The organism is Arenicella sp. 4NH20-0111 (assembly GCF_040366405.1).
GTDB lineage: Bacteria > Pseudomonadota > Gammaproteobacteria > Arenicellales > Arenicellaceae > Arenicella.
Map to the genome: position 1 here is coordinate 1 of NZ_BAABWF010000006.1, position 57,671 is coordinate 57,671.

Sequence of the window (57,671 nt, forward strand, 5' to 3'; positions counted from 1 at the left end):
AAACCATACAAGTCCCACAGTGTCTGCGCTCCTGGGGCTCGCATGGACGTGCACTCCGCGCGCGCGATGGCTTGGCGTTAGATGCTGCGTACGCAAATTTAGGAAATGAGTATGATATCAAAAGGTTCTGATTAATGAATGTAGACATAAAACCCAAAGTATTTATTTCCTACGCACATGCTGATGGCCAGTCGATGGTTCAAGACTTTTGGTCATCTCTCAGTCGTTTTTTGAAAACACCTGAACGTATATGGAATAAGTGGGATGACAAGGAAATTATGGTTGGGCAGGACTGGGATAATACGATTCATCAAGCATTAAATGCTGAATGCAATTGTTGTCTTTTGCTAATTTCTGAGCTATTTGGCAAGTCGTCGTACATTATTGATAAAGAATGGCCAAACACATTAAAGCGTTATGAAGACCAAGGGGTTACTTTCTTCCCCGTAGTTTTTGGTGTGCTTGAAGATGATCTAAAAAGCTTGCCTGATGGCATGGGGGATTTTCAAATATATTGGCCAACGGTGACGGATCTATACAACATGCCGCCTGCCAATGTTGCTAACCCAGATCAAACACGGCTTTGTTACAAAGACGTTTTATATGAGCCTGCTGCTAAGGATCGGTTTTTTAGTCAGCTCGCGGCACAGATGAACAAGAGTTTTGATGTTTATTTGAAAAATAGAATTGCAAAACTTTCTGGAAAAGAGGCTATACATAATTGTCTCAAACAATTTGTTACCCCTGTAAGTGATGAGGATGAACTAGCAAGAACTATGTTTGGTTCTTTTAGTTATGAAAAACGTTATCGTGACAGCAGCAGTAAGAAGCATTATTTTCACCGTGAAATAGATATAAAAATTGATGAGGCCTTACGGTGTCGAAAGTGGGTATTGCTGGAAGGTCATCCTCTTGCCGGAAAAACACGCGCATCCTTTGAGGCAATAAAGCGCCTGTTGCACGACGAGGGTGGTTTTTCCTTGTGGCCTTTTTCAATGCCTGAACAAAGTGATCAACCGCTTTATTTACCAACCTTTCCAAATACAAAGCATCGTATTGTCTGGATGGATGACTTCGACGCGCAGTTGCGTGATCTGATCAAACAGGGATACAGCTCTTCTGATATCAACAATTATTTAAAACGTATTGCGGATAATAATCTTGTTTTATTCGCCACAGCTCGTACCGGGCCAGATTATTATGACCTTCGCCATCGTTTTGAATTAGATGATCATCTCTGGGACAAGCTAGAGACCTTTTCAGTTTCTCGTTTGTCAGGAGCTGAAGAGAAAAAGTTTTTGGATTGGTATCAAGAAAATTTCAATGAATTGGTAACTGATAAGTTTGATCATAATCCTGGCTCTCTCTTTCTTGATCTGAAAGCCATGCGTGATCGTTGGGTAAATATGGATAATATTGCCAAAAAACACGGATTAAAGCTAAACACAGATCATGCCAAGGATTTGCTCAAATCCCTATACACTTTTTATATCATGGAGGCTTATAGCGCAGGTGGTGTATTTCCTGAGGAAGACATTCGATTTTACTTACAGAAAAAACATAAACACCATCAAGACTCATCTGCTTTCGGTAAGGCGCTTACTAACGCTCAATGGTCACAAGGCCCTTTTAGTGATGATAAGTGGGAAGAGCTAATCAGGCTATTGACACAAGATAGATATAACTTAGGTTTTTTGCGCCGAGAAAATGGTCACTTGATTACAGAGACAGCCTACTTGGACTATATCGTTGCTCCTGAAGGGGATAGAAACTTAGTGAGAACTATTGAAACGGTATTTTCGAAAGAAGAGCGAGAGCGTTTAGGGTTATTGGTAACTAGCTATAACTTTTCTGATGTGGCTCTAAAAATACTTCCTAGAAATGAAAAACAGGTTGAAAAGCTAGTCCGTAAGCTTAAACCCTTAGGCCTTGAGCGAAACATACAGGTTTGGAACCAAATAATTGGTCATTGCCCGAGCACTGAATTAGCACGCAAAGCTATAGCGCTACTTAGAAAAACAGGTATGAAACCTGATTATTTCAGTTATAAGACAATTCTTCAAAGAGCGAGGGGGACCGAGAATAAAAAAGCCATCATTCAGGAAATGCAAGCAGATGGAATATCTCCTCGATCAAATGAGGTCTTGAGTTTGCTTTCCGGCGCGCAAGATTATGAAACTGCAGCTGAATTGGTATCTCAGCTGAAGATATGGAACATCGCGCCAAATACCTATATTTATAATGTGTTGCTAAGTAGAGCGCCTGACTACGCAACGAGTCGTACTGTTATTGATGAAATGAAAACCGCCAAACTGCTATGCGATAATATTACCTTTGAGCGTTTACTTCAGAAAGTCCCAAATTACGCCACGGCGCGAATTGTCATAGATGAAATGAAGGCTGCAGGTGTCTCACCCAATCATGGGACTTATAATCCTCTACTTCATAAAGTCCCAGATTACGCCACGGCGCGAACGGTCATAGATGAAATGAAGGCTGCGGGAGTCTCACCCAATCATGGGACTTATGATCATTTACTTCATAAGGTCCCAGATTACGCCACAGCGCGAATTGTCATAGATGAAATGAAGGCTGCGCGTGTCTCACCCAATCATGGGACTTATGATCATTTACTTCAGAAAGTTCCAGACTACGCCACGGCGCGAATTGTCATGGATGAAATGAAGGCTGCGGGAGTCTCACCCAATCATGGGACTTATGATCATTTACTTCATAAGGTCCCAGATTACGCAACGGCGCGAACGGTCATAGATGAAATGAAGGCTGCGGGAGTCTCACCCAATCATGGGACTTATGATCATTTACTTCATAAAGTCCCAGATTACGCCACGGCGCGAACGGTCATAGATGAAATGAAGGCTGCGGGAGTCTCACCCAATCATGGGACTTATGATCATTTACTTCATAAAGTCCCAGATTACGCCATGGCGCGAATTTTCATAGATGAAATGAATGCTGCGGGAGTCTCACCCAATCATGGGACTTATGATCATTTACTTCATAAAGTTCCAGATTACGCCACGGCGCGAACGGTCATAGATGAAATGAAGGCTGCGGGAGTCTCACCGAATCACGGGACTTATGATCGTTTACTTCAGAAAGTCCCAGATTACGCTACGGCGCGAAATGTCATGGATGAAATGAAGACTGCGGGAGTCTCAGCCAATCATGGGACTTATGATCATTTTCTTCAGAAAGTTCCAGATTACGTCACGGCGCGAATTGTCATGGATGAAATGAAGGCTGCGGGTGTCTCACCCAATCATGGGACTTATGATCGTTTACTTTCTAAAGTCCCAGATTACGCCACGGCGCGAACAGTTATAGATGAAGTAAAGTCCCTGAATTTTAGTCCTGGAATGGCCTATTACAATAAGTTGTTAGATAAATCGCCTAACTATGAGACGAGCGAAGAAATAATCAAAGAAATATATTTATCCGGGCTTTCGCCAACCGAAAGAACTCATCAGATAATAAACGATAAAGCTAGCATCGACGAGAAATTTACTTGCCTTCTTGAGGGGATATAAGTTGTTTTCAATAGCTCCTCACATTCTAAGTGCATCTAAAAAATTTGTTGAGTCGGACATACCTCCCTTAGTGGATATTTGGTGATTTACCCATGAGATCTAAAGAAAAAGTTTTAACTGAGTACAGCCTTGATGGTGTCGGGTTAATCAAACCTGGGGACGAACTTGAGCATCCACTCTTTGGTGTTGGAAAGGTAGAAGATATTTTTGAATTAGGTGATGGAACTAATACTATTCGGATATTATTTGAAGCTCATGGTTCTAAAGCCCTAGTGCCCGAATACGCCAACCTTTCGAAATATGAAAGAAAATACGTTGAAATGGATGAAAGAACTTTTATGCAAAAAGTTACTAGTTTGTTTGGTAATAGAAACACCTAACAAGAGATTATGGTTCCCCGTCAAGCGTAAACGTCGACAGTTAGGATCTCATTGTTATATCTACGGTGGTGGGCTTAATGGCCATTAGTGACGCATTTATACTCCTGTGAAGCCTATTTCTAACTATGTGATTATCGGCTTTTTGTTTTTAGCGTTAGCGGGAACGCAAGCGAGTACAGCCCCAGAAGTCAAGGGTCTGCCGTATTGTGACGCTGAATACGTTGTGAGTAAAATTGGGAAGGTTAAAAAGATAAAGATTACTGGTTGTGGCCCAGGCAAACTTTTTCCCAAGTACAAAACCCGCACAAAACGATTTATAAAGAGGCTTTACTATGAAGCAAAAACAATTGATGGTCGTCCGGTAGAATCAACAGGAATGAACGTCAGAGTCGTTTTTGGAAGGAAGTACTAATATGTGCATTAAGGCAGTCATTTTTCCTGTAGAGCAGCGAGAAAGTATTCCAGATGATCCCATGGATTATGAATAACCGAATACGGTTCTTCCGGACGACCAGGACCCTTTGTGGCACATTTTAGTAGTCGACAGCCCTTGGAGTGAATACTTTGCATCACGTTATGTTGGACATTGATGGAACCTTAGTTGAATCTTTTAACTTTGATGAAGAGTGCTACCTTAACGCTGTTTTTGAGGTGCTCGGTCATCGTATAGATTCTGATTGGAGGCAGTATACGCACGTTACTGATTCCGGTATTTTGCATCAACACTTGAAAACGAGAGGGCTTCTTCATCTGCAAGAGCGTATTCATTTCAAGGTTAAAGAAACGTTCGTGGCTAATATAGGGCGTCATGTCGAGCAACATTCGATTAGCGAAATAAAAGGGGCAAGACTCTTTGTAGAACAGCTTAAAGCGAGATCTGATGTCAGTCTTTCGATTGCGACAGGAGGTTGGGAAGAAACAGCTCGAATAAAACTGGAGGCGGTAGGTTTAGATGTTACAGGGATCCCAATAGCTTCCTCCAATGATCATTTTTCAAGAACAGAGATAATGAGAATCGCGCTCGAGAAAGCACTCGTTAAACCACACCAAAAAGTAACGTATTTCGGTGATGGCGAATGGGATAAGAAAGCGTGCGAAAAGCTGGGTTTTAATTTTGTGCTGGTTGGCAATAATGCCATCCACGATAAAGCTATCTCAGACTTTGATGATCTCGAAGGCGCACTCAATTACATTGGTCTAGTGTGAAACGTATTGGTTTTTCTTATTGTCTTTAATTCAGTGTTTAATGATATTTGCATGAATAAAAGGGCGTGTAATCGTGGTTCTGTTTTCACGCTCCTTCTATTCGCGTGAGTTAGTCTGACTGTCATACATCGATTCTCTGTCGGCGGTATAACATCAGCGAATTACGTAACCCGAGAAACTTGAGTTTAAACTTAGATTAACTTCCGTTTTGAGTTATTCCTTTTTCCAATTTAGTCTGGTATCTATACTTGGATCACGACCATCATTTCGATTGCTCGATCTGTTGTAAAGGGATGAGAAAACCAATAGGAGGTGAATCCATGAAGTCGACCATCATCACAGCATTGCTTTTATGCATTTCGTTAGCGGTAGAATCGCATCAGCCAAATCAACGGTATTATGCCTTAGCTGATTTAGCAAAAGCGGAAGTTGATAGAAGTGCCAGCCAGGCAAGGGTATTTGCTAAAGAACTTCTCCACTTGTCAACGGTTGAACCCAAAGACTGGAATTATGGTAACGCGGTTCATTTTGGCAATATGGTGTTAGGCCAGGTCGCATTACGAGAAGGTGATATTGATAAAGCCGAAGAATACTTATTAAAGTCAGGTGCTACTGAGGGCTCGCCTCAATTGAACAGTTTTGGCCCAAACATGACCTTGGCGAAGGAGCTCTTAGAGGCAAATCGATCTGATGCCGTTCTTGAGTATTTTGATCTTTGCGCGACATTTTGGAAACTATCCAGAGGCCGTTTAGACGAATGGCGTCAACAGGTAAATTTGGGAGAGATTCCAGATTTTGGCGCAAATTTACGCTATTAAACGTACTCAATTCGGCACTTGGTTTAGGCGCGGAAAATATTGTGAAGATAGTCATCACTGGGGCATCAGGGAGAATAGGACGCGCGATTTACGCCGAATTGATGAAGAATTACAAGGTCGTCGGCGTTGATCTAATTCCATCTTCTACTGCTGATTACGTAGGCGATATTCGTGATCCTTTATTCGTTGGAAAAGCGCTCACAGGCGCGGATGTGGTGGTGCATGCGGCGGCCTTACACGCTCCTCATGTTGGTTTGTTCAGTGACGCAGAGTTTGAGAATATCAATGTAAGGGCTTCCGAAGAACTGGTGATCCAAGCAATTAAAGGCGGTGTTAAGCACGTCGTTTTTACCAGTACGACGGCTTTGTACGGTCACGCATCTACGCCTGCCGGTATGGCAGGTTGGATTGACGAAACGGTAGAACCACAGCCCAAAACGATTTATCACCGTACTAAAATTGACGCAGAAAAGTCATTTCGGCATCTATCGAATCGGTTTGATTTTCCGATCACGGTGTTGCAAGTTTCGCGTTGTTTTCCAGAACCCGCTGATCTAATGGCGGTGTATCGATATACCCGTGGCATTGACGCGAGAGACGTAGCAACTGCGCATAGGCGTGCCATAGAAAAACGCTTAGCCGGTTTCAATCGTTTTATTGTCTCTGGAAGCACACCATTTGATCCGTCTTGCTGTGAGCAGCTGTTTACGTCGGCGCCAACGCTATTTGCTGAGTTTTTACCTGACCTAGTGTGCGCTTTTGAAGAGCGCGGTTGGTCGCTGCCGAAGAGTTTAGATCGGGTTTATGACTCGTCATCGGCCCAGCAGGTGCTGAATTGGCGCCCGGTTTTTCACGCCGATAGCGTACTTGAGTCTTTAGATAACGGGCTGGCGGATGTATTGCCTGTGCAAGACAGCGGGTAAGCAAGCGTTGAGCCATAGTCGTTTCTGAGTGCGTGAGCGTAAACAGTCCCTCGGTTAATATTGAGGTCGTCGTGAGCAGATAGGTGCCGGTGACCATAAAAATGCATCATGACATTCTTGACGATGGTATAGTTGATCGAGATTCAGACTATATGCGCGTATTGGGTTGCAATGACAATGACTGCTGGGCTGTTTAAGAACCGTCTGTTAGATCTCAAATTGGATTGAGCAATGAACAGATTAGAACTACATTTTTATTGCTGTGTCGAACGTTAGCCTGAAGTGGCGACACGTCATTGGGTTGCTCTGTGCGGCTCTTATTATCACTCTACTGTGGGTCTCACCTTTTGCCGTATCGTTGAATGGTGCGGTTTTAGATTCTCAGTTTAAAGTACTTCGAAATTTATCGACGGAGTCATCCAATGGCAACCAAAATGATAATATTGTTGTTATTGGAATAGACGAGCGCACTTACGAGTTTTTTGATCGACCTTCTGGCTTGTGGCATCACTACATTGGTGAAGTGCTATCGGGGTTAGCTGAAGCGAAACCTAAATTGGTGGTGATGGATCTCATTTTCGAGAAACTCTATCGAACGCTGGTACCCAATCACTACAGTGAACTGCATCGCAGTCTGCTGCGCTTTCGAAAGAGCTCGATTCCTTTGGTAATGGCGGTTGCACTGAAGAACTCCGACGTCAAATTGGTCGGTGACGCCAGTCATAAAAAGGCAACTCTGGAAGAGGTTTTCCCTTACCCTGCAATGCGGGCAATTCTTAAGGATGACGCGTATTTTGGCCTAGCATTAATTGAAAAGGATCAAGACAATGTAATGCGCCGACAAAGTATGGTCTACGAGAATTGTCAGGATTGCTCTCCGAGTATGTTGGCCAGAGTTTATGAGCAACTTGGTGAAACGCACTCGCCGGGGTTAATAAATTTTTCGGTAGGCGCAGAGTTTGACTACATATCATTGCATCAAGTCGTGAAATGGGTAAGAGAGCAGAACGTAAGTCAGTTGAACTTAGCGTTTGCCGGTAAGTCTGTTTTTGTGGGCACAGTCACTCGTTTTGAAGACCGCCATATTGGTCCGGTGCGAATGACCGCGTGGGAGGGCGATAATCGCATGACACCGGGTGTATTGTTTATGGCCCAGGCAATGAGGTCTATCGACTCGGGGGGCTTGATCCAGCCAGCTCGATCTTGGCTTATCGCGCTATTTGTGATGCTCGCATTTTGTCTTTGGGCGCTCTCTCGGCGGATTGATGTGGGCTTAGTGTCATTAAGTGTATTTGTTATTTCGGTTTTACTGTTTTCAACCTGGTCGTTAACCGTTCAAGAAGAATTTCCGACGGGGACACTCTTAATGGCCGGGCTCGTCGTCTGCATTACACGTTTCTCATTCGAAGCCGCTAATTCATTTCTCGAACGGCGCCGATTGACGTCTTCTTTTGGTGGGTACGTTAGTCCTAACGTCATGAAGGAAATACTGGATGGCAAAATTCGCCCTGATATGAAAGGCGCGCGGCGAAATGTCTGCGTCATGTTTGCTGATATAAGAAATTTTACGACGCGAAGTGAATCTTCAACCCCTGAAGCCATTATCGATTTGTTGAATCTTTATTTTGAAGAGATGACGGCGGCGATCGATGAATACGGCGGTACCGTAGATAAATTCATTGGTGATGGATTGATGGTGTTTTTTGGCGCTCCAAATTCATCAGCGAACCCTTCTGAGGATGGCTTTAATGCGGCAAAAAAAATGCTTGAACGTCTTAAAGTTGTTAATCAAACCTTGGACGAGCAAGGTATAGAACCGATTGAAATTGGCATTGGCCTGCACACTGGTGAGGCCGTGATAGGGCACGTGGGTTCAGTTCGTCGCAACGAGTACACGGCAATTGGGGATACCGTTAATGTGGCTGCAAGACTGGAAGGGTTAACCAAAGCGCTTGAGAGCAGCATCGTGTTCAGTGAGACGGTGTTTGCTGATATTGACAATGACGAACAAACACAGAGTTTAGGGCAACATAAGCTTAAGGGGCACACGCCAATACCTGTGTATGGTTGGAATTCATCAGTTTCATATCAATAAGTAACATTGCGCGTAAAGGTCGTTGATTCGTACATTACAAACGTCAATTTTTAACCTACAATGTGATTCAGGGAAAGCGCTAGGGTATTCAAAATGGGCGCAAGAAAGATGGGCCAAAATGAAGGATGGAGAAATGATAATGGGAAATTGCTATATGAAAAGTTGTAGAGATTTATCGGTGAAGCGCTGGGTCAGTTCTTCTGTTGTGGCTGTTGGATTGGTGTGGTCGTGTGCCTCCGTAGCTCAAGTGGATAATGGGTCAGGAGCTCCGACGGCAGGATTGTTGGTTGGCGATATTGCCGTAGGCCAGTCCAGTCCGGAAGCGGCTGTGGGTGTGGCGATTGAGAATTTGTGTCCACAGCTCGCTGTGAGACAAAATCAGGAGCAAAACTCGGCGATTCAAACAGACCTTTTTCGACGTTGCGGTGATTTGATATTTGATACCCAACCTCAGACAGGAAGTTTGCGCCAAGTTGCTCCAGAAGAGATAGCCACGCAAGAAACGGGCATTGTGGAACTGTCGTCTAACCAGTTAAATAGTATTGGTTCGCGGTTAGCCGGACTACGAAGCAGTATTCAAACTTCAAGTCAGCAAGTCTCGTTGAACAGTAGCCAACCCGGGCTATTGGCATTCAATGTGAATGGTTATGGAACTGGAGCGGGCGATGATATTGCAAGTTCTGGACGCTTAGGTGTTTACATCAATGCGACAATTGGAACTGGCGATAAGGATCAAACCGCCAATGAATCAGGTTTTGATATTGATTCAACCTCGCTAACCCTAGGCATGGATTATCGATTGGATGGCGGTGCGTTTGTGGGCGCCGCGTTGGGGTTAAACTCATCTGATTCTGAAATGTCGAATAATGGAGGCGATGTCGAGTCCGATGGAGTCAGCTTAATGGTGTACGGAACAAAGAGCTTGAATGACCGACTTTATCTAGAAGGCACTTTGGGGACTGGTAAGTACGATTACGACACAAGTCGAAATCTGGATTACACGGCCAGAGGAACTGCGGTTTCTCAGACTGCATTAGCAAGCACTGACGCCGATATGACGTTTGCGAGTTTTGGGTTTGGTTTTACTCCAAACAGTCGGCAAGGCGAAGGAATCCAGTTTTCGTATACGGGTCGACTGAATTACCTTGATGCTGACGTGGACGGGTTTACTGAACGAATGTCGAATCAAGGAGCCAGTGGCTTCGGTATGAATTTGGAACTTGCGGCTCAAGAAATCGAGTCATTGACATCGGTATTTGGAGTTCAGGCATCGAAGGTATTTGGTACTTCATCTGGTGTGATCATCCCGTTTGTTGAGTTATCTTACATTCATGAGTTTGAAGATGACCCACGCACAATTCGTGCCCGCTTTGCTAACGACCCGTTTAGTGCAGGGTTTAACCAGACAAACGGTGCCTTTCCTTCAGGGGCGGATGCCAGTAACAATGGTCAGTCAGTGCCGACCATTATTTCGTTAGTGACTGACGCGCCAGATACGGATTATTTTAAGTTTGCATTGGGAACTTCTGGGGTGTTGCCTCGTGGTAAAAACTGGTTTGTTTCAGCTGATACGACGGTCGGGCTTAAAGGCACTGCTTACTATTCAGTTACGGCCGGATTTAGAGGCGAGTTTTGATGATTTACTATTTGGTTAAGAATGCTTGGCCAAATAGACTGCCAACAACACGTGTGATCGAAACCATTGTAGGTGTGTGATCGAACGTCTCGGTTGTTAGAAAGGTATTTATCGAACAAGTCTACTTGCACTACACTGTCGTCAGACCCAAACAAGTGAAGGACGTCGGTCTGCTCTGGCAGCGGTGGTAAGTTCGCTGGGTTTATGGAGTCCGTGAGCGGCAGGTGCGAAAGACTTGCCGTCCATACGTCTGTGTCGATATTAGCGGCGAGTGTGACAATGGTATCAACCTTAGGGGATTTGTTTTTGAGTGCGTTTGCAATCAATATGGCCATCGATCCGCCACCACTGTGTCCGAAGATAGCGAGGCTCGAAAAGCCAAGCTCGGACTGTAATTTTTCGATCGCTTGCACCATGGACTCTACGACCTTCGAAGAGTAGCGACCCATGGTCCAATCGTTGGGCACGCAGTGTTTATCTTTTTTATCTAGGTGATAACAGGGGCGGCCTAATAATATTGCTGGCGCGGTGTCCAAATGCATAAGTGGGAGCATAATGGAACGGCGTGGAGTGGGGTCGATGGCTATCCATTTTCCCTCTACCCAGGGTGTTCCATCGCCTTCCAAATAGATATGGAGTGGGCCACCGGGCGTTAGCGCTAAGTTACGTTTATTTTTTAGCGCGATGGCATTCAGATTTAGGTAGTAAGTGTGTGTAAATCTGTCCGTCTGGATTTGAGATTGTGCAAATGCGAAGTTTCGAGCTAGGTTGCTATACTGGCTTGATGGCGTGGTACAAGAACACAATAGGCTAATTGCAATGATTGAAATTATGCGAATAAAAGGTGTATTTATGTATAAGCGAACCTCGACATCATCGTTTAGAGATCGAAAGAAGTCCTGGGTATCATTGATCAGTGCGTTCATGACGACAAGTATAGTCGCTCTGTCGCCTCACGGTTCGATTGCTCAGGAAATATCCATTGAAAGCTTGATTGTTGTGGATTGCCTATTGCCTGGCCAGGTTCGACAACTTGGGCCTAAAAGTAAATTTATTACGCCACGCAGACCTATTAAAACATCGGCCAGGAGTTGCGCGATTCGTGGTGGTGAGTACGTGTCCTACGATCGAGCAGATTATCAAACGGCACTTAAGGTTTGGATGGCCGATGCGAAAACCGGCGATGCTAAAGCTCAAACCTATGTGGCCGAAATTTATGAACGTGGGTTGGGTACGGACCCTAATTACGCGGAGGCCGCCAAATGGTATCAAATGGCATCGGAGCAAAATTATAAGCCTGCGCAGTTAAGCTTAGGGCGGCTGTTTGAACAAGGTTTGGGTGTTGAAAAAAACCTGTTAAGCGCGCTAAATTTGTACAGAAGCGCTAATGGGTTGAAAAACGATAAGCTCAGTTTTGTATCGGATATGCAAAGTGCGGCAAAATCAGGGACCGCCGAAGAACTTAAGGCGTTAAAGAAGCAAGTGAAGGAGCTTGAACAAAGTAATGAGAGGCTAAGGCGTCAGTTTATTCAAAGCACAAAACAGGCGCAAGGATCTGCCGACCTAGTGCAGCAATTAGAGAATGACATAGCCATGAAGCAACGGCTTTTGCAGGATGCTCGCAGTCAAGAAGACTTGGCGCCGGTAGTGCAAAATTTACAGAGCCAAGTTGATACGCTCGAACAGCAGTTGATTAATCAGGAGAGTAGGGCTGAACTGGAAAAGAGATCTTTAAGACGAAGGATTTCAGCTGCTGAATCGGCAATAGAGAACGCCAAGATGAGCGATAACTCCGAGGAGTTGATTGCTCTCATGAAAGGTCAGTTGTCTGATCAGCAACGTCAGATCGCTGAGGCGCGAAGCGTTGCGAACGCCCATCTTGATCGTGCTAATTCATCCATCGCTGATTTGACTGAACAGTTGCGAGTCGCGAAGAAAAACTCCCAGTCAGCGTCTTTGGTAAATCAATTGAACTCAAAAATTGAAAACCAAAAGATCCTTTATGAGCAAGAGACTGACCGGTATGAAGCGACAATTTTAGCGTTTAAGCAAGAGCTTGCTACTCAAAAAGAAAAGTTTATCGCGGCTAAGAAGCAAGATGATTCTAAGAGCATTATTAAGCTGCTCGAAGAGCAAATTAAGCGGCAACAGAATGATTTAACGGTCGCGTCTTCAGATTATGCTGACCTTCAAGCGGACCTTGCTAAAGCCATTAGTGTGCGTAAGGCTCAAGCTGAGCAACTCAAAGACAGAGCGGGTGCTGAGAAGGTCATAGCGAGCTTGAGAAATGAGATTAAGAAACAAACTAAATTGCTCGAGTCAGAATCTAAGCGCAATAAAAAGTTGATCGCTAAAGTCAACAGTCAGGCTAAGCAATTAGCTAACAATGAAAGTAATAGGGACTTAGCCATCAATGAGGGGCCCACCATTGTATTGAAAGTGCCCCCGATAGTGGCGAGCCGTGGACTCAATGAGGTTGCAGTCCAACCCGGCCAGCAAGTGTATCTTGCCGGCGGTGTCGTGGTGCCCTCAGGGCTAAAGTCATTTACGTTGAACGGCGAGCCAGCTGAGCTGGACGTTAATAATCTGTTCATGATCCAAGTCGATATCCAAAATCAAGCCGTACCGATGGAGCTTAAGATCGTTGATTCACAGGGCAGAGAAAGCACAAAAAATTTGGTGCTGAAGCCAACCGTGTCCGATCAACAAGTATCAGCAAAGAGCAAACCTTCAAAAAAAATGAAGTGGGGGAAGTACCACGCTCTTGTGATTGGAAATAACGACTATGCCGATCCTAAATGGACAAACCTGAGTAATGCCGTTAATGATGCAAAAACAGTGGCGCGCGTTTTAGAGAAAAAGTACGGGTTTGAAACCACCCTTTTATTAAATGCTAAGCGTGTTGATATGTTACAAGCCATAGAATCTATGCGTAATAAACTCACCGAAGATGATAACTTGCTTATCTATTACGCAGGGCATGGACAGCGCGACGATGCTAATAACAGAGCCTATTGGATTCCAGTTGATTCGTCAGCCGAGAGCTCGACTAACTGGATACCAAGTTATCAGGTGACGGATCACGTGAATGCGATGAACGCACGGCACGTTTTATTGGTGGTGGATTCTTGCTATGCCGGTCTGATGACCAGAGCCAGTGGGGTAAACGCAATGTTAGTTGGTATGACAGCAGAGCAAAAAGAGCAAAAAATTAAAGATAGGTTAAAGCAAAGAACTCGAATGTTGATTACGGCTGGTGACAATACGGAGGTACTTGATGCGGGCAAACAAGGGGATCATTCTATCTTTGCAGAAGCGTTCATAGGGGCCTTAGAGAACAACAGTGGCGTCTTAGCTAGCGAAGGGGTGTTTAAAATTGTACAACCGTATGTATCCAAACACACCTATAGAATTAATAAGCAATCGGTTGTCTACGCTCCAATCCCGAGAGCCAGGCACGAAGGTGGTGAGTTTTACTTCAGCCCTGTGGGTGGCGGTTAATCGTTGGCTGCCTGGTTTTGAGCGGTTCGTTGTTGAAGTAACTTGCTGTTCGGCTTAAGAGTTACAAGTTCCCGCCAAATCTCTTGAGCATCTTGCTTCAATCCCAATTTTTCGAGCAAGCGAGCGTAGACCACCTGTTCAGAAAAGCTGGCTGTTTTGGCCGGACGAGAGCTTTCTACTTGTGATGCAATATAGTCTTCTGCAATATTAAAGTAGGCGTGAGCTCGATATTCACTTTGTTCTGATACTTTGGCGATGATTTCCCAAGTGTATTCCTCCCCTGAGGTCAGTTTGGAATCAGAGGGTAATTCAATCCATGTCTTGTTAACCGATTGATCAACTATTTTTTTACCTAGTTCATTCGATAAAATGAATTTGTATGTTTTGGCTCCATCGACCTCGGACCAGGTGAATCTAATTTGATCAGCAATTACAGACGTGTCGACCGGCGTGAGTAGTTGCAGTTTAGGCTTTTCAAAATTTCTTAGTTTTAGTACTCCCAACCCAATGTTGTCTTCATCTTCGCTGGCGATGTCTGCGAGTTTGGTTAGGTTGAGGTTGCGACGGTTTCCTTCTTCACCTGATAGTAACGTGGGTTGAGCATCATCGACTAATAGTTTGACTGGGCCTTTATAGGTGTATTCCTCGGAGGAAGCGAAATAAAATAGGGTCAAAGACGATCCTTCTTGCAGCCCCAGTTCAGAACCAGCTTCTACTTCCACTAAAATACCGGCAGGGGCGCTATTGCCCCCATTAAGGATGGTGCCTTGGCCTTCCAAATCAGCAATCATTGCCACACTTTCGGCGCCGTGTGCTGGGTATGAAAAAGCGCAAAATGTTATCAACAGAAACGTGGTTAGACCAATTGCCTTCATGTTTTGTACCTCGATGTCCAATTCCTGACAAAGCCAAATTTTGTTGTGAGGCAAATACTTTACCATTAGTGAAGAACAATTAGTTACTAATTCAAAATGCCCCTCAGCCCGCCGGCCAACGTTATCTCAATAAGTGACTTCGAGATGTGACTTATTGCGGTTACTTTTTGAAGTCACGGCTGCAGCTCAATTTGCTTACACTCAATGTTATTATTTGTCCGATGTTTTGAGATAACAAACGAGAAAATCCCCATGAAGCAATCTCTAGTACACATTGCCTTGGTCGTCGATGACTACGACCAAGCCATTAATTTTTACACCACGATCTTAGGTTTCGAATTGCTGGAAGATACCTACATTCCTGAGCAAGATAAACGCTGGGTATTGGTGCGCCCGCGAAGTGATTTGGGTTCAGGGTGTGCTATTTTGCTTGCTAAGGCGTCCAATGAAGAACAAAGCGAGTTCGTGGGAAATCAAGCGGGCGGTAGGGTCTTCATGTTTCTTAATACGGACGACTTTCATCGAGATTACGAAAATTATCTGGCTCGAGGTGTTAAGTTTATTCGACAGCCAACGCAGTACGATTATGGTCTTGTTGCGGTATTTGAAGACTTGTATGGCAATAAGTGGGACCTTATCGAACATGCTAAAGGTCACCCGTTTTCTGGAACGTAAAACGATCAGGATTGACGAGTTGATTGAAAATATTCATCAAACGCCAAATTAATTTTTGATTGTGTCGAAAACGAGGAGTCTTAAACGACATGATAATGAATAGCCGAAAATCTGATGTGGACTACGGCGTATTCATTAATATTTATTACAGAGGAGTGTTTATGCAATTTTTAGCAATGATTTACAGTACTGAAGATCAAGATGACGTGGATTTCGATACCCTTATCGGACAATATGCGGCCTTGGAGGCTGAGATGGAAGCTGCCGGAGTGACGTTTTCTGGTAATGCCTTGCAGCCGGTTTCAACGGCCACCAGCGTGCGGAGTCGTAACGGGCGTGTTGAACTTACGGATGGTCCGTATGCTGAAACTAAGGAGCAGCTTGGCGGCTACTATCTATTTGAGTGTGAATCCCTTGATGAAGCCATTCGTTGGGCGAGTAAAATTCCTTCTGCTCGGTACGGTTCTATCGAAATTCGACCCGTGATGGAATTTGAAAGCTGAGTTTACTCAGCGGGAGTTAGCTTTAACGTATCGGGCTAACTCCGGCCGCATTATAGCGGCCCTTGTAGCGAGTTGTTCAGACCTGCAATTGGCCGAAGACGCACTTCACGATGCCTGCCTGCAAGCTGGTAAGGCGTGGATGGACAACGGGCTGCCCAATGATCCCGCTGCTTGGTTATATGTGGCTTCAAAGCGACGTTTAATTGACGTTCTTAGGGCTAAGTCTAGAAAAGAAAGGAAGAGCGCTGGTGACACGCTTTTTGAAATGGAAATGCAAGTATCTGTGTCTGACGAAGAAGAGTTAGATATTCCTGATGAACGCCTGTCTCTTATATTTACCTGTTGCCATCCAGCGCTTAGTAGAAATGCGCAGGTGGCGCTTACATTAAAAACATTATGTGGGTTGACCGTCCGTGAAATAGCGCGCGCGTTTCTTGTTTCAGACACGACAATGGGGCAACGATTAGTCAGAGCGAAACACAAATTGCGAGTCAATGCCATTCGATATCTTGTACCGAAAAAGGAGGAGTTGGGGGCTCGTTTAGAGGCCGTGCTTTCAGTCATTTACCTTATCTATAACGAGTCTTATTCATGTTATGAAGGGCAATCCTTAACACGTGATGATCTTGCAAATGAAGCGATTCGGCTAGCCAGCATTGTTTGTCGATTGTTGCCGAGTGGCGAATCAAAAGGGTTGTTAGCGTTGATCACCTTGCATCAAAGTCGCCGAGCAGCTCGGTGTGATGATGCGATGGGTTTCATTGCGCTCGAGGACCAAGATCGAACTCAATGGGATCATCAGTTGATTGTAAAAGGAAGAAAACTGTTGCTCGAGGCCTTAGCCGAAGATCAGCTAGGGAAATACCAACTACAAGCTGCTATCAGCGCGGTTCATTCAGAGGCTCAGACATGGGCGGAAACGGATTGGGCCCAGATTATCGGCTTGTATCGGCAGCTGTTGCTGTTTGATCCTAGTCCTGTTATTCGGCTGAATATGTTGACCGCGGTCGCATTTTCGGGAGGGCTGGCGCTGGCTAAGCAAGGGATACTAGCGCTTAAGAACGATCTAGACAACTATTTGCCATTCCATGTGGCTTTGGCTGATATTGAATACAGACTGGGAAACAAAGCTTCATCTATATCGTACTACGAGCATTCCATTGCAATGTGCAGGAACTCGGTAGAACAAGCTCACCTTAAACGTAAAATGCAGCGTGTTTATGTCACGCCCGCTGTAAGTAGATAAATTGTGTGAGAAAATCAGACCACCAAACTATTTGAATAACAGTTTCTCACGAAAAAATATCGCTATCTAAAAGTAATTGTATGTATCTTTATGTTTTATAAGGAAGTAATTAGAATTTAGCTTGGCCAAGATAAATATGGTAAACGTTTGCCATATCATGTAGTATTTCATCTTAAGAGCTTTTACAGTAATTGTTTGCCCTTGACGTTATTAGCATTGGTGTCTTTGGTAAACGATTTCCTAAGTGTTGGGCAGATGCTAATGCTTCTTGTGAGTTAAAAGTTTAAAACAAAGACATCGTAAGGTGCTGCGTGGAAGTAGGTGTTCACCAGTATCTGTCGATAACGTATTCTGGCAATGTGTGTCCGAAGCGAAGTCTTGGGTAGCTGTAACGACCATTCAGTTAGAAGGTCGTGCAGGTCAATCACGGTATAGGTGGAGTAAATAATGACACTTTCAATGCTCGATATTTCAATCATATTGTCATATCTGTTGAGCACAATTTTTATTGGCTTAATTTTAAAGAAACGTGCTGAACGGTCCAAAAAGGACTATATGCTGGGTGGTAATTCGCTGCCTTGGTATATGTTAGGGCTTTCGAACGCGTCCGGTATGTTTGATATATCTGGAACCATGTGGCTTGTTACATTGCTGTTTGTTTACGGACTAAAGAGCGCTTGGGTGCCGTGGTTGTGGCCAGTTTTCAACCAAATTTTTCTGATGGTGTTTTTGTCAATGTGGCTTCGTCGATCGAACGTCAGCACCGGCGCAGAATGGATTAATACGCGCTTTGGCAATGAGAGAGGAGCGGATTTGTCGCACTCTGTCATCGTTATTTTCGCTATTCTCTTAGGATTGGGGTATTTGGCGTACGGCTTTATCGGCGTTGGAAAATTTGTGGAAATATTCCTTCCTTGGGAAGTAATAAGCCCTTACGTGTTCTTTGATCTGCCACCAGAATACGTTCCTCATTTTTACGGAGTCATATTAAGTTGCTTTGCCATCTTCTATTCGCTATTGGGTGGAATGATGAGCATCGTCTGGGCTGATGTGATTCAGTTTATTCTGATGGCGGCTTCGTCAATTATTGTTGGTGTTATCGCCATGAATGCTCTTGATGTAAGCCCTGGATTATTGGTCCCTGATGGCTGGCTCACCCCCTTTTTCGGGTCGGGCGTGGCGATTGATTGGTCTAATGTGATGCCTCAAGTGAACGAACGAATAGCGAGCGATAACTTCGGCATTTTTCAAGTGTTTTTCATGATGATGGTGTTTAAGGGGTTATTGGTTAGTATGGCTGGCCCGGCACCGACCTATGACATGCAAAAAATCCTATCCGCTAGGTCGCCAAGAGAAGCTGCATTAATGAGCGGATCAGTCAGTTTGATCTTGATGCCGTTGCGGTATTTCATGATCGCAGGATTTGGTGTTCTGGCCGTATTGAATTTCGATAAGTTGGATTTGATCGTCGCGGGCAAAATTGATTTTGAGCAAATCCTTCCATCGGCTATCAATGAGTTTGTGCCTAATGGCGTTCTGGGCTTACTCTTGGCTGGATTGTTAGCGGCATTTGTCTCCACCTTCGCAGGAACGCTTAATGCCACTCAGGCTTATTTGGTAAACGATGTTTATCTTAAGCACGTTAACCCCGATGCCTCGGCTCGTTCTATCTCTAGAATGAACTGGGTGGCAGGAATCGTCATGGTAAGCGTGAGTATTGTCATGGGTTTCTTTGCTGGAGATGTAAACAATGTGGTGCAATGGATTGTGTCGGGTTTGTATGGAAGCTACGTCGCTGCCAATGTCCTGAAATGGTATTGGTGGAGATTTAACGGGGCAGGATTTTTCTGGGGTATGGTTGGTGGTCTAATTCCAGCTCTGACGTTTCGTTATATTTTTGACGGAGTATTCGATTTGTATACGTTCCCGTTAATGTTGGCGATATCGTTGATCGGCTGCGTCGCTGGCACGTTATTAACGAAACCAGTGGACGAAGAAGTGCTTAAACAGTTTTATCGACAAGTTAAGCCATGGGGTTTTTGGGGGCCAATAAAGAACAAGGTCTTGGCGGACGATCCAAGCTTTGTCGCGAACGCCAATTTCAAGCGGGACATGTTTAACGTTGTTGTTGGGGTTGTTTGGCAAACATCATTAGTCATTTTGCCGATATACATTGTACTTCAACAGCCAACGGCAATTGCAATAACGGCTTCTATTGCTGCGGTTACTAGTGTGGTACTTAAACTTACTTGGTTTGATCGTTTGCCTAAGAAGGGTGAAGAATGACGTCACTTGCTAATCGTTTTCCCCCCGAATTTCTATGGGGTACAGCCACATCGGCATATCAGATTGAGGGGGCGGCTTCAGTAGATGGTCGCGGCCCTTCTATATGGGATACATTCTGTCGAACCGAAGGCAATGTGTTGAACGGCGACACGGGTGATATTGCTTGCGACCACTATCATCGTTTTGAAGAAGACGTGCAGTTGATGGTGGCGATGGGCGTTAAGGCCTATCGATTTTCAATTTCTTGGTCTAGGGTATTGCCCGATGGGACGCTAGACTCGCTCAATCAGGCTGGCATTGATTTTTACAATCGATTGATAGATTGTTGTTTGAAGCACGATATAACGCCTTGGGTAACGATTTATCATTGGGATTTACCTGATGCGCTTGAAGTGAAGTACGGTGGGTGGCTTAGTAACGAGGTTGTGCCCTTATTTGCAGACTACGCGGCGCTTTGTTTTGACAGTTTTGGTGATCGAGTCAAAAATTGGATTACCCTGAATGAGCCTTGGGTCGCCGCAGTTCTTGGGTATGGTCAAGGCGTTTTCGCTCCAGGTCATTGTTCAAATGTAGAGCCTTATGTGGCTGCGCACAATCTTTTACTGGCACATGCGCACGCGGTAGAGCGTTACAGAGTTGATTACCAGCCAAGCCAGCATGGAATCATTGGCATTACCAATAACTGCGATTGGCGAGAACCGTTGACAGACTCCGAAGAAGACAGGCAGGCCGCCGAAGTGGCGCTGGAGTTCTTTTTGGGCTGGTTCGCTGACCCAATATATTTGGGTGATTATCCTCAATGTATGCGCGCCAATGTTGGTAAACGATTGCCTAAATTTAGTGAAGAAGAACAAGCTTTGCTGAAAGGTTCTTCCGACTTTTTTGGCTTGAATCACTATACGACCATGTATGCCGCCAAGCAGCATGCTGATGACCCAGGGCAGAGTGTTTATGGTAATGGTGGGCTCAGCGAAGATCAGGGAGTGAGCTTGTCTGTGGACGAGAGTTGGCCGAAAACCAGCATGCAGTGGGCGGTCGTACCTTGGGGGTGTCGCAAGTTGCTTGAGTGGATTTCCAAACGTTATGATAATCCTCCTCTTTACATCACAGAAAATGGCTGCGCTTATGATGATGAGTTGGAAAGTGGTCAAGTTATTGACGAAGAACGAACCGAGTTTTATGCGCAGTACATTAATGAATGCGCCAATGCCTTAGAAAATGGGGTGAATCTCCAAGGGTATTTTGCCTGGTCCTTGCTCGATAATTTTGAGTGGGCGATGGGATATTCAAAACGGTTTGGCTTGCATTACGTTGATTTTGAAACAGGTGAGCGCACCCCGAAGGAAAGTGCGAAATGGTTTGCTCGACTACTGTCGCAGGAATCATCCAAGAAGGTGGTTGGCTCAGCGGCTTGATGCTAAGCGAGGGCGGTTGAGTTGCCAATTGATTGATGGAAGTTGCTATGTGTTAGCTAGAGTACTTAGGTATTCGTTGGCTTATCGTGAATTAAAAATATTGGTTTTGACGATTAAATAGCGCTTCTATCGGCAATAATGAGTTGGAAAACGTTTACCAAGCTGAATAAATGATATATGATCTGCTCGTTGTGATTAAATAAGTGAGTTTTAGATAACGCACGGCAGCTATTTTTTTTCACAATTAGGTAAACGTTTACCATCTCGATACATATAAATAAATAATTGAAACACTAGATACACCATCATAGGAGATTAAGTTATGAAAGAGAGGAAATCCAAAGCATCGCTGAGCCTGACTGGCGAAAGTGCGGCTAACCATTTGGACAAAATAAAAGCAAAACCAATTGCTGCGCTCGTTGGGTTAATGGTCGGTGGGGCTGTACTGCCTACGGCTCCATTGCTAGCTCAAGAACAGAGTGGCGAATTTCTTGAGGAAGTGGTTGTCACGGGTATCCGAAGCAGCTTGCAGCGTTCTCAAGACATAAAGCGAAATTCTGACGGAATCGTAGATGCGATCTCGGCTGAAGATATGGGCGTTTTCCCTGACACAAACTTAGCAGAGTCACTACAACGAATTACCGGCGTTTCAATCGATCGAAGTCGTGGTGAAGGTAGTGCCGTTACGGTACGTGGTTTTGGTCCGCAGTTTAATCTCGTTACGTTGAATGGTCGACAAATGCCGACCTATACAGGTCGTTCATTTGACTTTGCTGACTTGGCATCTGAAAGTGTTGCCGGAGTTCAAATTTATAAGACAGGTCGTGCAGATGTGTCTAGTGGTGGTATTGGTTCTAGCATCAACATTAAGACCACAAAGCCACTTGAGTCGCCAGGACTAAAGTCAGTGGTTGCCTTTAAGGCGTTGCATGATACCTCGACAGCGGCTGGAAGTGACTTTACTCCAGAGCTTTCTGGTATTTACAGTAATACCTTTAATGATGACACCTTTGGTATCGCGATTAGCGCCAGTGTTCAAGAGCGCGATAGTGGCGAAAACAATGCGTACGTTAACGGCTGGCGCGCATTCCCAGGTGATTTAGAAGGCGATTGGGGAACCATTCCTACCAATGATCCGAATCAAGTCAATCGACCTGGCGCTGATGATATTTACGCTGTCCCTCAACAAGCGGGTTATCAATTCAGAGAATTTACCCGAGACAGAATCAATGGTCAGTTAACGTTGCAATGGCAGGCTACTGATAGTGTGCGTACCACCGTTGATTACACGTATTCTGAAAATGAAGTCAATCGTACGTTTTCTGACTACTCAGCTTGGTTTAACTTTGGCAATCAATCAACTGAGTTTGACGGCGCGTCTGTGGCAACCCCTGTTGTTTATACCGAGCGATTAGAAGGCCAAGACTATACATTGAAGGCCGGGCGAGATGCTCGCTTGACTGAAAACGAGTCACTTGGTTTCAATGTTGAATGGCAAGTTACCGATCGTTTGAGTCTTGAGCTAGATTATCATGATTCATCGGCTGAACGTCGTCCAGCAAGCCCCTTAGGGGATGCCTCTCAATTGGCAGCGTCAGCGTTCACGCGTGATCGTACTACGTTGATTATTGATGGCGGTGTGCCAATTCTAAATCTCGGTTTGCGCGATGCTCCAACTCCTGATGATTTCATCGTGACGGGCAGTACGTTTGAGAACAGATTGGATCGAATGGAGATCGAACAAGCTTCATTACGCGGTGGTTTTGATTTTAATGACTCCAGCCGAATCAATTTCGGTGTTCAGTTGACCGAAGTTAATAACCGTTCTGCATCTTCAATTGTTCAACGAAACGATTGGGGTGGTACAACGCAAGTTGGTCAGATCGCCGATTTGTTAACGCAAGCAACAGGAGAAGGTCGATTTGATCAGTTTGGGTCTGACGATCCTAGACGTCAATTTGTCTTTTTCGAGTACGATATCGATGCTTTGATTCAACGAACTGTAGATCTCGGCGCAACTAACTCGACTGAGGGAGATTGTGGCCACGGATTGTGCCCAACGAGCGTCTTTGATACTGATCGTCGAACGACTGAGGAAACGACGTCATTCTATGTTTCTTATTCCAGTGATTTGTCGATTGGCGACATGCCGTTACAGGTTAATGCCGGCGTAAGATACGAAGAGACGGATGTCGATTCAGCTGCATTGGTTCCAGTCTACAGCAGCATTGTGCAAGAAGGTTTCAATGAGTTTCCGGTTATTCCGGCTACCGACGCGTCAGGAAATCCAATCAGTGATTTCACGCGCCTTGATGGTGACTACGATGCTTTCCTTCCTAATCTTGATTTGAAGTTGTCTATTACGGACAACCTGGTTGGTCGATTCTCTTACAGTGAAACGATTACTCGACCTGACTTTCAAGACATTCAAGGTGGATTGACTATTGGTCGTCTAACTCGAGTGAATGGTGAAGGAACGGGTAATGCAGGTAATCCAGGACTATTGCCATTCGAGTCGGAGAATATCGATCTGTCGTTTGAGTACTACTTAAACGAAACCGATTATGCTGCGATTGGGTATTTCCGTAAGGATGTATCGAACTTTATTGGCACCGGTATTTTGCAAGATCAAGTATTGTTCCCTAATCTTATCCACCCAGCGACAGGCGTTGCGGCGGTATTCGATGTGGAAACACCAATCAACCAAGAGGAAGCCTCTGTTGATGGATGGGAGTTGGCGATTCAGAAGACCTTCGGTGAATCAGGCTTCGGTATTATGGCAAATGCGACCTTCGTTGACGGCGATATTGCTTATGATACCTCGAGTCTTGAAGCACAATTTGCGATCACTGGTTTGAGTGACTCTGCAAACTTGATTGGTTTTTATGAGAACGAAAAAGTTCAACTTAGGGTTGCTTACAACTGGCGTGATGACTTCCTGTCAGGAACAACGCAGCCTAACGTAGGGAACTTAGGTCCAACGTTTGTTGAAGCCTATGGGCAGTGGGATTTACGTGCGAGCTATAACTTTAGCGATAACCTAACGGTATTTTTCGAAGGGATTAACGTTACTGAAGAAACTACGTCACAGTACGGAAGAACCACTTCTCAAATCCTAAGCGCTACGCAGTCGGGTGCTCGATATAGTGTCGGTGCTCGCTACGCTTTCTAGACCTCTCCTCCTCTAGAAAGTTGTGTTCCGAGTGTGGCGATATGCCTCATTCGGCGCGCAAGCTTAAGGCTCCAGCTTATTTTTAAGTTGGGGCCTATTTTTGATAGACTTAGGGTCAATAAATAACCCGGTTCCGATCGATAAATTATAGAGACGCTTTGTGAAGCATATTGTCATAGTAGGTGGAGGATCGGCTGGGTGGTTGACGGCTGGCATTTTGGCGAGTAAGTATCTATTGGCTGGCTCCGATCCCGACGCAGAACTGGGCATTCAAATCACCTTAATCGAATCTCCAGACGTGCCAACGGTTGGTGTTGGTGAAGGAACGTGGCCATCCATGAGAACCACGTTGAAGGACATGGGAATTTCAGAGACCGAATTCATTCGAGCGTGCGATGTGTCGTTAAAGCAGGGAACTCGTTTTGAAGGTTGGCATACACGCTCTGCTGATCACTACTATCATCCATTCAGTTTGCCCGAAGGGTATCATCAAACAAATCTTGCTGATTGGGTCGCCGAATTGATGCCTGATCAAACTTTTGAAAATGCGGTTTGCGCACAAGCTTTAGTATGTGAAAGGGGATTGTCAGCTAAGAGCATAACGACGCCTGAGTACGCCTTTAACTTAAATTATGGTTACCACTTAGACGCTGGTAAGTTTGCTCAATTTCTGCGCCAGCATTGTACTTCAAAGCTCGGCGTCGATTACGTTCAAGATCATGTGCTGTCAGTGAATGAAGACGCTGATGGCAGTATTAAGTCATTGCTGATTGAAAAAGGAGGTCAGTTGGCGGGCGATCTCTTTATTGATTGCACTGGCTTTTCCGCTAAATTAATTCATGAACACTACCAGGTTCCTTACAAGTCCTTGGTTGGTGTATTGAATAACGACAGCGCCTTAGCCGTGCAAGTGCCATATAGGGAGGGGCAGGAAATTGCTTCCGCTACTCACTCTACTGCCCAGGAGTCTGGTTGGGTCTGGGATATTGGGCTGAGTTCTCGGCGTGGTATTGGTTATGTCTATGCTTCTGAGCATTCCACGGATGAACAGGCTTACGACGTACTTAATCGTTATGTGTCGAAGAACTGCGGAGATGCTTTAGCTAAGAGCATCGAACCTCGCAGGTTATCATTTAGCCCGAAGTACCTTGAGAAGTTTTGGTATAAAAACTGCGTAGCAATCGGGCTTTCTGCTGGGTTCGTGGAACCATTGGAAGCGTCCGCTCTGGTTTTAATTGAAACCTCCGCCAAGGCAATTGTTGATTTGCTACCGATGGGAAGCAAGTCGCTGGAAAGCGCTGCTAATCGTTTTAATCAGAAAATGGATTATCACTGGCTACAGATTGTTGATTTTTTGAAACTTCATTACGTGTTGAGTGAGAGGGATGAGCCATATTGGCGAGAAAGCAGAAACCCAGATTCTATCCCCGATTCACTTACCGACTATCTAAATGTATGGAAGTATCGGTCTCCTTGGCACCAAGACGCGCCCAGAATTGATGAGTTGTTTTCTTCTGCCAGCTTCCAATTTGTGCTCTATGGAATGGGGGGGCAACCCAGTCATACTCGGCATCATTTTAGGTCAGCATCGAGTGAGCGGCAGAAGGCGATAGGGCATTTGCATGACAATAGAAAGAGAGTGGAACATTGGATAAAGACACTTCCAACTAATAGACAATTCATAGAAAAGGTCGGTATGCACGGCCTTCAAAAAATATAAAAGAGGAGACTGTTATGTCAGAACACGTTTTACTAAATCATCATGATCATCTCGATGTGAAAATTTTAAGTCACCATTCGCCAGAGCTGGAAGAGAAGACAAATTTCACCATGGTGTTTCCGATTGAGTTTAGAGATATTCAATCTCAATATCCGATTTTCTTCCAAAAGAATACGGAAACGGGAGCATTTTACCCAATCGCGCTTTTTGGATTAGAGCCAGGGGAAAATTTGTTTTTGAGCGATCGAGGTTGGGACGCATCGTACATTCCACTGATGATTCAAAAACAACCCTTTTTCATTGGTTTAAAGCACGATGAGTCTGCCGAAGACGGCCGTTCCATGGTGGTTACGATGGACCCGTCGAGCCCCCGAATCAGTACTGTAGATGGTGAGTCTTTGTTTAACGCGGACGGTTCTGCGACTGAGTTCTTGAACGAAAAAATGAGTGTGTTAGAACATGTTCATCAAGGCCACGAACACAGTGATGAATTTGTTCAGGCTTTATCAGAGCATAGTTTGTTGGAGCAGTTTGTCCTTGAGTTAACAATGGAAGATGGCAGTACCAATCAAATGCTGGGCTTTTACACCGTGAAAGAAGAGTCCGTTCAGGCTCTGTCTGGCGATGTTTTAGCTGATTTTTCGGCAAAGGGGTTTCTGATGCCGTTATTCATGGTGTTAGCTTCACACGCAAATGTGCGGGCGCTAATTCAAAAGAAAACGGGCGTTTAGGGCTCAATTTGCGTTAACGTTGCTGTGAACCACCATGTGATGGCGGCCGTTCGATGTAGATCCGCTTAGCGGTCCTGTAAGAGTCTGCTGGTTTTCGAGCTAGGCTTACATGGGAGGCCTCTTAGGTGAGAGGCTTAGGTGGAAGTCCTAATTGAGAGGCATAGGCACTTTGAGATTCAAGTCTCTAGAGTGACGGTTTGACATTAATCGGTTGGTATTGTCGCGTGTGATTCAAAGCGCAAAGTAAACTGAGATCAATCTCGGTGGAGCCTGGTCAATACGACTCAAATTTAGATGATAGTTATATGAATACACAATGTGATTTGGCAGGGCCCGTTAAGAAAATAGTGGTTGTTGGTGGAGGCACGGCTGGCTGGATGTCAGCCGCGACAATATCGAAAACTCTTGGCAAGTCGGTGGACGTTACGCTGATAGAGTCAGATGCCATACCAACGATTGGTGTCGGCGAAGCCACCATTCCGACCTTAATGAGCTTGCATCAACTTATCGGAATCAATGAACAGGAGTTTGTTAAGGCCGTTAATGGCACATTTAAGTTGGGGATCTCTTTTGAGTCTTGGAGAGATGTTGGCGAGGATTATATTCATTCATTTGGGTCGACAGGAAAAGATTGTTGGGCGGCGGGGTTTCAGCATTTTTGGGTAAAGGCGATGCAAGATAGTGGAGCTAAGGAGTATGGGCAATACTGTTCGGAATTGGTGGCTGCTCAGCAAAACAAGTTTGCAATTACCCCTAAACATGGATTGAACTACGCGTATCACATAGACGCCGGACTCTACGCTGCTTTTTTGCGTGAATTTGCTGAGTCAAATGGGGCGACACGCGTTGAAGGAAAGGTTGTTAACGTTAACTTAGATCAACGGTCAGGGTTTATTCACAGTGTCTCCTTAGAGAGCGGTAAAGAGGTTGTAGGAGACTTATTTATTGATTGTTCAGGCTTTAGAGGGCTCCTGATTGAACAGGCGTTGCATACCGGGTACGACGATTGGTCGCATTGGTTGCCTTGCGACTCAGCCATAGCCGTTCAAACCGAGGCGCTGGAAGAACCCATTCCGTATACCAGGTCGATTGCTCGTGAGTCTGGCTGGCAGTGGCGAATTCCGCTGCAAACGCGAGTTGGAAATGGGCTGGTTTTTTGCGGCCGTTACATGAGCGACGACGAGGCAATAGGTACGCTGCTCGACAATATTGAGGGTGAAACGCTCAATGATCCTAGAGTGATAAAATTTACGACCGGTACTCGGCGTAAGCACTGGAATAAAAACTGCATTGCGATTGGATTATCCAGTGGGTTTATTGAACCGTTAGAGTCAACCAGCATTCATTTAATTCAACGCAGCATCACTCGACTGATGCAGATGTTTCCGCACAATGGGATCGTCGAGGCAGATATCAATGAATTTAATCATCAAATGGCGTCGGAAATAGATAACATTAGAGACTTCATTGTGCTTCACTATCACGTGACTAATCGACAAGACTCTGCGTTCTGGCGTCATTGCTCAACGATGAGAATTCCAGATTCATTGCAGCACAGAATTGACCTATTTCGAGAGACAGGCAGAGTGTTTAAAGTTCCAACCGAGCTGTTTGGTGAAAATTCCTGGGTGCAAGTGATGATCGGGCAGGGACTTGTCCCCAGAGATTTTCACCCGATTGTTAATATGATGAGTAAAACTGAGCTAACATCTTTCATGCAGACCATTGATCAGAATGTTCAGGGATTGGTTACGCAGCTTCCCTCACACTCCGAATTTATTCGTCACTATTGCCAGAGTCAGCAGTCGATGGAGATGGAAAAGTTGGCTAACGGGTAGGTTTGACGTGTTGGAAGTCGTTGTCTTGGTTGTGGTTGCTATATGATTTTGTCGCGTAAGAAGGCGAAGCACTCAGATTTTTGTTCGTTAGTCAGCTCAGTGGCGAGGTCATTAATCTCTGCAGGTAAGTGTTCAGATGGGTCCCCCGATGTTTTGAATACGAAGTAGTCGAAGAGCGCTTTCCATGCTAGCCGCTGTGGCTCATCCATTTTTGCAATCGTCATCATGCTTAGCATCATGCTGTTATTGGCGCTGGGCCCTGGTTCTTCCAGAAACGTGTTCCACCAGTAGTTTACTAGCACGTTTAATGAATCCAAAGACTCGACCGAATGCCACCAAGGAGACGGGATGAAAATAGCGTCGCCTGGGGCTAGTTCAGCAAACATTGCGTTCTCTAACGCTATCTCAAAGCGAGGAAATTGAACAAGGTCTGGGGAGCGCAGATCCACCATGCTGGTCGGCACTCCTCCGGGAGAGTTAAGTGTGGGGCCAGGGTAAAGATTGGGTGCTTGTTCTGGTGGGAAAAGAGTAAACCGGCGTCTGCCCGTTGTGACGCAGGCAATATTATCATTTAGGTCGAAGTGCGCGGCAACGCGAGAACGGTTGCTGATCCAGAGAGTAGGCTCAACAGAGGAATCAACTAACGTTAGCGGATGTGACTGCTGAAAACCCGGGAGGCAATCTTTGACGGAAGCCGCTTGGACTGATACCGCATGAGGGTCAGTGAGTTCAGCCATGCCCAATAGATGTTGCAGTGTGGAAGGCAGATCTGCACTAACGGACTTGAAATTTAGCCCGGTTAAATCATCCGAATAGAATAAGCGACCTCTGGCGTCAGGTGGCGCTACGACCGTATAGCACGGGAAATCAGTGGCCTGGTTAGCAATCGCTTGTATCGCTTGTTCGTTACTCTGTTTGGCCAATTTCACGAGAGGCCATTGCGCGACAAGATTTCTAAACACGAGTGGGTGCTTCGTTGCCAAGATTTCGTGTTTAAACTCTTCTTGGCTTGGCGAAAGGCCGCTATATTCGTTGATGGCTTGCATGGTATTTTAGCGGGATGGTGGTGAACGCAGAACTACACTGGTTTCTTGGTGCTTCCTCGGACAATTAATTTGTGAGGAAGTATGACTTGAGTTTCCTCTACTGGTTTTTTCTCAATCAACTTTATCAGTATTTCTATGCATCGCTTGCCGAGCTCAGTCACTGGCTGAGCCACCGTGGTCAACGGGGGGTCGGTATAGTTGGCGAACCTTATATCATCAAACCCGGCCACCGCAATGTCATCTGGCACATTAAACCCCTGCTGCCTTAGGGTATGTAAGCACCCCAGTGCACTTTCGTCACACATACAAAAGATCGCGGTAGGGCGATCTTTGAGTTGTAAGATCTCGCGCGTCAGTGATTCTCCCGCATCCAGAGTGTATTGACCTTCGAAGATTAACTCCTTGTCCAGTGCGAGTTCGGCTTTCTTGTGCGCCTTTTGATAGCCTTTTAGACGCTGTTGTGAACTTGGGCTGGTGCTTCCGCCTGTGATAATGGCGATGCGCTTATGTCCCAGCTCAATCAAATGAGTAACCACTTCTTCAGCAGCGAGAATATTATCAATAGTGACGTACGGAATACGATGATCTTGAATTAAAAAACCATCAGATGACACCACTTCACAGGAGTTAACCATCGGCGGCGGCCTGAAGCTGTCGGATTCAAGTAGACTGTCTTCAAAAGGAGGTCGTGCACTGAAGAATATCACGCCATCGGCTTGCTTATGTTGAACTAGATTTCCGTATTGCATTTCACGATCACGAATTCCCTGAGAGTCACCAAAGAGTATTGAGTAACCTGCCTTAGCGGCTGTGGCTTCCATGGATCGGATTACGCCCGAGTTGAATGTGTCGCTTAAATCAGGAATGATCGCCACAATGTTTCTTGTGCGAGATGTTCTTAAGCTACTGCCGAGCATATTGGTTCGGTAGCCTAATTTATCAGCGGCAGTTTGAACACGTTCACGCATGGCTTCAGAAACTCTTCCTGGACGATTTAACGCGCGCGATACTGATGCTGTTGAAATCCCAAGGTGTTTTGCGAGATCTTTTATACCGATGTCTGACATTTGCGGCTAACTATTGTGTCCAATTGGTTGTAAACGTTTACCGCTTATTATCCACTGAATTGAGCAAAAATAGTACCAATAAAGGCAAAAACAGTTGTGCTCAACGCTACACAGCGTCGATAGAGCAGCATTACTGTAACAATAGGCTAGTTTAGGGCAGACCATCGAGCAAAACGATGATCCTTAACAAACCAGGCTAAATGCCAACAAAGAGGCGTGTAAAGCTTTTGTGGCCGAGATTCACCCCGATAAACTAACTCACTCTACTCAATTCACCTTGCTCGGACTCGCTTTGTTTTAGCTCGTTTAAATCTATCTCAAGGCGGTTCATCATTGAGTACAAGGTGCTACGGTTTTTCAGTCCCATCATTTTTGCTGTCGCACTGATATTGTTGTCGCACTTTTTGAGGCTGTACAAAATTATTTCTTTTTCGATACCTTCATGAAGGTTCTTATACACATTATCCTGATTGCTGTTTTGAATGTAGCTATCCAAAAGGTCCATTAAGTTATTGGTCGTGACTCGCTCCAACGAAAGTGGCATAACGCGGCGCAAATCCGAAAGCTTGTGTTTTGATTCGGTGTTCAAGACAATGCCTAAGAACATAGCGGTCGCAAGAGGAACCAAGCCAGTCGCATTGATGCCCACATCGGTGATCTTAAAAATAATGGCTAGAAAGAACACCAGCATTACCGGTGCCAGCGCCAGTAAGCTGTGAAAACACCTCACGGAGTCAATTTGAGATTTGGCATTTCGATAGCCATAGAAAGTAACGCAAACATTACTAATCAATAGTAGCAGTATGTACGAAGCGAATACCCAGTACAGACTGCCTTTAACCGCACTGACCGAGTAGCCAATCGAGTATTGGCCTGCGATGACCAAATCTGAAAATAGAACCACGCCGGCGAGCGTAGTCGCTAGGGCTATAAGAATAGACGTTGAGGTTTTGCTTTCGAGCTTACTGACCGAGAGGCCATGTAAAAACATATAGAGGATCACGTACGATGTGGCGACGTAATAAAGCCGTAAAAACGTACTCCCTATGTCGGTGCTCTCAAAATAGAAATACCCGAGTATCTCTATAAGATTGTGGAGAGCAAACACCACAATTAAAGACAAAAACACCGTTGATACTCTGCCGCCTCTTAGCACATACGCTAGGACGAAGAGTTTAAATAGCAAGCTTAAAAGTGCTGGCGCAAAATATATACTCATCGAATTTAAACCACTCCTCAGTTTACACTACGTATCCAAACTGGCCAGCGACGAGGCCTGAACCTGCAAAAAGGCCTCCAATCCTGTCCCCCGTTTTTAGGCTACCAGAAGCCATAAGCTTTTGAAAGCTCACGGGAAGCGTTGCTGTGGTGATATTGCCTAACTTTGGGAAAGTTTTAACAATATTTTGCCGAGTTACGCCATGCAGACTTCTTGCATGCTCAAACGCGGTCTTTCCTGTTTGATGCGCAATCACCCAATCGACCTTACTCCAGCCTAGTTCATCGAGCGTTTCCTTGAAGATCTTTTTGTTGAGTTTAAGGCCTCGAGCTACGATTTGAGCCATATTCATATGTGCGTCAACGTCGCCATTGGGTTTCCATCTATAGTGACATAGGTTCGAGTGCTTGCTTTCGCTGGCTTGATGAAATTTCATAAACCCAGAATGCCCGTTGTCTGATTGTCCAACCACCATAGCTCCGCCGGCATCGCCGACGGACAGCATACCCCACAGGTGTTTTGCTTCATCTGCAGACACTCCTCGTTTTAGTTGATCGGCTACCTGTCTGGACATTTTCGTTGTCACTTCACCTGTGACGATTAAGGCATATTTTACGGCCCCGGATTCGATCAGACTCGATGCTAATTTTAGTCCGTCGAAAAAGCCGAAGCAGGCGTTTGCCACGTCGAACACGTGATTGGCTTGCAGCCCTAGCGCATGTTGGATGATATGGGCAGTTGCAGGCTCTGGTAAATCACGTTCGATGCCGCAAAATATGACGGCGTCGATGTCACTCGCTTTAACATCAGGGCAATGAGCAAGAGCGTCTTGTGATGCCTTGATTGCCAAATCAGACGGAGTTTGATCCATGGCCACCATTCTTCTTTCATGGATGCCCATTTGATCGGACATCCAATCGTGCGGCAGCCCGTATTTTGCTTCAGTGCCTATTTCAATCATTATGTCTTTCGACGACACTCGTTGGCTGGGTAAATAGGCTCCGACGCCAATAACTTTGGTACGGATGAACGGTTTTAGTTGGTGAACTTGTTGTAAAAGTTTGTAGTTGATTTCATTCATGATAGTTTTCGCTTAAATGGTTTTAAGGGAGAATTATCATTACATTTGTCCGTGATTCTCGACTACCTAGTATTGAAATATTGCTAACATATTGTTAAATATCGGCTGTTTTTTGCCGAGATATTGATTGTGTTGCTAAGGTGGTTGCCATAGTCACTGCTATTTAAAAGAGATGGTTATTTAGCCCCACCAAGGAGGCTATTTAACTAGAATTACGCTGAGGTTATGAACATGATGTTTATTTGGGGGTTGGAAATTACTACCTGGATGGTCGTGATCACGGCGTGTTTACTCTGGATTAAAGATGACAGAGTTTGGAGAGTGTCATGTCTACTCACCGTTTTTTCCTGCTTAGTGTTTGGGGCAATAGAGCCGATTGCATTAATACCGATTGTGTTGATTTGGGCAGCCTGTGAGTCGCTAAAATTCCGCTCTCGGCATCGATACATTGGTCTATTGTTTTTGCTGATCATTGGCGTGGCGTTAGGGCTTCATATTATTCCGGGCTTTAATAATCATCAATTTTTGGTTGGCTACCAATTAAGTGACACGTCTGCGCCTTTCTCCATATGGTTCAACTACGATAAATCGATTTACGGTGTGCTGGTTCTTGGGGTCGTGTTTCATCAAACCTTGATTCATGACCGAGAGACGCTTTTCACTACGGTCAGCCTCTCGGTTCCAATCATCATCATCGGTTTGTTTTTGGTTTATTCAATCGGCCTATTGATCGGCTATGCGCAAATTGACCTAACGTGGTCGTCTACTGTGTGGCCCTGGGCATTAAAGAATTTAGTCTTCACCGTGATCGCTGAAGAGGTTTTGTTTCGTGGGCTGATTCAACGCGAACTCGAACGCGGGTTTGGCGGTAGTCGAGGAGGCGTTTATGCGGTTTTAATTGCGGCGCTTTTGTTTGGGGTGGCACACAGTGCTGGCGGCTTAATGTATGTTGTATTAGCAACGTGCGCGGGTTGTGTGTATGGGTATGCTTACCTCAGAACACGCCGCATAGAAGCAGCGATTGCGGCGCACTTTCTCCTTAATTTGGTCCATTTTATGGTGTTCAGCTATCCTTACGCCACTTCTTAGATGAAACAGCGTATTTTTCGCCAAAAGAGTCCTTCGTACTATGGCAATTTTACTTTAGAATACCGCCTCCTAAAAATCTATTATTTGTTGTTCCCAGTTTTGTGGCTAGTCAAATATTACAGCGTAACGTTGGTTAGACCGTGTCAATAATGAATAACGACTTAAAAGAGTGATTACATGAGTTCAACACCTAACCTTCCTGTTATTGGGATTCTTGGCGATGGTCAGCTATCTTGGATGATGACTGAGGCTTATCAAGCGTTAGGCGGCGCTGTGCACGTTCTTGGGCCCAATTCTGACACTCCTGCGCATTCGATTGCCAACGTGTCTGTGGTGGGTGATATTAATGACTACAACGACTTGATTCGTTTTTTTCCTAATGTTGACGTTGTTACTATCGAGAATGAATTCATAGACAGTGACCTTCTTATGAAAGTTGCAGAGGAAACTGAGGTTTCCGTACGTCCGGAGCCAGATAGATATTCTCTAATTGAGAATAAATTGGCAGAGAGCCAGTTTTTTCACGATGCTGGGGTACCAGTGGCTGATTTCTTTAAAGTAGACAGTGAGCGAGACCTACTGGATGAGCCAGGTTTTTTAAAGCTCTCTAAAGGAGGTTATGACGGCATTGGGACGTGTGCTGTCGAAAATCTCGCTGAGGCAAAACAGGTTTGGTCTGAATTACGAGTTAAAGGCGATGTCGTATTTCAGCATAAAGTGACGTTTGATAAAGAGCTTTCGGTGATCGCAGTCAAATCAGGTGATCAAGTTGAATTCTATCCGATGGTCGAGACCCACCAAGATCTTGGCACCTGCCGTTACGTTACTTTTCCAAGCGGTGTCGATAATGATGTAGAGCAACTCGGATTCGATCTGGTTGGTAGAATTATGGAAAAGCTCGATTGCAATGGTCTCTTTGCATTTGAGTTGTTTTTAAAATCAGATGGAACTCTAATTCTGAATGAATCAGCTCCTCGCCCTCATAATTCTGGCCACATCACGCTCGATTCCGTTGATTGTTCTCAGTTTGAAAACCACATGAGAGCGGTAGCGGGGCTGAGGCTCACGAAACCGACGGTATTGAAAACGCCTGCCTTGATGTTGAATTTATTGGCCAGTAAAGCTGGAGAATTTGATGAGCAGGCTATTGCTGATGCTATCGAAGACTCCGAACTCAGTGTTAAGCTGTACGGAAAAGGAACGTCAAGACCTAAACGAAAGATGGGGCACATAAATCTTTGGGGTGACGATCTTTGGGCACGCGCTAGACTACTTAATGAAACACTCGACTTCTAACTTACGAGAACGACGATGAAAATAGCAATTATTATGGGTTCGGACTCCGATTGGGGAGTTATGAAGGCGGCAGCAGAAGTGCTAACCGATTTTGGTGTGAGTTTTGATGCCAAGGTAGTTTCTGCACACAGAACGCCAGGTGATATGTTTGATTATGCGAAGGGCGCCGTTGAGCAAGGTTATTCTGCCATTATTGCTGGTGCTGGTGGTGCCGCTCATTTACCTGGAATGGTCGCTTCCTGCACCACATTACCTGTTATTGGTGTGCCGGTAAGGGGCAGCAGCTTGGATGGAATGGATTCACTTCTTTCTATTGTACAGATGCCGCGAGGCATTCCCGTTGCTACGGTGGCGATTAATAATTCAACGAACGCAGCTTTGTTGGCAGTTCGTATCTTGGCTGTGTCGTCTGACTCATTGCGAAAAAAGCTGGATAAGTACGCGAACGACATCGCGGACGCTTCTCGGGCAAAAACATTGGATTAGCTTTGTGCCGATACAACTCGACTAGGGTTGTGATTGATAGAGCCACTAAGGTCTTTATAAGAAGGAATTAAATAGTGGCTAATCTTATTTGAAGTAGTCATACGGCGGGCACTCGAGTATCGGTATTGCGGCTAACCATAATGAGCCTACGTAAGATTACTTACTGAAGCCGTCGTACTTTTTAAAAATGGCGTAGACCAGAAAGCGACGGTGCATGTCCATTCTTAAAGTCCATTCCTAATGCAGGTTTCTTGTCGTCACGGGATTGTGGCGATAGGGAGACAGCTTTTAACGACCTGACTGATTGCACTCCTTTAGTCTTTAGTTTGTGGGGTGTGCGGTCCAGTTCGATTGTTACCTGCGGTTGCCAGTAAGGCGAGTGTTGTGAGGTTTCGTAAATCTAAGTCAGTCTATTTGCTGGGCAGCCCGCATTCGTGGTCATTGACCTTTCATCGTAGGCGAGGTGCTTAAGTGCTTTCAGAGAGCAAAAAAAAAGATACCAACCCTAGTCAAAAGACGTCGATATGGTATCTTTCTACTGCGCGCACTGCTAATGCGTGCACGCTCGCCAAGTGAGCCCATCCCTTTTGACCCCGGGGAGGCAAACTTGGTGTCACCGAGCGCACCCTAAAGTGCACCCGGTGACGGATGAAGGCAAAAAACTTTGGGGGGGACTTGCCTTCGGAGGGCCTCTAAGTCTTAGCGACTTAGAGGCCTTTTCTTACAACAAGACTCATCGTACTTAATCAGTAGATAAAGCCTTACTAACAACAACCCGAGGACCCCTACTAACCCTACTAGCAACCCTATTGACCCAGTGTGGTTTGACCCTTTAACTGCTCTTATATTTATCCTAAGAGCTGAAGATGTGCAAATGTCTATTTTAAATAATCACTGACGCTGATTGCTACTATGAGTTTTTTTAACCGTCTTATTTAAGACATCACCTTTTGGAGTCACTCATGCATCAGCGTATTCGAAGTAAAAATAAAATCCATTCAACGGGTATTTACCTTCCAAAGCAAATCGTTAAATCCGATCATCTGTTCGAGGAAATACGTTCAGAATCTCAATACGATATAGACAAATGTTGGATGAGCGAAAAAATGGGCATCACAGAAAGGCGAATGGCGCCAAGCACTTCTAAACCTTCTGACTTGGCGATTCCTGCCGCGCAAAAAGCTCTGGAATCATGTGAGGATTTATCATTGCAAGATATTGATTTAATTATATTTTGTGGTATCGAGCGTGACCAACCTGAACCGGCAACCGCGCACATTATTCAAGATGCTCTGGGGCTATCTGCGCGGTATGCTTTTGATATAGCGAACGCCTGTTTTGGCTTCATCGACGCAATGCAAGTTGCTGATAGCTATATACGATCTGGCGTAGCGCGTTATGCCTTAGTGGTTACTGGTGAAGTGCCAACCAGAGTTTTACGGGCGGCCGTAGATATGTTAAAAAGAGGTGTCGACATTAAGACAGCACGTAGCATTATTGGTGCTTTGTCAGTTGGCGATGCCGGAGGGGCCGTTATTATTGGACCTGTTAAAAATGGTGAAAAATCTGGATTTGAGTTGTTTAACACTAACTCTTTCAGCTACCTTGCCAATAAATGTATGTACAAAACGGACAAAGATGGTTCAATTTCTGGGCATATGAACATGGCTCAGATCACCAGCGCCTTCATTAAATGTCATTATGGGCTGATTGACGACACTCTTGAGCAGTTGGGGTGGAATGAATTTGACTGGGTACTGACCCATCAAATTGGTCAAAAGCCGTTTGATAGGCTGGCCAATATGAATGGTGTTTCGCCCAACAAAATGATTAAGACTTTGGATAAGTTAGGCAATATTACATCAGCTACGTTTCCAGTTAATTTTAAAAAACTAGCTGATGAAGAAGAAGTAGTGAAGGGAGATCGTATTGGCGGGTGTTTTGCCGGTTCCGGTCTGGTGGTCGGCCAGTTTGGCTACACCTATTAGTTAGTCCAGTCGTTATTCTTAGCTGAATTGGCGTTTTGAGTTTGTATGTACGCGAGCGCCTTATTTAGGTTTTTATTAACGTTGTAATTAGATGGTAGTCTCTATTTAACGCTCAGCAGAGGCACCTTTAAACCATTTTGAGCAAATACATACCAGGATCATGTCTCGATGAGTATATTTGTTGTTCCAGCATTGGTGGCTTTAATTATCAAGTTAGGCGTGATGTTTGTTTCACGAACAACGTTCATGTCCAGTCCGTACTTTGGATTCATGGTTCTGGTTTTCGCGTGCCATAATCTGTGCGAGGTTTTGGTGTTTTGGGAGTATTTTCATGGCGATAAGGCCGAGTACGTGCTTCGGTCTTATTATGTGATTTCTCTGGTGTCGCTGCTTTCGATTGCGCTGTATATCTCATCGATTGTCGATTTCATCGGTGCACCCATCAAGCGACTGCTTGTTTCCCTTGTCTCTTTCGTTTCCTTGTTTATCATTTTTAGCGATTCAATTGTGGCGGGTAGCCGTTCATTGGGGTACGTATTTACCGCAGTCCGAGGCGAGTACTATGGTGTATTCCAGTTGCTGTCACTCGCGTTTATGGGCCTGCTACCATTTGTCTTGTATCGTGGTTACGTTCGAGCTCAAAATCACAATACTCAGATTCGATGCGCGTTTATGGGGATGGCATTAGTGCCGCACTTTTTGTCCGTCATTTTAGTGATACTGATAATGAATCTTGGTTTTCAAGTTAACGGCGCTGCCATATTCCCGTTCGCAACGACTCTGTTTTTGGTCATCATTTTGGCGAGTGAAAACCAGCACAAATTAACGGATATTCGTCGATTCATTCCATTTTCTCATGAGCGTAGAACATCAAATGAGATCATGGACATTTACTCGAAATACGCTCGTGATCAGCAAAGTTATCGGGAGGCAATCAGTGAAATCGAGAAGCTGTTAGTGACCCATAAATATGACAAAACAGGACGTAATGCCTCTTCGACGGCAGAGTTAATGGGGATGCCTAGGTCTTCACTTTATTCGCTGTTTAATCGACTGAAGATTAAGAAATAGCCGATTTTTTGCCCCTGTTTTAACCTAAGTACGTTTTACTGCATTGGGTATTTGCTCTAAGGATATAAGGATCTGTGGATAGCCGGGAATAGCTATTACATTTTTCATGCGGTAGACTGCGCGAAACTTAACCCTGTATACCGCTCTCATACCAGAAGTCCTAATTATGAAACTCAGTACAAAAATAGAAGCGTTTGTATCGCACTTTGGCGAAATGGGCAGTCGTTGGGGTTTTAATAGAACCGTCGGTCAAATGTACGCTTTGTTGATGGTCTACAATCGACCGCTGAATGCGGATGAAATGGCTGAGATGCTGAGCATATCAAGGTCTAATGTGAGTATGGGGCTGAAAGAGCTGCACTCTTGGAGGCTGTTGAAGGTGACGCATTACCCAGGGGACAGAAAAGAATATTATCGCGCTCCAGAGGATATTTTTGAGGTTGCTCGCATTGTTCTAGAGGAGCGTCATAAACGAGAGGTTGCTCCGACACTGACCATGCTCAGACAGGAAATCATGCGAGAACCCGTTTCTGAGGAAGGTAAGCATGCTCAAAAACGGATGACTGAGATTTATGAGTTAATTGATGGTGTGTCCAAGGCGGTTGATGAGGTGGCGGGGTTGAGCTCTAAGGATTTGGCCAAAATGATGAAGCTGGGGTCGGGCGTGGCGTCGGTCTTCAATTTTAAAGACCGCTTGCTGGGCAAAGCTAAAGATTCGGAGGAGGAGTAAAGAGCTCTCATCACCATGAAGTACCTGATCATTACGCTGTTCTCTGTTGTTAGTATCTTAGGTGCCAATCTTTGTGCGCAGATAGATATCACGGACTCGCACGGTAAGTACACATTTGACTCTCCACCAAAACGTTTTGTGGTCTTAAATTGGGCATTAGCCGAGCAATTGTTGGAGCTCGGTGAAAGCCCAGTTGGAATAGCTGGGTTAACGGAGTTTGAAACGCTGAGTACTCGATACAGCTTACCAGAGGGTACAGTGAATGTTGGATCAAGATTAAATCCTAACCTCTCGACTATTCGTGATTTAAAGCCTGAGGTTATCTTTATTGGCTATTCTCAGCGCTCACTAATTCGTCCTTTGTCGAATATCGCGACCGTAATTTACTTTAAAAATTTTGGTAAGCGCTATAACAATGCGGCAAAGTCTGAAGAACGGTTTCTTGAATTGGCAAAACTGTTTCAGAAGACCGGTCTGGCACAGGAGGTCTTGGAGTTTAGAAATCAAGCGTTAGAAAAACTTAAGGCAACACTGGTTGATAAGCAAACCGCAGACGTTGTAACAAACGTGCTTCTGATCGCGCCTTCAGGGCAAGGGAATACCCGGTTTGGCGTGTTCGGGAAAAATTCTTTGCCTTATCACGCGGGACTAATGATTGGTTTAAATGTGTTGTCGCCAGAAGAAACGGATAACTTTGGAGTAGCTCAGTTGTCTAAAAAGGGTCTTTTGGAGCAGGCGGCATCATTAAGCAACGAAGATGTGTGTCTCGTTGTGTTTGAAAAGTATGGTGTCGGTAACACAACTGAAATGATTGATGACTTGGATAAACGCCACGATTGCGTCTTATCCATTGATTATCAACAGGCTTTTGGCGGCGTCAACTCTCTTCTATGGTTGGCGCAGGAGTATGCCCAGTCATTAATAGACAATTCCTCGACGCCATAGTTCTATACTGTTTCAGGCCGCTGGGTAAATTGCTGGTCACATTCTCCAGTGACGTAGAAATATCTATGATTTAAGTGCAGCTAGGCTTGCATTTATTATCAAATAATCTAAACTTTCAGAAATTACTGAAAATTCAGTACACAAGTAAAGTTGCTGTACAAAGCCGGAGAATTAAGGTGAACCGATTCCATCGTCTTGCCATCATACCGCTACTCCTCATGTTGGGCGGTTGCGAATATTTACTCTTTGACCCTAAGGGTCCAATTGCCGCTGAGCAAATGGACCTTATCATCTTATCGTTTCTGGTGATGATGATCGTGGTGGTTCCAGTCTTCTTTATGACGTTTTGGTTCTCGATAAAATATCGCGATGGCAACAAAAAAAGCGAATACCTGCCTCACTGGGAACATTCGAATAAGATTGAAGTGATCGTTTGGTCTGTTCCGCTTGCTATCATCATAGCGTTGGGGATTATTACCTATAAGACTTCCTACTCTCTTGATCCTAGGCAGGCGTTGGACTCCGAGAACCCGACGTTACGAGTGCAAGTCGTGGCTTTAGATTGGAAGTGGTTATTTATCTATCCTGAGCAGGAAATAGCGACGGTTAATGAATTTGCCATGCCGGTAGATACTCCAGTCGAATTTTTGATCACATCAGACACTGTGATGAACTCCTTTTTTGTACCCCAACTTGGAAGCATGATCTACGCGATGGCGGGTATGGAGAATCAGCTTCATCTCATTGCTGACACCGAAGGTGAGTATCGCGGCTTGTCGGCGAACTACAGTGGCTTTGGTTTTTCTGGGATGAAGTTTAAGGCATTAGCTAAAAATGATGCTGACTTCCAAGCTTGGGTTAAGAAAGTAAGAGAATCTGGAAATGAACTCGACGCCTCAAGGTATGAATCTTTGAGTGTTAAAACAAAAGATCACCCAGTTGAGTACTACTCACAAGTAAACCCATTGATGTTCAACCGAATTATTGAGAAGTATACGGGGCCTCAAAATGGCGAATAAAGCGACAATTATTACTGATCCTGATCCAATTTTTGGAAAGTTAACTTGGGATTCAATTCCTTACCATGACCCAATCATACTGACTACATTTCTTGTGGTGGTGATGGTCGGTGTCGGTGTTCTGGGCGCTGTAATGTATTACGGTAAGCTGAGATACCTGTGGGATGAATGGTTAACGTCCGTAGATCACAAAAAGATCGGCATCATGTACATAATCGCCGCATTTATTATGATGATTCGCGGTTTTTCTGACGCCCTATTGATGCGTTCTCAACAAGCGTTGGCCGTTTCTGATAGTTCAGGCGTTGGTTACCTACCACCTGAGCATTATGACCAAATCTTTACAGCGCATGGCGTGATCATGATCTTTTTTGTGGCCATGCCTTTGATCGTTGGGTTGATGAATTTGGTCGTACCGCTACAGATCGGTGCGCGTGATGTCGCGTTTCCGTTTCTGAACTCGCTGAGTTTTTGGCTGTTTGTGGTGGGCGCAATGTTGGTGAATGCCTCTTTGTTTGTTGGCGAATTTGCCGCAACAGGGTGGTTGGCTTACCCCCCACTATCTGGGCTCGAATACAGTCCTTGGGTTGGGGTCGACTATTGGCTTTGGGCGTTGCAGATTTCCGGGATAGGAACATTGCTCAGTGGCGTGAACTTCTTTGTGACTATTATTCGGATGAGAGCGCCGGGAATGAGTCTCATGAAAATGCCTGTCTTTACTTGGACCTCTTTGTGCGCAAATGTGCTAATTATTTTGGCGTTTCCAATATTGACAGTCACCATCACTTTATTAACGCTCGATAGGTACATCGGCACTAATTTCTTTACAAACGATATGGGTGGCAATCAAATGATGTACGTGAATCTTATATGGGCCTGGGGTCACCCTGAGGTCTATATTTTGATTTTACCCGCGTTTGGAATTTTCTCAGAAGTAACGGCTACTTTTTCAAGGAAGCGCCTCTTCGGGTATACGTCACTCGTATGGGCTACGGCCTGCATCATGTTTCTTTCGTTTATAGTATGGCTACATCACTTCTTTACGATGGGGGCAGGTGCAAGCGTGAATGCGTTTTTTGGGATTGCGACGATGATTATCTCGATACCCACAGGGGTTAAGATATTTAATTGGTTGTTCACGATGTACAAAGGCCAAGTCAGGTTCGATTCTCCAATGTGGTGGACATCTTCCTTTTTGATCACCTTCACGATCGGCGGTGTGACTGGCGTAATGTTGGCCATTCCGGCCGCTAACTTTGTGTTACACAATAGTCTTTTTTTGGTGGCCCACTTTCACAATGTGATCATTGGGGGCGCCCTATTTGGGTATTTCGCAGGATTAACCTATTGGTTTCCGAAAGCCACTGGTTTCAAGTTAGATGAAAAACTCGGCAAATGGGCCTGTGCGTTATGGACCATCGGTTTTTTCATGGCGTTCATGCCACTGTATGTGCTCGGGTTTATGGGCATGACGCGTAGATTGAATTATTACGATAATCCAGTTTGGAACGATTGGTTGCTGGTTGCTGGTCTGGGTGCACTGGTCGTATTAATCGCTATTTGTGTCCAGTTTTATCAAATTTTTGCGAGTATCCGTGATCGTAAAAATAATATGGATTTAACGGGTGACCCCTGGGATGGCAGGACATTAGAATGGGCCACTTCATCTCCTCCGGCATTCTACAATTTTGCTAGAACACCGGAGATCCGTGATCGGGATCAATTCTATTATCTGAAGGAACACGACTTAGCGTTTAAGCAACCTGAACAGTATCAGCGTATTCACATGCCTAAAAATACGTGGGCGGGTGTCGTCATCGGCGGGTTCTCGGGCGTGATGGGCTTCGCAATGATATGGCATATTTGGTGGATGGCTATTTTTGGCACCTTAGGCATGTTGATTGCTTTTATCGTATATAACTTCCAAAAAGGTAAGGACTATTACGTTGAAGTGTCTGAAATAGAAGAGATTGAAAACGCACATTTCGAGAAAATCAGACTGGCTCAAAGTCAGGAGTCGAACAATCTCGACGGTCAAGATTACCAAGTTAACGAACGCGGAACGCCGCTTTCAATGCCGGTTTAGGAGAGGTAGATCAGATGAATCAGTTAACAGCACCTGAACCGGGGTATACCGGATTTGTTGAAGAAGAGCATCATCACGACTACGCGGGAGATACTCTTTTAGGCTTTTGGATTTACATCATGAGCGATTGCATTCTGTTTGCAACGCTCTTTGCGACCTACGCGGTATTGAGCTTTAGTTTTGCCGGTGGTTTGACGCCTAAAGACCTTTTTGATTTGAATTTCGTGGCGGTTGAAACTGGGCTATTGCTGTTCTCAAGTTTCACCTTTGGCATGGCCATGTTGGGTGCGCAAAACAAGAATATGGCGCACCTTCTATTATGGTTGGGAATAACGTTTTCGTTGGGCGGTGGGTTCTTGGCGATGGAACTCTATGAGTTCTATCACTTTAGTCATGAAGGAGCTGGCCCCACAACAAGTGCGTACTGGTCCGCATTTTATGCCCTAGTAGGAACGCATGGTTTGCACGTTTTTGCCGGTATGTTGTGGATGGTCTTTCTTGTCATTCACATGCTTAAAGATGGGATCACTGAAACCAATTTCACCCGCCTGTCTTGCTTGAGTTTGTTTTGGCACTTTCTGGATATTATTTGGATTTGTGTGTTCAGCATGGTTTATTTGATGGGGGTTATGTAATGGGAACTCAGACTCATGGTGGCGCGGCTCATGGCAGCGTTAGAGAATACCTATGGGGGCTTTTTTGGTCCGTGGTACTAACGGCCGTTCCGTTCGGAATGGTCATGCTTGGCGGGTTTGATAGTGGCCTTACCCTCGCGGTAATTCTACTTTGCGCGATCGCTCAAGTATTCGTCCAATTGGTGTTCTTTTTGCACATGAACACATCGAGTGAGCAAATATGGAATACCGTATCCGCCGTGTTCATTGTTTTAATCGTCGCCATCGTTGTGTTGGGGTCTATCTGGATTATGAACCACTTGAATCACAATATGCTCATGGGGCATTAATTGGTTTATTTGAACGATGAATGATCTCGTTAACAACTGAGAACTGGAGGGGAGTGTGAATGAATAAAATTGCGAAAGTGTCCATGGCCGCCATCGGTTTAATTTTGGCTTTGGTTATCGCCTTATTTGTGGTCACATCCGAATCAAGTCTGGCGGAGAAACCACAAAGCTTCTCCGATCTCGGTGGTGATTTTACTCTGACTTCAGCGTCAGGCCCTGTTGCGTTGTCGGACTTTCAGGACAAAGTGGTGGTTCTCTATTTCGGGTTTTTAACCTGTCCTGAGGTTTGTCCAAACTCAATGAGTGTAATTCAAGGTGCCCTTAGCCGTTTAGAAACCACTCAACTCGACTCAGTACAAGCCGTCTTAGTAAGTGTTGATCCCAATAGGGACTCGCCACAACAGCTCGCTGAGTACACTCAGTTTTATCATGAGAACCTAGTGGGATTGACCGGGTCGAAAAAACAAATTGACGCTGTTACTCGTCAATACGGTGCTTTTTATGATTTTAATGAGATAGAAAGCAGCACGTCGGATTATGGTGTGGAGCACTCTTCACGGTACTACGTTATTAACCCAAAAGGAGCTCTTGTCGCCGCAATGCGTCATAGCACTACATCAAACGAGTTAACTGCACAAATACAAGAGCTGTTGTAAGCCGCTTTATATAGGTAATGCCATGTTATTTTTAGAACGTTTTTTTCAACCTAATAAATACACCGTTATGTTCGGTGGTGTCTGTGCCTTGATCTTGACGATGGGCATCGCACGTTACGCTTTTACGCCGATGATTCCATACATGCAGGCGCAAACCGGAATGAGTGAGAGTTTAGCCGGATGGCTCGCTGGTTGGAGCTACATAGGTTACTTGGTTGGTCTGTTTATGGTTTGGCTAATGCGGGATTTACGGCTTAAAGACTATTTTTACCGCTACGGGTTATTTATCGCTGTGTTCACAACGTTGATTATGGCTTTTCATGATCATCGCTTGGTGTGGTATCTAAGCCGCTTTTTTGCTGGAATTTCGACGGCACTAGGCTTCATGTTGGGAACGGGGTTGGTTCTTAAATGGTTGATGCACAATAATCAAAAGCAAGAAATGGGCTTGCACTTTGCCGGGGCTGGGCTTGGTATTGTGGTGGGTGCATTGATTGTGAATTTCGCCGCTGATACCCTTTTGGGTGGTCTTGGCTGGCGAGGGCAATGGGTTGCATTAGCTGCTTTCGGTTCATTGCTATTGGTGCCCGCATTTCTGTTGATGCCGTTTCCGAAGACTGAGCAAATAGAAGAAGCGGTTAAAATTGACCGCAGTGGCGAACCGTCAAAAAAATGGCTTTGGTTGCTAACCATTGCCTATATATGTGCAGGCTTCAGTAACACGGTTAACATTACGTTTACCTCACTTATCACTGAGTACATTCCTTTGGAAGATCAGGGCACAATTATGTGGATGTACGTCGGGTTAGCGGCTGCACCGGCGCCCTTTGTGTGGGATAGAATTGCGCGCAAAGTTGGCTATCTGTATTCAATTAGAACGGCATTTGCGATAAATATTGCCAGTAACTTTTTGATGACAGCCACCACATCCTACGTCGCCGTATTACTAAGCTCATTGCTGTTTGGATTCGCCTTTATGGGAATTGTGTCTTTGACGCTCACGATCATTGGTAATAAATATCGATATAGAGCGACTCAGGTTATGGCTCAATTGACACTTGGTTATTGCGTAGCGCAGATTCTATCTCCAATTATTGCGGGTATTATTGCTGAGCAAAGCGGTAGTTTTAATCTATCGTTGTTTGCTGTGAGCGGCATCATGGTAGTTGGAATGCTCTGTTTGTCGCTGATGAAGCGAGAGTAAAAGAAGTTCTTTAAGCGACACCGAGAGCGAGCCTGGTTGCGTCAGTTGATGGCCAGGCTCGAACGCCAGTGTCGGTTTAAATGATGTCTAGGGCTTCAGGTTGTTTGATAAATAGGATCGATAAAAGAATCAGCGCGACAGGGAATATGATGAAGGTCACGGGGCTTAGAATTACGGTCACTTCCATGATGCCTTGGATTATTGTTATAACGGCGAATACCTTAATTAGTGGTGATAATTCAGCCGACTTGGTCAGGAGTATGACTCCAAGGACGACGTCTAAAACACCAAAAACAATCAGTGTACTGAACGTCAATATCACGTTGCCATTCACTGCTCCATTGTGCCAAGGTAGGTGCAGTTGGTGACCAAAGAGCTGCATGATCAGATCCATTGAAAGCGATCCGAAGGTGAAAATTCCACAGGTAATCATGAGTAGAGTCAAAGGGATGTGCGCACCTGTATAGGCATGACGATCTTCTAGGAATCGTTTAACGCATGCATAAACATAGATCGTTGTGATTCCGATAATTAACAGTAAAAGGTCTGACAGGTTTAGACCACTAATATCGTCGTATATCTGCGCGCCAGGGTTGTCGGAAATGCTCCAATATTGCCCAACCCAATAAACAGGGAAGAGTACGGCTAGAGTGATGGCCGCTATGGCGGGCATGATGTATTGATTTTGTTTCATTCGTATCTCCATTTAGATGGTTGTGTCGTCAACGTATTCGAGGATGTCGCCAGGCTGGCATTGCAACTCTTTGCATATTGCGGCGAGGGTGGTAAAGCGGATGGCCTTAACTTTTCCGGTTTTGAGCAATGATAAATTGGTCGCTGAAATGCCAACACGCTGTGACAAGTCTTTAAGAGACACTTTATTTTTTGCCATTTCGACATCGAGATTGATTTGTATATTCATACAGAGACTATAGAGTCTGTTTTTTCGAAAAACAACTAAAATTTTATGATTATCATAAAATAATGCTCGATATTCATTCTTTTAAGAGCGTCTTATATCAAGGTGAGAGTAAATTGAGCTTGCGACAGTACTTCGTCAGTGCCTGCATGGCCTTGTTAGATTCCGCTCAATTTCAATTTCGTTGATTAAGCTGATATGGTGAAAATACTGAAAATAGTAAACGGAGTAGGTATGTCTGATCACGTATATAAAAAAGCTGAAATTGTTGGTTCGTCAAAATCGAGCATCGAAGACGCCATAGAACAGGCGATAGAGCGAGCAAGTGCCACCATTAAAAACTTAAACTGGTTTGAAGTTGTGGAAACCCGAGGTCATATCGAAAATGGCAAGGTGGCTCACTACCAGGTTACTCTAAAGGTTGGCTTTCGCCTGGAAGGTTAGCTTAGGCGACCAGTGGATCGTGACGTGGTCCTGTACGTTGCGATCGGCTTGGTTTTCTCGATAAAAGGCATGATGGGCCAATACAGAAGTTATGGGAAACGTTGTTTGGCTCCCAGCGCTTTCTGTGGATTAAGCGGTTCGTGGTTTCCAGCCGAGTAGGCGCGCTGGTAGGGTGATTACGGCCAGTAGAAATGTAAATAAGCCTGTAAAAACAACGCCGACTAGACGAAAAGGAAGTGTGAGGATCCAGATAATCGGCCAAGCAAGCAGAGCAATTAATGCAAGAGGCCAACAGAGTACGAATAGAATGCACCAGAGTAGTAAACCGGTGAATGCTCTCATTTTAAAAGCCTCCTTATAATCTGTGATTGAATCCGCCCCTCATAGTTTATGACATAAGGGTCTAAACGTTGTTTTCAAGTATTCTATCGAATACAGAAACCTTCCTGACGCCCAACAATAACCGAGCCTAATTTGCTCCAAATTGAGTATGTGCTTTTAATTCCAGTGATGCATGGACGCTTCGAGAACGGCAGCGCACTGAAATGCCAGACTGCCTGGGTATCTCGATAACACTGATGAAAAGCGTTAATTATTTACGACTCGGTGAAAAGGAATGCGCAGAATGAACGAAAGTCATAACCAATTAGTCGATCGCTGAGCGTATACTATGCGGGTCAGCAAGCGAGTATAAATTCAACGCAATGTTGACACTGAACTCATGATTTAGTTTGCATGGTTTGCCCGCAAATAGCTCGCGCAGTGAGCAGTTATTTGAGGCGAGTGCTCTAATTAGCGAGCATTTGCCTGAAACAACTTTTAGGTAAATAAAATGCAAACTGAAATAAAGCCCCATAAGGCCGTTCCACATATTGTTATTGTAGGCGGAGGCGCGGGTGGTCTTGAATTAGCCACAACATTAGGTAATAAATTAGGAAAAAAGCAAAAAGCAAAGATTACGTTAATTGATAAACACCGAGTTCACATATGGAAGCCCTTATTGCACGAAGTTGCCACAGGGTCGCTAGATACTGAAATCGACGGAGTTGTCTATCGCGCACACGCCAAACGACATCACTATCAGTTCCAACTTGGACAATTGGTGGACCTAGATCGAGAGTCAAAACGCTTGAGCTTTGCTCCGATTCTTGATGATGAAGAGAATGAAGTTGTTGAAGAACGACAAATTGGCTATGACACTTTAGTGTTGGCAATAGGCAGCATCAGCAACGACTTCGGTACTCCTGGTGTTCAAGAATTTTGTTCTTTGCTTGACTCAAAACATCAGGCTCAGCGTTTTCAACAAAAACTGTTGAACCTGTTCTTAAAGAAGTCTTCAACGACGGAGTCTGCGGAGGATCCCATTCGGTTAGCAATTGTCGGTGCTGGCGCTACTGGGGTTGAACTTTCGGCAGAGTTAAATCATGTGGTTGATGTTGTCAGTGTTTACGACAATATGACTGAGGGTAAGACTTCTTTGAGTATCGACCTGATTGAAGCGGGTGAGAGAATCCTGCCGGCCTTGCCAGAGAGGATTGCGGAATCGGCGACCGCCGAATTGGAGAAATTAGGGGTTCGTGTGAGAACTAATACTCGGATTACCGAAGCTAATCAAAACGGTTTTGTTAATGACTCCGGAGAACTTATTGAAGCTGATTTAATGGTTTGGGCTGCCGGTGTAAAGGCCGAGTCTTGGCTTTCTGTTGTTGGTTTAAAGACAAACAGAATTAATCAAGTAGAGTGTTTTCGAACATTAAAGAGCCTGAGTGATCCAAGTATCTACGCCATTGGTGATTGTTGTCATGTCGAGATGGAAGAGGGTGGTAAAGTTCCGCCGAGAGCGCAATCTGCCCACCAAATGGCTTCGACTGTCGCAAAAAATATCGTGCGTGAACTGTCTGGTAAAGACCTAGTTGAGTTTAAATACACAGATTACGGCTCTCTGGTTAATCTCGCTCGTTTTTCAACGGTGGGTAGTCTGATGGGCAATTTGGTTAAGGGCTCTATGTTTATTGAGGGTAAGATCGCTCGATTGATGTATCTGTCTCTCTATAGAATGCATCAGTTATCTATACATGGGTTTATTAAAGGCCCATTCGTAATTCTGTTGAGTCAAATTTCAAAGATTATTAGACCCAAAATTAAGCTTCATTAGTCCGTTTACAATAGGAACCTCAGGACTGAGACAAGCCTATCTTACCCTCCTTTAGCCTATCGCTGGGTGGGTAAGATTGGTTTAGTTTATTCAAATGACAGATCGGTGCGTTCGGATTCTGAATAGATATAATCAACATAGCGATCAATTAAGTGATCACTAAAATAGTCTAACTCTCTCTTTTTTAATCCCGAGACAAAGCCTCTCCATAGGTCTGCTCTTCGTTCAACCGCGGAAAGAGTTTTTATCTGTCCGAGTGCATCAAGATACATTTCTTTACCCGCATGTCGGTATCCAAGCCAGGCAGGAGGAGAGCGCGTGACGATATCGTTGTTATTCACCCAACGATAGTAATCTACTTTTGCGTGATTTATGTATCGCTTTGTTCCAACTCTGGGGCTGCCAAACGTGTGTATTTGTTCGGGTGCTGTGTCGATGTGTGAAAGTAAGCAGCGTCCAGCACAAATTGAAGCCATCGCGCCGCCTAGAGAGTGTCCCGTGAACCATAATTTTTTAGCCAAATTCTTCTTGTTGGAAACCAACATTTCTTCCAGCTCAGGCCACAAGTCATCAACTTCCTTCTTAAATCCACGGTGCACATGCCCAGCGGTCTCTGCGAGGGCTTTGGTTGCATCCATGTCGGCCTTTATATCATTCCATTCGTTGGGTTCAGTTCCTCTAAACGCGATGACGATGTCATCGTCGTTAGCAAATGAATAGGCTTGAGACCCATCATTGTTGTAGAAGTTGGTTTGTGAGAAGCCCAATCGAGCGGCCGCTGACCTCGTTTGCTCTGGTGAGAGGTAAGCGATCATCGAAAGCTCTGCAAACAGCAATGCTCGTTTTATAAAAGGCATGGATCTGATATCTCGGCCTATCTCTGAGTCACAAGGTATTGAGCGCAATACCAGCTGATCACTGGTCGATTTGGAGAGTTTCTGTTGTTCCATAGCTATAGGTGAAAACTAAAGAAAAAGTGAGTCAAAATTCGCTTACTATTCTATTCATAAAAATTAGAATTTACCCCCTAAACCGGGCTTAGCTAAGTACGCAAGCTGTTATTTTTTGTAAACTCAGCCTTGCTCTGTCAGTGACGGTAAAGTCAGGGGAATTGTTCTTTAAACTCAATTCTCAGGAGAGTAATCTTCGAGCCAATGGCTGACACCTTACTAGGGCATGATGCCTTGCTATGGCTCTACAATGAGTTAATGTCTAATTTTATTTGCGATGGATAGACGAATGTCTTCCATAAGCGTCGATTGATTCCGCTAAATACATCGGAGTAGCTGCTATTGAGATTTGGATCCGCATGAACGTTACGAATCAAAATTTTTACTATTTGTTCTGGGTGTTCTCGGGCAATTTTGGCGTAAGCTTGAGGGTCTTGCTCACCACTGTCGCCCACCAGCACGAACTTCCTATCAGGATAACGATTTAGAATGGCCTTAATTGCTATTGGCTTGGTGACTAATCCGCTCTTAAACAAATTGAGAAAGGTTTCATCTTTAATCCGTACTTTCTTCAGCGACAAGGTTGACCATGGAAAATCGAATTCATCCAAAAACTCCTTAAGTGGTTGATATAATTGCCATGGTGATGATGAAACGAAATGAAAATCGGCGCCGTCTTCTTGCCACTTACGATAGACTTCTGGCATTCCAGTTACCGGCTTAAAGTCTTTAAAAAAGGCCGCCTCAAACATCTTTTTGTGATCATTGATAAAGCTCTTTTTTACCGTGTCGTCGATGTCACTTATAACCGACACGCCCCGCGGGCGAATTAATTTCATCGTCCCTTTGATGACGCGAGAATCGCTTGGCTTTAGTATGGCTTTGAATTCAATCAGTCCATGCTTGTTAGCTCTTATTTTCGATGAAGGAACCTGAATGATTCCTTCAAACTGCCCATTGGGTTTACTTTTGGGCAGTGCGTATAGTTGCCCTTTGAACTCTATGATCAATCGCTTTCGACGTTCATTATCTGCGATAAATAGATTAAGTCTGCGCTTGAAATTGTGTTTTGTATCTGGCGTTACTTTTAATCCGTATTTTCTGGCAAGCAAGCGCCGAATCAATGTTCGTAACGTCCAGCTATTTTGGGGCTCGTAAACCCACCCGTGAATCGGTATATTCCAAAGCTTAGCGCTTTCATCTAACCAAGCTGATGTATTGAAAAAAACGACAGTTTCATCCCTCTTAATGTTCGAATACTGGTCGTTGTTCTTTAATCCGACCGCGATCAGCGCTTTGGAAACAAGATTTGGCATGGTGTTGGACTCGAGTTTTATATTAGACGAACTGTCTCACAGTAGGGGGCAGTCTTCAAACCTATTTGCAAGTTTACTTGCTCGGATAAACTTAAACGATGAATAAAGTAATTATAAATAGAGAACCTGTGGAGCTCTTTAAGCTCCTAAAGTTTGAAGGTCTAGCCATGACCGGCGGCGAGGCTAAAATGTTGATCGACGAAGGTGCGGTGTTGGTTAATGGGCAAATCGAGATGCGCAAACGCCGTAAAATGTTGGCTGGCGATGTATTTGAATTCAATGGTGAACACTACGTATTAGAGCTGGAAACGTAAACCGCGTGGATTTTTAGTTGTCTGCGTTGTACTGATTAGTGAGAATTGCGAGCGTCGGAGTTCAAAACTCCCGCAAGATATTGACTATCACTGCGCTTACTTGTTTATTTAATACGTGAGCATCGATTAACGTAAGCGTCGTTTGGCCTCTGAGGAAATCCGTTCAGCGAATTTTTCTGAGGATTCATTGTCTTGGAGCCTTACCAGACTTATCGATGGGTACCAATCTGTGCTGACTGGGTGTCTGCCCCATTGCCAGCCAGAATTTACTGGCAGCAGCATGATTGTTGGTAGGCCTAGTGAACCACTTACGTTGGCAATGGCGTCATTGCTGGTGATGATGAGCCCCATTTGAGACATTAGGGCCGCAACGTGGCTTAGGGAAATCAGTTCTTGGTCCAGATTTACAATGCCCCTGTTCTCATAGAAATCTGCCAGTTCTCGGCTAATATTATGCTGCAAACTGAACATACTAGCTTGTTGAGCGGATTCTGAGAGCGAGTCCATTAAGGCAGCTTGAAATAGTGATGGCGATGAGTTTTCTTGATCGATAGGGTTACCCAAAAGATGATCAAATTGAGTGTCTAAAGATATTCCGATCTTAAATCGACTAGAGGGTTCCAGTTGAGGGACGATCACTCCCTTTGCTAAGGGCATGGTAGGCTTAAAATCGTGGATCGCCGCGTTTTTGATATCTAAAATTAGCGGTAGAGATACGATGGGCGCATAGACATCAAAGAGGCCTGCAGGAAGCGCTCCGATAGGTCGTACTTCATCAACGAACGGAAGTGCTTTGAATAGTAAACGTAGTGGCTCTGGGCATACAACGACTAGACGATTACACCGTTTTTTGGCCGCTTCTAAGTATCGAGAAAATAGCACGGAGTCGCTTAGGGTTTGCTCAGTATGGATGAGGAGGGTTTTGTCTCTGATGTCCTCTCCAGTCCATCGTGGCTGCTGACAGTTCAGCGGACGATTGTTTGGCAATTGCCAGCGCCACTCATAATCGATTAGTCCTTCGATAAGCTCGCCCGACATCATCTTTACGCGCGCTCTATTTACGTGGGCGTCGGCGTATTTTCGGTCTGCGTCAATGGCCAGATCGAAGTGCTTCAACGCCTCTAGGCGGTTGTTTTGTCGAAGATATGAAAGCCCGAGCGAGTTTTGCGCAGCGGCGTGATTGGGACGATGTTCAATGCAGTTTAGCAAAGAACTAATTGCGTCTTTGATGTGTCCGCTGTCATGTTGAGCTACCCCCAAGTTATACAGTACCTCCACGTTGTCAGGAGAGGATTCCAGTAATTGTTGATAGGCCGAAATCGCTTCAGGGAGTTTCTTTTGCTGGTGAAGAGTCACTGCTTTTTCAAAAGCTAGTTGATCTGAATCAGGAGGCGTAAATAGATTTACAGCGTCATCTGGAAGAGAGTAAGATGAGCTTAGCAAGGGGTCGTTGAGGTCGAGCAATGCTGGGTATTTTCCAGGGACTATCTGCACAGAAAATATTTCCTGAACGCCAGATGAGAAAACCAGATAACCCATCGTTTGACCGCTTTCAATATCAACAACCCAGACACCGCACTTTCTGTCTTGTTCTCTTTCGGTGAGCGGCAAGCCTGCAAAAACGGCGGTTTCTCTTACTTCAGATAGACCGATCAGCGCATAGCGATCAATAAAGTCTATCCCTCTGCAAAAGCCAGGCAGTTCTGCGACCACCCGTTTCTCTCCAGAGTCGATGTCTACCGTAATCAGTTGGCCCGCACCTGACTCCAATACCCACAGTTGATCTCGATACCATCTTGGCGAATGCGGCATGGATAAGCCTGTAACCACAAATTCATTGCTTTGAATGTCCATGATCATGCCACCTGACGCTTTGTTTTCGCGCCAACCTGCTGGGCGGTCCGATACGCCTAGTGAACTTACGTATCGTGGCTTTCCGTCCCGCATTGCTAATCCGTTTAGGTGGCAACGGTCAGTTAAGTCATAGCCTGAAATAAAAGGTGGCTTCCATCGAGGCACAAAGCTGTGTTGAATGTCTATAGTGCCCAGGCAGGACATCTTGGTGTTGACGATCCACAGTTCTTGTTCTGAGGTAAAGGCCATCTCGTGAATATCGATATCACCCGTATAGTGGAGGCGACGTGGTAGGAACGCAGAATCATGCGTGCCTCTGGGATGCACCTTAGGCCCAACCGATGGCATATTGAAGTAGTCGACTACTTGAACGCCCGAACCCACGCTTAATCTGTTTTTGGAGTACGCCACGCCCATGGGTTTGGCCAGGCTAACAAAGTGCGTATTCAGAGCATTTCCAGTCGACCTCAACAGGATCAACTTCCCGGCTTGATAGGTTGAGATAACGACGCTAGCCATAGCCTGATTCAGCAGGTCAGGAAACGTGGTGGTGTGTTGACTGGAGAGCGCTTCGGCCATAGTTAGTAAGAGCGGATGAGTATTCGGATTTTGACGTTGTGACGAAATAATAACATTTGTAAGAGCGTTAGTAATAAGTCGGCTATTTGCATGCGCCATGCTACCATCGAGCATCCGTTTCGGAATATCCGAACATTTCAATTAATTCGCCTTTGATGGCGCCGGGCCAAAGATTATCGAGCAAGGTTATCTTTAGTTGGTACCCAGTATTATGATTAGATTGCTGAGAACGCTTCAATACTATTTAAAGATGTTTCTAGTGGCACTTTGGTGCACTCTTGTGACGTTGGTATTCTATGTGGTTTCTTTCCCGTTCAACCATCGCAAGTGGCTCGCTTGGGCGTATGCTCAAGCGCTGAATGTGGGGGTAAGGTTTGCTCTTAGAGTTAAAGTACATGTGGTTGGCCGCCGTAATATGATCGCAGGTCCGGCGGTGGTGATCATGAATCACCAGTCGAATTTTGACCCGTTGTTACAAGGCCCAGTATTTCCAAAAAATGCCATCATAATTGGCAAGAAGGAATTGATGAAAATCCCATTGTGGGGACGATTATTCTACGCTTCTAACAACATCATGGTTGATCGACAAGCCAAGGGTAAAAATGGGTCTGCGGTTGAACTGTCCGTAGAGCGTTTGCAGCAGGATGATTGCTATATATGGATATTTCCTGAAGGAACTCGTAGCCAAGGCGGAAAGATGAACGAGTTTAAAAATGGCGCTTTTCGAATGGCGGTGATGGCTCAAGTTCCGATTATTCCTATGGTCTCTAAACCATTGATGAATGTTTTGGATGTGCCGAACAAGATCGCCAAGGGCGGTTCGCATGAAATAAAAATAATGCCCGCGATTGAAACGACCGGTATGTCTATTGATGATGTGCCGATGTTAATGGCTCGCTGTGTTGAGCTGTATAAAAACGAGATTGCCGAATACACGGGCTGTAGACCAGACGACGTTTTTAACCCTTAATTTGCTTGGTAAACCCAAGATAAAGTCTCTCTTCCGTGTTGCCATCGATTGTCAAGTTGCGAAAGCTTACCAGTATCTTACCAACAGTTTATTAAAATCCCACACAAATCCCACACAAATCCCACCCATAAAGTTAGCTGGGCGCGGCATACTATCCTTATTGAAACCATGGATTGAGGATAGTGCCTTGAGAATACGATTAGTTGGCGTCACGCTGCTTGGATTAATGTTGACGTGTACGTCACTGGCTCAAAAAGCGTTTGATTCGGCTACGCTGAATAGCCCTAAAGCGGAATTAGATTTAATACGAGTTATCCCGGCCGGTGAGGATGTGCCGACGTCTAATCGTCAAATTGTATTTAAATTCAATCAACCGATGGTGGCCATTGGTCAAATGCAGGTGCGATCATCACAAGTGCCAATCAGTATCAAACCGCAAGTCGAATGCGAATGGCGCTGGATTGAAACCAGTTCCTTAGCGTGTCAGCTCAAGCGAGATGCGCCCCTGAAAAAAGCCACAAACTATACCGTCTCGGTCGCCACCAGCATGGCGGCACTCAGTGGAGCGCAACTCGGAGAGCGATACAACCATACATTCACAACTCAGCGACCTAAGGTCAGTCGTGTACATTTAGAAGAGTGGTCCGATGAATCAAAGCCGATAGTGCGCGTGGTGTTTGATCAGCCAGTGACCAGAAGCAGTGTGTTAAACAGTCTGAAACTCGTTTCCACCGATAAAAACTATGAATCTAGCATTGTGCTGCCAGAAAACTGGAACAGTTGGCGGGATCAAATGCATGCGCTTTTTGAGGTGAATCGAGGTTTTGAATTTCTCAAGCAGCTTTCACACAACATGGATGAGCGATTGTCGTTAGTTGAACAAAAAAGGCGGTCAGAAGCGGCGCAAGAGGCTAGAACAGTATGGCGAATCAAACCTGCGATTGGCCTGCCTGAAGACGCGAATATTCACATTTCATTAACGTCGGGGCTTTTGGGAATCGACGGCGATCTGGATGCCAAAATTAACAGCTCCGTACACCGGTTTCGCAGTCTGCCAAAATTGATGTTTTTGGGTGTTCATTGTACACACAGAGACTCGTACGATGAGTTGATACTAAAGCCTGACTTTGCAGCGCAAACCGAGCTTAGGGCGCAAGGGCAAGATCAGAATAAGATTGAATCATGTGACCCCCAAAGGCGCATAGAACTTGCGTTCAGTGGTCCAGTGAGTTATGCCACGGCGGAACAGTATTTAAAGTTTAGCCCAGATTTGGCAGGTAATGACCCTACCTATAAACCATGGTCTACTCGCAGTGATCGCTACCAATTGAGGTCCTACCTTTCTTATCGATTTGACTATGGGAATAACCAACCCTACCGGCTGAAAGTGCCCGAGACTCTGAAGGCTTTTGAGCAGTACTCGTTGAGATCCCTCGATGGATTTAAGGACGAGCTTGGTCGCGACCTTGACAGGCCAATTGACATGGCCTTCCTAACCGCCCACCGAAAAGCAAGATTAGTGTTTGAGCACGGTCATTCGGTGCTTGAGCAGGGCGTTGATTCAGAGTTACCCGCTTACGTTACTAATCTAAAAGACCTTAAAATTGGAGATTACTCGATTACGACGGCGTCTACTTTGGAACGAGGTTTGG

The 57,671-nt window shown here is 45.0% G+C and carries 48 protein-coding genes (1 of these 48 running past the window's edge); 36 read left to right on the forward strand and 12 right to left on the reverse strand.

The window, feature by feature from the left end; all coding sequences use genetic code 11:
* Positions 1–134: 134 nt before the first annotated feature.
* The 8 genes from ABWW54_RS12925 (at position 135) to ABWW54_RS12960 (ending at position 10,609) form a co-directional block, all read left to right on the forward strand.
* Positions 135–3,551 carry a TIR domain-containing protein gene (locus ABWW54_RS12925; RefSeq protein ID WP_353412736.1) on the forward strand — a complete coding sequence of 1,139 codons (3,417 nt, stop codon included), beginning with the start codon at positions 135–137 and terminating at the stop codon, positions 3,549–3,551.
* 92 nt (positions 3,552–3,643) lie between these two features.
* The gene (locus ABWW54_RS12930; RefSeq protein WP_353412737.1) at positions 3,644–3,931 is read left to right on the forward strand and encodes a hypothetical protein; all 288 of its coding nucleotides are present in this window, start codon (positions 3,644–3,646) and stop codon (positions 3,929–3,931) included.
* Positions 3,932–4,037: 106 nt separating this feature from the next.
* Positions 4,038–4,343, forward strand: coding sequence for a hypothetical protein (locus tag ABWW54_RS12935; RefSeq protein WP_353412738.1), 306 nt, complete (start codon positions 4,038–4,040; stop codon positions 4,341–4,343).
* 143 nt (positions 4,344–4,486) lie between these two features.
* Positions 4,487–5,137, forward strand: coding sequence for an HAD family hydrolase (locus ABWW54_RS12940; protein WP_353412739.1), 651 nt, complete (start codon positions 4,487–4,489; stop codon positions 5,135–5,137).
* A 320-nt stretch (positions 5,138–5,457) separates the two neighbouring features.
* The gene (locus tag ABWW54_RS12945; protein ID WP_353412740.1) at positions 5,458–5,955 is read left to right on the forward strand and encodes a hypothetical protein; all 498 of its coding nucleotides are present in this window, start codon (positions 5,458–5,460) and stop codon (positions 5,953–5,955) included.
* Positions 5,956–5,996: 41 nt separating this feature from the next.
* Positions 5,997–6,878, forward strand: a complete 882-nt coding sequence (locus ABWW54_RS12950; protein ID WP_353412742.1) for an NAD-dependent epimerase/dehydratase family protein — start codon at positions 5,997–5,999, stop codon at positions 6,876–6,878.
* A 262-nt stretch (positions 6,879–7,140) separates the two neighbouring features.
* Entirely contained in the window at positions 7,141–8,973 is a 1,833-nt protein-coding gene (locus ABWW54_RS12955) for an adenylate/guanylate cyclase domain-containing protein (RefSeq protein WP_353412743.1), read from the forward strand.
* Positions 8,974–9,127: 154 nt separating this feature from the next.
* A complete protein-coding gene (locus tag ABWW54_RS12960) occupies positions 9,128–10,609 on the forward strand; it encodes an autotransporter outer membrane beta-barrel domain-containing protein (protein WP_353412744.1) in 1,482 nt (493 codons plus the stop codon).
* On the opposite strand, the gene ABWW54_RS12965 is transcribed toward ABWW54_RS12960, so the two are convergent.
* Positions 10,573–11,535, reverse strand: a complete 963-nt coding sequence (locus ABWW54_RS12965; RefSeq protein WP_353412745.1) for an alpha/beta hydrolase family protein — start codon at positions 11,533–11,535, stop codon at positions 10,573–10,575. The two genes, ABWW54_RS12960 and ABWW54_RS12965, sit on opposite strands and share 37 nt — an antisense overlap.
* On the opposite strand from ABWW54_RS12965, the gene ABWW54_RS12970 reads away from it, so the two are divergent.
* Positions 11,534–14,110, forward strand: a complete 2,577-nt coding sequence (locus ABWW54_RS12970; protein ID WP_353412747.1) for a caspase family protein — start codon at positions 11,534–11,536, stop codon at positions 14,108–14,110. The genes ABWW54_RS12965 and ABWW54_RS12970 overlap by 2 nt on opposite strands.
* Here ABWW54_RS12970 and ABWW54_RS12975 read toward each other — a convergent pair.
* Entirely contained in the window at positions 14,107–14,985 is an 879-nt protein-coding gene (locus ABWW54_RS12975) for a hypothetical protein (protein ID WP_353412748.1), read from the reverse strand. The two genes, ABWW54_RS12970 and ABWW54_RS12975, sit on opposite strands and share 4 nt — an antisense overlap.
* 252 nt (positions 14,986–15,237) lie before the next feature.
* Between ABWW54_RS12975 and ABWW54_RS12980 the strand changes: the two genes are divergently transcribed.
* The 9 genes from ABWW54_RS12980 (at position 15,238) to ABWW54_RS13020 (ending at position 28,571) form a co-directional block, all read left to right on the forward strand.
* On the forward strand, positions 15,238–15,660 hold the full coding sequence (locus ABWW54_RS12980) for a VOC family protein (protein ID WP_353412749.1): 423 nt from the start codon (positions 15,238–15,240) through the stop codon (positions 15,658–15,660).
* A 95-nt stretch (positions 15,661–15,755) separates the two neighbouring features.
* Positions 15,756–16,163: a YciI family protein gene (locus ABWW54_RS12985; protein ID WP_353412751.1), complete on the forward strand. Its 408-nt coding sequence runs from the start codon at positions 15,756–15,758 to the stop codon at positions 16,161–16,163.
* Positions 16,153–17,409, forward strand: a complete 1,257-nt coding sequence (locus ABWW54_RS12990; RefSeq protein ID WP_353412752.1) for an RNA polymerase sigma factor — start codon at positions 16,153–16,155, stop codon at positions 17,407–17,409. Before ABWW54_RS12985 ends, ABWW54_RS12990 begins: the two co-directional genes overlap by 11 nt.
* A 447-nt stretch (positions 17,410–17,856) precedes the next feature.
* On the forward strand, positions 17,857–19,695 hold the full coding sequence (locus tag ABWW54_RS12995) for a sodium:solute symporter family protein (RefSeq protein ID WP_353412753.1): 1,839 nt from the start codon (positions 17,857–17,859) through the stop codon (positions 19,693–19,695).
* Positions 19,692–21,110 (forward strand): GH1 family beta-glucosidase, encoded by a 1,419-nt coding sequence (locus ABWW54_RS13000; RefSeq protein ID WP_353412754.1) that lies wholly within the window; start codon positions 19,692–19,694, stop codon positions 21,108–21,110. The genes ABWW54_RS12995 and ABWW54_RS13000 overlap by 4 nt, the downstream gene beginning before the upstream one ends.
* 322 nt (positions 21,111–21,432) lie before the next feature.
* A complete protein-coding gene (locus tag ABWW54_RS13005; RefSeq protein WP_353412755.1) occupies positions 21,433–24,282 on the forward strand; it encodes a TonB-dependent receptor in 2,850 nt (949 codons plus the stop codon).
* Between the two features lie 160 nt (positions 24,283–24,442).
* On the forward strand, positions 24,443–26,002 hold the full coding sequence (locus tag ABWW54_RS13010) for a tryptophan halogenase family protein (protein WP_353412757.1): 1,560 nt from the start codon (positions 24,443–24,445) through the stop codon (positions 26,000–26,002).
* A gap of 14 nt (positions 26,003–26,016) precedes the next feature.
* Positions 26,017–26,733 (forward strand): SapC family protein, encoded by a 717-nt coding sequence (locus ABWW54_RS13015; RefSeq protein ID WP_353412758.1) that lies wholly within the window; start codon positions 26,017–26,019, stop codon positions 26,731–26,733.
* Positions 26,734–27,038: 305 nt separating this feature from the next.
* Positions 27,039–28,571 carry a tryptophan halogenase family protein gene (locus tag ABWW54_RS13020; protein ID WP_353412759.1) on the forward strand — a complete coding sequence of 511 codons (1,533 nt, stop codon included), beginning with the start codon at positions 27,039–27,041 and terminating at the stop codon, positions 28,569–28,571.
* A 38-nt stretch (positions 28,572–28,609) separates the two neighbouring features.
* Here the strand turns inward: ABWW54_RS13020 and ABWW54_RS13025 are convergent, their stop codons facing one another.
* The 4 genes from ABWW54_RS13025 to ABWW54_RS13040 form a co-directional block, all read right to left on the reverse strand.
* The gene (locus tag ABWW54_RS13025) at positions 28,610–29,617 is read right to left on the reverse strand and encodes a cupin-like domain-containing protein (RefSeq protein WP_353412761.1); all 1,008 of its coding nucleotides are present in this window, start codon (positions 29,615–29,617) and stop codon (positions 28,610–28,612) included.
* Between the two features lie 32 nt (positions 29,618–29,649).
* The gene (locus tag ABWW54_RS13030) at positions 29,650–30,684 is read right to left on the reverse strand and encodes a LacI family DNA-binding transcriptional regulator (RefSeq protein WP_353412762.1); all 1,035 of its coding nucleotides are present in this window, start codon (positions 30,682–30,684) and stop codon (positions 29,650–29,652) included.
* Between the two features lie 253 nt (positions 30,685–30,937).
* Positions 30,938–31,903 (reverse strand): hypothetical protein, encoded by a 966-nt coding sequence (locus ABWW54_RS13035; RefSeq protein ID WP_353412763.1) that lies wholly within the window; start codon positions 31,901–31,903, stop codon positions 30,938–30,940.
* Positions 31,904–31,925: 22 nt separating this feature from the next.
* Positions 31,926–32,984 (reverse strand): ketoacyl-ACP synthase III, encoded by a 1,059-nt coding sequence (locus ABWW54_RS13040; RefSeq protein ID WP_353412765.1) that lies wholly within the window; start codon positions 32,982–32,984, stop codon positions 31,926–31,928.
* Positions 32,985–33,215: 231 nt separating this feature from the next.
* On the opposite strand from ABWW54_RS13040, the gene ABWW54_RS13045 reads away from it, so the two are divergent.
* The 13 genes from ABWW54_RS13045 (at position 33,216) to ABWW54_RS13105 (ending at position 46,518) form a co-directional block, all read left to right on the forward strand.
* On the forward strand, positions 33,216–34,073 hold the full coding sequence (locus ABWW54_RS13045; protein WP_353412767.1) for a CPBP family intramembrane glutamic endopeptidase: 858 nt from the start codon (positions 33,216–33,218) through the stop codon (positions 34,071–34,073).
* Between the two features lie 177 nt (positions 34,074–34,250).
* Positions 34,251–35,369 (forward strand): 5-(carboxyamino)imidazole ribonucleotide synthase, encoded by a 1,119-nt coding sequence (locus ABWW54_RS13050; RefSeq protein ID WP_353412768.1) that lies wholly within the window; start codon positions 34,251–34,253, stop codon positions 35,367–35,369.
* A 15-nt stretch (positions 35,370–35,384) separates the two neighbouring features.
* On the forward strand, positions 35,385–35,855 hold the full coding sequence (purE, locus tag ABWW54_RS13055) for a 5-(carboxyamino)imidazole ribonucleotide mutase (protein WP_353412769.1): 471 nt from the start codon (positions 35,385–35,387) through the stop codon (positions 35,853–35,855).
* 962 nt (positions 35,856–36,817) lie between these two features.
* Positions 36,818–37,843 carry a ketoacyl-ACP synthase III gene (locus ABWW54_RS13060; RefSeq protein WP_353412771.1) on the forward strand — a complete coding sequence of 342 codons (1,026 nt, stop codon included), beginning with the start codon at positions 36,818–36,820 and terminating at the stop codon, positions 37,841–37,843.
* Positions 37,844–38,011: 168 nt separating this feature from the next.
* A complete protein-coding gene (locus ABWW54_RS13065) occupies positions 38,012–38,914 on the forward strand; it encodes a hypothetical protein (protein WP_353412772.1) in 903 nt (300 codons plus the stop codon).
* 166 nt (positions 38,915–39,080) lie between these two features.
* Positions 39,081–39,644 carry a GbsR/MarR family transcriptional regulator gene (locus ABWW54_RS13070; RefSeq protein WP_353412774.1) on the forward strand — a complete coding sequence of 188 codons (564 nt, stop codon included), beginning with the start codon at positions 39,081–39,083 and terminating at the stop codon, positions 39,642–39,644.
* Positions 39,645–39,659: 15 nt separating this feature from the next.
* Positions 39,660–40,589, forward strand: a complete 930-nt coding sequence (locus ABWW54_RS13075) for an ABC transporter substrate-binding protein (protein ID WP_353412775.1) — start codon at positions 39,660–39,662, stop codon at positions 40,587–40,589.
* 176 nt (positions 40,590–40,765) lie between these two features.
* A complete protein-coding gene (cyoA, locus tag ABWW54_RS13080; protein WP_353412776.1) occupies positions 40,766–41,608 on the forward strand; it encodes a ubiquinol oxidase subunit II in 843 nt (280 codons plus the stop codon).
* A complete protein-coding gene (gene cyoB / locus ABWW54_RS13085; RefSeq protein WP_353412778.1) occupies positions 41,598–43,694 on the forward strand; it encodes a cytochrome o ubiquinol oxidase subunit I in 2,097 nt (698 codons plus the stop codon). Before cyoA ends, cyoB begins: the two co-directional genes overlap by 11 nt.
* A 14-nt stretch (positions 43,695–43,708) precedes the next feature.
* Entirely contained in the window at positions 43,709–44,329 is a 621-nt protein-coding gene (cyoC, locus tag ABWW54_RS13090) for a cytochrome o ubiquinol oxidase subunit III (protein WP_353412779.1), read from the forward strand.
* On the forward strand, positions 44,329–44,658 hold the full coding sequence (gene cyoD / locus ABWW54_RS13095; RefSeq protein ID WP_353412780.1) for a cytochrome o ubiquinol oxidase subunit IV: 330 nt from the start codon (positions 44,329–44,331) through the stop codon (positions 44,656–44,658). Before cyoC ends, cyoD begins: the two co-directional genes overlap by 1 nt.
* 59 nt (positions 44,659–44,717) lie before the next feature.
* Positions 44,718–45,314, forward strand: a complete 597-nt coding sequence (locus tag ABWW54_RS13100) for an SCO family protein (RefSeq protein WP_353412782.1) — start codon at positions 44,718–44,720, stop codon at positions 45,312–45,314.
* A 22-nt stretch (positions 45,315–45,336) separates the two neighbouring features.
* Positions 45,337–46,518, forward strand: coding sequence for a YbfB/YjiJ family MFS transporter (locus ABWW54_RS13105; RefSeq protein WP_353412784.1), 1,182 nt, complete (start codon positions 45,337–45,339; stop codon positions 46,516–46,518).
* A 76-nt stretch (positions 46,519–46,594) separates the two neighbouring features.
* Here ABWW54_RS13105 and ABWW54_RS13110 read toward each other — a convergent pair whose 3' ends face one another.
* Both ABWW54_RS13110 and ABWW54_RS13115 read right to left on the reverse strand, forming a co-directional pair.
* Positions 46,595–47,212 carry a hypothetical protein gene (locus ABWW54_RS13110; protein ID WP_353412786.1) on the reverse strand — a complete coding sequence of 206 codons (618 nt, stop codon included), beginning with the start codon at positions 47,210–47,212 and terminating at the stop codon, positions 46,595–46,597.
* 12 nt (positions 47,213–47,224) lie between these two features.
* Positions 47,225–47,440: a helix-turn-helix domain-containing protein gene (locus ABWW54_RS13115; RefSeq protein ID WP_353412787.1), complete on the reverse strand. Its 216-nt coding sequence runs from the start codon at positions 47,438–47,440 to the stop codon at positions 47,225–47,227.
* Between the two features lie 231 nt (positions 47,441–47,671).
* On the opposite strand from ABWW54_RS13115, the gene ABWW54_RS13120 reads away from it, so the two are divergent.
* Positions 47,672–47,881 (forward strand): dodecin, encoded by a 210-nt coding sequence (locus ABWW54_RS13120; protein ID WP_353412788.1) that lies wholly within the window; start codon positions 47,672–47,674, stop codon positions 47,879–47,881.
* A 129-nt stretch (positions 47,882–48,010) separates the two neighbouring features.
* On the opposite strand, the gene ABWW54_RS13125 is transcribed toward ABWW54_RS13120, so the two are convergent.
* Entirely contained in the window at positions 48,011–48,223 is a 213-nt protein-coding gene (locus ABWW54_RS13125) for a hypothetical protein (protein ID WP_353412789.1), read from the reverse strand.
* 490 nt (positions 48,224–48,713) lie between these two features.
* Here ABWW54_RS13125 and ABWW54_RS13130 point away from each other — a divergent pair, with 490 nt between their 5' ends.
* Complete coding sequence (locus tag ABWW54_RS13130) at positions 48,714–50,036, forward strand: NAD(P)/FAD-dependent oxidoreductase (RefSeq protein ID WP_353412791.1); 1,323 nt, start codon at positions 48,714–48,716, stop codon at positions 50,034–50,036.
* A gap of 86 nt (positions 50,037–50,122) precedes the next feature.
* On the opposite strand, the gene ABWW54_RS13135 is transcribed toward ABWW54_RS13130, so the two are convergent.
* Complete coding sequence (locus tag ABWW54_RS13135; protein WP_353412793.1) at positions 50,123–50,986, reverse strand: lipase family protein; 864 nt, start codon at positions 50,984–50,986, stop codon at positions 50,123–50,125.
* 245 nt (positions 50,987–51,231) lie between these two features.
* The gene (locus tag ABWW54_RS13140; RefSeq protein ID WP_353412794.1) at positions 51,232–52,302 is read right to left on the reverse strand and encodes a phosphatidate phosphatase App1 family protein; all 1,071 of its coding nucleotides are present in this window, start codon (positions 52,300–52,302) and stop codon (positions 51,232–51,234) included.
* Positions 52,303–52,400: 98 nt separating this feature from the next.
* Between ABWW54_RS13140 and ABWW54_RS13145 the strand changes: the two genes are divergently transcribed.
* Entirely contained in the window at positions 52,401–52,616 is a 216-nt protein-coding gene (locus tag ABWW54_RS13145) for an RNA-binding S4 domain-containing protein (RefSeq protein ID WP_353412795.1), read from the forward strand.
* 126 nt (positions 52,617–52,742) lie between these two features.
* Here the strand turns inward: ABWW54_RS13145 and ABWW54_RS13150 are convergent, their stop codons facing one another.
* Positions 52,743–55,190: a TIGR03032 family protein gene (locus ABWW54_RS13150; protein ID WP_353412797.1), complete on the reverse strand. Its 2,448-nt coding sequence runs from the start codon at positions 55,188–55,190 to the stop codon at positions 52,743–52,745.
* Between the two features lie 70 nt (positions 55,191–55,260).
* On the opposite strand from ABWW54_RS13150, the gene ABWW54_RS13155 reads away from it, so the two are divergent.
* Both ABWW54_RS13155 and ABWW54_RS13160 read left to right on the forward strand, forming a co-directional pair.
* Positions 55,261–56,019: a lysophospholipid acyltransferase family protein gene (locus ABWW54_RS13155; protein WP_353412798.1), complete on the forward strand. Its 759-nt coding sequence runs from the start codon at positions 55,261–55,263 to the stop codon at positions 56,017–56,019.
* Positions 56,020–56,206: 187 nt separating this feature from the next.
* Positions 56,207–57,671 carry the 5' portion of an alpha-2-macroglobulin family protein gene (locus tag ABWW54_RS13160; RefSeq protein WP_353412799.1) on the forward strand. 4,499 nt of this gene lie beyond the right edge of the window, so only the first 1,465 of its 5,964 coding nucleotides appear in the window; its start codon is at positions 56,207–56,209; its stop codon lies off the right edge, out of view.

Excerpts from the sequence above, each read along its gene's own strand:
- ABWW54_RS12925 (WP_353412736.1), top strand. The coding sequence starts at position 135 with ATGAATGTAGACATAAAACCCAAAGTATTTATTTCCTACGCACATGCT.
- ABWW54_RS12930 (WP_353412737.1), top strand. The coding sequence starts at position 3,644 with ATGAGATCTAAAGAAAAAGTTTTAACTGAGTACAGCCTTGATGGTGTC.
- ABWW54_RS12945 (WP_353412740.1), top strand. The coding sequence starts at position 5,458 with ATGAAGTCGACCATCATCACAGCATTGCTTTTATGCATTTCGTTAGCG.
- ABWW54_RS12960 (WP_353412744.1), top strand. The coding sequence starts at position 9,128 with ATGAAAAGTTGTAGAGATTTATCGGTGAAGCGCTGGGTCAGTTCTTCT.
- ABWW54_RS12970 (WP_353412747.1), top strand. The coding sequence starts at position 11,534 with ATGACGACAAGTATAGTCGCTCTGTCGCCTCACGGTTCGATTGCTCAG.
- ABWW54_RS12965 (WP_353412745.1), bottom strand. The coding sequence starts at position 11,535 with ATGAACGCACTGATCAATGATACCCAGGACTTCTTTCGATCTCTAAAC.
- ABWW54_RS12975 (WP_353412748.1), bottom strand. The coding sequence starts at position 14,985 with ATGAAGGCAATTGGTCTAACCACGTTTCTGTTGATAACATTTTGCGCT.
- ABWW54_RS12980 (WP_353412749.1), top strand. The coding sequence starts at position 15,238 with ATGAAGCAATCTCTAGTACACATTGCCTTGGTCGTCGATGACTACGAC.
- ABWW54_RS12985 (WP_353412751.1), top strand. The coding sequence starts at position 15,756 with ATGAATAGCCGAAAATCTGATGTGGACTACGGCGTATTCATTAATATT.
- ABWW54_RS12995 (WP_353412753.1), top strand. The coding sequence starts at position 17,857 with ATGACACTTTCAATGCTCGATATTTCAATCATATTGTCATATCTGTTG.
- ABWW54_RS13000 (WP_353412754.1), top strand. The coding sequence starts at position 19,692 with ATGACGTCACTTGCTAATCGTTTTCCCCCCGAATTTCTATGGGGTACA.
- ABWW54_RS13005 (WP_353412755.1), top strand. The coding sequence starts at position 21,433 with ATGAAAGAGAGGAAATCCAAAGCATCGCTGAGCCTGACTGGCGAAAGT.
- ABWW54_RS13015 (WP_353412758.1), top strand. The coding sequence starts at position 26,017 with ATGTCAGAACACGTTTTACTAAATCATCATGATCATCTCGATGTGAAA.
- ABWW54_RS13020 (WP_353412759.1), top strand. The coding sequence starts at position 27,039 with ATGAATACACAATGTGATTTGGCAGGGCCCGTTAAGAAAATAGTGGTT.
- ABWW54_RS13025 (WP_353412761.1), bottom strand. The coding sequence starts at position 29,617 with ATGCAAGCCATCAACGAATATAGCGGCCTTTCGCCAAGCCAAGAAGAG.
- ABWW54_RS13030 (WP_353412762.1), bottom strand. The coding sequence starts at position 30,684 with ATGTCAGACATCGGTATAAAAGATCTCGCAAAACACCTTGGGATTTCA.
- ABWW54_RS13035 (WP_353412763.1), bottom strand. The coding sequence starts at position 31,903 with ATGAGTATATATTTTGCGCCAGCACTTTTAAGCTTGCTATTTAAACTC.
- ABWW54_RS13040 (WP_353412765.1), bottom strand. The coding sequence starts at position 32,984 with ATGAATGAAATCAACTACAAACTTTTACAACAAGTTCACCAACTAAAA.
- ABWW54_RS13045 (WP_353412767.1), top strand. The coding sequence starts at position 33,216 with ATGATGTTTATTTGGGGGTTGGAAATTACTACCTGGATGGTCGTGATC.
- ABWW54_RS13050 (WP_353412768.1), top strand. The coding sequence starts at position 34,251 with ATGAGTTCAACACCTAACCTTCCTGTTATTGGGATTCTTGGCGATGGT.
- purE (WP_353412769.1), top strand. The coding sequence starts at position 35,385 with ATGAAAATAGCAATTATTATGGGTTCGGACTCCGATTGGGGAGTTATG.
- ABWW54_RS13060 (WP_353412771.1), top strand. The coding sequence starts at position 36,818 with ATGCATCAGCGTATTCGAAGTAAAAATAAAATCCATTCAACGGGTATT.
- ABWW54_RS13065 (WP_353412772.1), top strand. The coding sequence starts at position 38,012 with ATGAGTATATTTGTTGTTCCAGCATTGGTGGCTTTAATTATCAAGTTA.
- ABWW54_RS13070 (WP_353412774.1), top strand. The coding sequence starts at position 39,081 with ATGAAACTCAGTACAAAAATAGAAGCGTTTGTATCGCACTTTGGCGAA.
- ABWW54_RS13075 (WP_353412775.1), top strand. The coding sequence starts at position 39,660 with ATGAAGTACCTGATCATTACGCTGTTCTCTGTTGTTAGTATCTTAGGT.
- cyoB (WP_353412778.1), top strand. The coding sequence starts at position 41,598 with ATGGCGAATAAAGCGACAATTATTACTGATCCTGATCCAATTTTTGGA.
- cyoC (WP_353412779.1), top strand. The coding sequence starts at position 43,709 with ATGAATCAGTTAACAGCACCTGAACCGGGGTATACCGGATTTGTTGAA.
- cyoD (WP_353412780.1), top strand. The coding sequence starts at position 44,329 with ATGGGAACTCAGACTCATGGTGGCGCGGCTCATGGCAGCGTTAGAGAA.
- ABWW54_RS13100 (WP_353412782.1), top strand. The coding sequence starts at position 44,718 with ATGAATAAAATTGCGAAAGTGTCCATGGCCGCCATCGGTTTAATTTTG.
- ABWW54_RS13105 (WP_353412784.1), top strand. The coding sequence starts at position 45,337 with ATGTTATTTTTAGAACGTTTTTTTCAACCTAATAAATACACCGTTATG.
- ABWW54_RS13110 (WP_353412786.1), bottom strand. The coding sequence starts at position 47,212 with ATGAAACAAAATCAATACATCATGCCCGCCATAGCGGCCATCACTCTA.
- ABWW54_RS13115 (WP_353412787.1), bottom strand. The coding sequence starts at position 47,440 with ATGAATATACAAATCAATCTCGATGTCGAAATGGCAAAAAATAAAGTG.
- ABWW54_RS13120 (WP_353412788.1), top strand. The coding sequence starts at position 47,672 with ATGTCTGATCACGTATATAAAAAAGCTGAAATTGTTGGTTCGTCAAAA.
- ABWW54_RS13125 (WP_353412789.1), bottom strand. The coding sequence starts at position 48,223 with ATGAGAGCATTCACCGGTTTACTACTCTGGTGCATTCTATTCGTACTC.
- ABWW54_RS13130 (WP_353412791.1), top strand. The coding sequence starts at position 48,714 with ATGCAAACTGAAATAAAGCCCCATAAGGCCGTTCCACATATTGTTATT.
- ABWW54_RS13135 (WP_353412793.1), bottom strand. The coding sequence starts at position 50,986 with ATGGAACAACAGAAACTCTCCAAATCGACCAGTGATCAGCTGGTATTG.
- ABWW54_RS13140 (WP_353412794.1), bottom strand. The coding sequence starts at position 52,302 with ATGCCAAATCTTGTTTCCAAAGCGCTGATCGCGGTCGGATTAAAGAAC.
- ABWW54_RS13145 (WP_353412795.1), top strand. The coding sequence starts at position 52,401 with ATGAATAAAGTAATTATAAATAGAGAACCTGTGGAGCTCTTTAAGCTC.
- ABWW54_RS13155 (WP_353412798.1), top strand. The coding sequence starts at position 55,261 with ATGATTAGATTGCTGAGAACGCTTCAATACTATTTAAAGATGTTTCTA.